This is a genomic window from Nocardia arthritidis, assembly GCF_011801145.1.
Classification (GTDB): domain Bacteria; phylum Actinomycetota; class Actinomycetes; order Mycobacteriales; family Mycobacteriaceae; genus Nocardia; species Nocardia arthritidis_A.
Window position 1 is genome coordinate 1,382,922 of record NZ_CP046172.1, and the last position, 56,550, is coordinate 1,439,471.

General features: G+C 67.1%; 56 protein-coding genes and 1 riboswitch (1 of these 57 cut by a window edge). Of the genes, 33 read left to right on the forward strand and 23 right to left on the reverse strand.

Features of this window, described 5'->3' with window-relative positions; genetic code table 11:
• Window positions 1-28: 28 nt before the first annotated feature.
• Window positions 29-607 (forward strand): sigma-70 family RNA polymerase sigma factor, encoded by a 579-nt coding sequence (locus F5544_RS05985; RefSeq protein ID WP_167472254.1) that lies wholly within the window; start codon window positions 29-31, stop codon window positions 605-607.
• Complete coding sequence (locus F5544_RS05990; protein ID WP_167472255.1) at window positions 600-1,694, forward strand: anti-sigma-D factor RsdA; 1,095 nt, start codon at window positions 600-602, stop codon at window positions 1,692-1,694. The genes F5544_RS05985 and F5544_RS05990 overlap by 8 nt, the downstream gene beginning before the upstream one ends.
• 119 nt (window positions 1,695-1,813) lie before the next feature.
• On the opposite strand, the gene F5544_RS05995 is transcribed toward F5544_RS05990, so the two are convergent.
• Window positions 1,814-2,227, reverse strand: coding sequence for a DUF5319 domain-containing protein (locus F5544_RS05995; RefSeq protein WP_011207424.1), 414 nt, complete (start codon window positions 2,225-2,227; stop codon window positions 1,814-1,816).
• A gap of 229 nt (window positions 2,228-2,456) precedes the next feature.
• On the opposite strand from F5544_RS05995, the gene guaB reads away from it, so the two are divergent.
• Both guaB and F5544_RS06005 read left to right on the forward strand, forming a co-directional pair.
• Complete coding sequence (gene guaB, locus F5544_RS06000; protein WP_174867279.1) at window positions 2,457-4,001, forward strand: IMP dehydrogenase; 1,545 nt, start codon at window positions 2,457-2,459, stop codon at window positions 3,999-4,001.
• A 341-nt stretch (window positions 4,002-4,342) separates the two neighbouring features.
• Window positions 4,343-5,503 carry a GuaB3 family IMP dehydrogenase-related protein gene (locus F5544_RS06005; protein WP_167472256.1) on the forward strand — a complete coding sequence of 387 codons (1,161 nt, stop codon included), beginning with the start codon at window positions 4,343-4,345 and terminating at the stop codon, window positions 5,501-5,503.
• Here F5544_RS06005 and F5544_RS06010 read toward each other — a convergent pair whose 3' ends face one another.
• On the reverse strand, window positions 5,504-6,304 hold the full coding sequence (locus tag F5544_RS06010) for an alpha/beta fold hydrolase (RefSeq protein ID WP_167472257.1): 801 nt from the start codon (window positions 6,302-6,304) through the stop codon (window positions 5,504-5,506). It lies immediately after the preceding gene.
• Between the two features lie 67 nt (window positions 6,305-6,371).
• Here F5544_RS06010 and guaA point away from each other — a divergent pair, with 67 nt between their 5' ends.
• Window positions 6,372-7,943 carry a glutamine-hydrolyzing GMP synthase gene (guaA, locus tag F5544_RS06015; protein ID WP_167472258.1) on the forward strand — a complete coding sequence of 524 codons (1,572 nt, stop codon included), beginning with the start codon at window positions 6,372-6,374 and terminating at the stop codon, window positions 7,941-7,943.
• A 58-nt stretch (window positions 7,944-8,001) separates the two neighbouring features.
• Here the strand turns inward: guaA and F5544_RS06020 are convergent, their stop codons facing one another.
• The 3 genes from F5544_RS06020 to F5544_RS06030 form a co-directional block, all read right to left on the reverse strand.
• On the reverse strand, window positions 8,002-8,211 hold the full coding sequence (locus F5544_RS06020) for a hypothetical protein (protein WP_167472259.1): 210 nt from the start codon (window positions 8,209-8,211) through the stop codon (window positions 8,002-8,004).
• Window positions 8,201-9,718: a PspC domain-containing protein gene (locus F5544_RS06025; RefSeq protein ID WP_174867281.1), complete on the reverse strand. Its 1,518-nt coding sequence runs from the start codon at window positions 9,716-9,718 to the stop codon at window positions 8,201-8,203. Before F5544_RS06025 ends, F5544_RS06020 begins: the two co-directional genes overlap by 11 nt.
• Before the next feature lie 82 nt (window positions 9,719-9,800).
• Window positions 9,801-10,139, reverse strand: coding sequence for an MspA family porin (locus F5544_RS06030; RefSeq protein ID WP_167472261.1), 339 nt, complete (start codon window positions 10,137-10,139; stop codon window positions 9,801-9,803).
• Window positions 10,140-10,318: 179 nt separating this feature from the next.
• Between F5544_RS06030 and F5544_RS06035 the strand changes: the two genes are divergently transcribed.
• The 4 genes from F5544_RS06035 to F5544_RS06050 all read left to right on the forward strand — a co-directional run bounded on the left by F5544_RS06035 (window position 10,319) and on the right by F5544_RS06050 (window position 14,574).
• Window positions 10,319-10,972 (forward strand): ArsR/SmtB family transcription factor, encoded by a 654-nt coding sequence (locus F5544_RS06035; RefSeq protein WP_167472262.1) that lies wholly within the window; start codon window positions 10,319-10,321, stop codon window positions 10,970-10,972.
• Window positions 10,973-11,002: 30 nt separating this feature from the next.
• A complete protein-coding gene (locus tag F5544_RS06040) occupies window positions 11,003-12,313 on the forward strand; it encodes an MFS transporter (RefSeq protein ID WP_167472263.1) in 1,311 nt (436 codons plus the stop codon).
• A gap of 34 nt (window positions 12,314-12,347) precedes the next feature.
• Window positions 12,348-13,715: an ATP-binding protein gene (locus F5544_RS06045; protein ID WP_167472264.1), complete on the forward strand. Its 1,368-nt coding sequence runs from the start codon at window positions 12,348-12,350 to the stop codon at window positions 13,713-13,715.
• Window positions 13,716-13,938: 223 nt separating this feature from the next.
• The gene (locus tag F5544_RS06050; RefSeq protein ID WP_167479006.1) at window positions 13,939-14,574 is read left to right on the forward strand and encodes a response regulator; all 636 of its coding nucleotides are present in this window, start codon (window positions 13,939-13,941) and stop codon (window positions 14,572-14,574) included.
• A gap of 18 nt (window positions 14,575-14,592) precedes the next feature.
• On the opposite strand, the gene F5544_RS06055 is transcribed toward F5544_RS06050, so the two are convergent.
• Window positions 14,593-15,708, reverse strand: coding sequence for a serine/threonine-protein kinase (locus F5544_RS06055; RefSeq protein WP_167472265.1), 1,116 nt, complete (start codon window positions 15,706-15,708; stop codon window positions 14,593-14,595).
• 282 nt (window positions 15,709-15,990) lie between these two features.
• On the opposite strand from F5544_RS06055, the gene F5544_RS06060 reads away from it, so the two are divergent.
• Entirely contained in the window at window positions 15,991-16,728 is a 738-nt protein-coding gene (locus F5544_RS06060) for a hypothetical protein (RefSeq protein ID WP_167472266.1), read from the forward strand.
• Between the two features lie 401 nt (window positions 16,729-17,129).
• Here F5544_RS06060 and F5544_RS06065 read toward each other — a convergent pair whose 3' ends face one another.
• A complete protein-coding gene (locus F5544_RS06065) occupies window positions 17,130-17,354 on the reverse strand; it encodes a hypothetical protein (RefSeq protein WP_167472267.1) in 225 nt (74 codons plus the stop codon).
• 75 nt (window positions 17,355-17,429) lie between these two features.
• Here F5544_RS06065 and F5544_RS06070 point away from each other — a divergent pair, with 75 nt between their 5' ends.
• The gene (locus F5544_RS06070) at window positions 17,430-19,028 is read left to right on the forward strand and encodes a DNA polymerase Y family protein (protein ID WP_167472268.1); all 1,599 of its coding nucleotides are present in this window, start codon (window positions 17,430-17,432) and stop codon (window positions 19,026-19,028) included.
• An 80-nt stretch (window positions 19,029-19,108) separates the two neighbouring features.
• Here the strand turns inward: F5544_RS06070 and F5544_RS06075 are convergent, their stop codons facing one another.
• Window positions 19,109-19,807: a class I SAM-dependent DNA methyltransferase gene (locus F5544_RS06075; RefSeq protein WP_167472269.1), complete on the reverse strand. Its 699-nt coding sequence runs from the start codon at window positions 19,805-19,807 to the stop codon at window positions 19,109-19,111.
• Between the two features lie 86 nt (window positions 19,808-19,893).
• On the opposite strand from F5544_RS06075, the gene F5544_RS06080 reads away from it, so the two are divergent.
• Window positions 19,894-20,685 carry an alpha/beta fold hydrolase gene (locus F5544_RS06080; RefSeq protein WP_167472270.1) on the forward strand — a complete coding sequence of 264 codons (792 nt, stop codon included), beginning with the start codon at window positions 19,894-19,896 and terminating at the stop codon, window positions 20,683-20,685.
• 14 nt (window positions 20,686-20,699) lie between these two features.
• Complete coding sequence (locus F5544_RS06085) at window positions 20,700-21,608, forward strand: sucrase ferredoxin (RefSeq protein ID WP_238847109.1); 909 nt, start codon at window positions 20,700-20,702, stop codon at window positions 21,606-21,608.
• Between the two features lie 25 nt (window positions 21,609-21,633).
• Here F5544_RS06085 and F5544_RS06090 read toward each other — a convergent pair whose 3' ends face one another.
• Window positions 21,634-22,629: an SDR family NAD(P)-dependent oxidoreductase gene (locus tag F5544_RS06090; protein WP_238847110.1), complete on the reverse strand. Its 996-nt coding sequence runs from the start codon at window positions 22,627-22,629 to the stop codon at window positions 21,634-21,636.
• A 159-nt stretch (window positions 22,630-22,788) separates the two neighbouring features.
• Here F5544_RS06090 and F5544_RS06095 point away from each other — a divergent pair, with 159 nt between their 5' ends.
• From F5544_RS06095 to F5544_RS06110, 4 genes are all read left to right on the forward strand, one after another.
• Window positions 22,789-23,262, forward strand: coding sequence for a hypothetical protein (locus F5544_RS06095; protein WP_167472271.1), 474 nt, complete (start codon window positions 22,789-22,791; stop codon window positions 23,260-23,262).
• Window positions 23,263-23,277: 15 nt separating this feature from the next.
• Window positions 23,278-26,661 (forward strand): error-prone DNA polymerase, encoded by a 3,384-nt coding sequence (locus F5544_RS06100; RefSeq protein WP_194252463.1) that lies wholly within the window; start codon window positions 23,278-23,280, stop codon window positions 26,659-26,661.
• Between the two features lie 78 nt (window positions 26,662-26,739).
• Window positions 26,740-27,720, forward strand: a complete 981-nt coding sequence (locus F5544_RS06105; protein ID WP_238847111.1) for a DUF4349 domain-containing protein — start codon at window positions 26,740-26,742, stop codon at window positions 27,718-27,720.
• The gene (locus F5544_RS06110; RefSeq protein WP_225731286.1) at window positions 27,674-27,907 is read left to right on the forward strand and encodes a DUF167 domain-containing protein; all 234 of its coding nucleotides are present in this window, start codon (window positions 27,674-27,676) and stop codon (window positions 27,905-27,907) included. The genes F5544_RS06105 and F5544_RS06110 overlap by 47 nt, the downstream gene beginning before the upstream one ends.
• Here F5544_RS06110 and F5544_RS06115 read toward each other — a convergent pair.
• Together F5544_RS06115 and F5544_RS06120 are read right to left on the reverse strand one after the other, a co-directional pair.
• A complete protein-coding gene (locus F5544_RS06115) occupies window positions 27,904-28,368 on the reverse strand; it encodes a tRNA (cytidine(34)-2'-O)-methyltransferase (protein ID WP_167472272.1) in 465 nt (154 codons plus the stop codon). The genes F5544_RS06110 and F5544_RS06115 overlap by 4 nt on opposite strands.
• Window positions 28,369-28,432: 64 nt before the next feature.
• Entirely contained in the window at window positions 28,433-29,053 is a 621-nt protein-coding gene (locus tag F5544_RS06120; protein ID WP_238847112.1) for a hypothetical protein, read from the reverse strand.
• Between the two features lie 251 nt (window positions 29,054-29,304).
• Here F5544_RS06120 and F5544_RS06125 point away from each other — a divergent pair, with 251 nt between their 5' ends.
• Window positions 29,305-29,550: a DUF3017 domain-containing protein gene (locus F5544_RS06125; RefSeq protein WP_225731324.1), complete on the forward strand. Its 246-nt coding sequence runs from the start codon at window positions 29,305-29,307 to the stop codon at window positions 29,548-29,550.
• 22 nt (window positions 29,551-29,572) lie between these two features.
• On the opposite strand, the gene F5544_RS06130 is transcribed toward F5544_RS06125, so the two are convergent.
• A complete protein-coding gene (locus F5544_RS06130; protein WP_194252483.1) occupies window positions 29,573-30,040 on the reverse strand; it encodes a nitroreductase family protein in 468 nt (155 codons plus the stop codon).
• Between F5544_RS06130 and F5544_RS06135 the strand changes: the two genes are divergently transcribed.
• Window positions 29,947-30,369: a winged helix-turn-helix transcriptional regulator gene (locus tag F5544_RS06135; protein ID WP_167472274.1), complete on the forward strand. Its 423-nt coding sequence runs from the start codon at window positions 29,947-29,949 to the stop codon at window positions 30,367-30,369. The two genes, F5544_RS06130 and F5544_RS06135, sit on opposite strands and share 94 nt — an antisense overlap.
• 22 nt (window positions 30,370-30,391) lie before the next feature.
• Here F5544_RS06135 and F5544_RS06140 read toward each other — a convergent pair whose 3' ends face one another.
• Complete coding sequence (locus tag F5544_RS06140; protein ID WP_167472275.1) at window positions 30,392-31,339, reverse strand: oxygenase MpaB family protein; 948 nt, start codon at window positions 31,337-31,339, stop codon at window positions 30,392-30,394.
• A 126-nt stretch (window positions 31,340-31,465) separates the two neighbouring features.
• Between F5544_RS06140 and F5544_RS06145 the strand changes: the two genes are divergently transcribed.
• Entirely contained in the window at window positions 31,466-32,137 is a 672-nt protein-coding gene (locus tag F5544_RS06145) for a TetR/AcrR family transcriptional regulator (protein WP_167472276.1), read from the forward strand.
• A gap of 18 nt (window positions 32,138-32,155) precedes the next feature.
• Here the strand turns inward: F5544_RS06145 and metX are convergent, their stop codons facing one another.
• The 3 genes from metX to F5544_RS06160 all read right to left on the reverse strand — a co-directional run bounded on the left by metX (window position 32,156) and on the right by F5544_RS06160 (window position 35,386).
• Entirely contained in the window at window positions 32,156-33,319 is a 1,164-nt protein-coding gene (gene metX, locus F5544_RS06150; RefSeq protein ID WP_194252464.1) for a homoserine O-acetyltransferase MetX, read from the reverse strand.
• A complete protein-coding gene (locus F5544_RS06155) occupies window positions 33,316-34,629 on the reverse strand; it encodes a bifunctional o-acetylhomoserine/o-acetylserine sulfhydrylase (protein ID WP_167472277.1) in 1,314 nt (437 codons plus the stop codon). Before F5544_RS06155 ends, metX begins: the two co-directional genes overlap by 4 nt.
• 80 nt (window positions 34,630-34,709) lie before the next feature.
• A riboswitch (SAM riboswitch) is annotated at window positions 34,710-34,821 on the reverse strand.
• A 52-nt stretch (window positions 34,822-34,873) separates the two neighbouring features.
• Entirely contained in the window at window positions 34,874-35,386 is a 513-nt protein-coding gene (locus tag F5544_RS06160) for a hypothetical protein (protein ID WP_167472278.1), read from the reverse strand.
• 64 nt (window positions 35,387-35,450) lie between these two features.
• Between F5544_RS06160 and F5544_RS06165 the strand changes: the two genes are divergently transcribed.
• From F5544_RS06165 to F5544_RS06180, 4 genes are all read left to right on the forward strand, one after another.
• The gene (locus F5544_RS06165) at window positions 35,451-36,695 is read left to right on the forward strand and encodes an RNA-guided endonuclease InsQ/TnpB family protein (protein ID WP_167472279.1); all 1,245 of its coding nucleotides are present in this window, start codon (window positions 35,451-35,453) and stop codon (window positions 36,693-36,695) included.
• 45 nt (window positions 36,696-36,740) lie between these two features.
• Window positions 36,741-37,022, forward strand: coding sequence for a hypothetical protein (locus tag F5544_RS06170; protein WP_238847113.1), 282 nt, complete (start codon window positions 36,741-36,743; stop codon window positions 37,020-37,022).
• Window positions 37,023-37,328: 306 nt separating this feature from the next.
• The gene (locus tag F5544_RS06175; protein ID WP_167472280.1) at window positions 37,329-38,546 is read left to right on the forward strand and encodes an NADP-dependent isocitrate dehydrogenase; all 1,218 of its coding nucleotides are present in this window, start codon (window positions 37,329-37,331) and stop codon (window positions 38,544-38,546) included.
• 227 nt (window positions 38,547-38,773) lie between these two features.
• Window positions 38,774-39,595, forward strand: a complete 822-nt coding sequence (locus F5544_RS06180; RefSeq protein WP_167472281.1) for a class I SAM-dependent methyltransferase — start codon at window positions 38,774-38,776, stop codon at window positions 39,593-39,595.
• Window positions 39,596-39,607: 12 nt separating this feature from the next.
• On the opposite strand, the gene F5544_RS06185 is transcribed toward F5544_RS06180, so the two are convergent.
• Window positions 39,608-41,053: an FAD-binding oxidoreductase gene (locus tag F5544_RS06185; RefSeq protein WP_167472282.1), complete on the reverse strand. Its 1,446-nt coding sequence runs from the start codon at window positions 41,051-41,053 to the stop codon at window positions 39,608-39,610.
• A 163-nt stretch (window positions 41,054-41,216) separates the two neighbouring features.
• Here F5544_RS06185 and F5544_RS06190 point away from each other — a divergent pair, with 163 nt between their 5' ends.
• Complete coding sequence (locus F5544_RS06190) at window positions 41,217-41,405, forward strand: hypothetical protein (RefSeq protein ID WP_167472283.1); 189 nt, start codon at window positions 41,217-41,219, stop codon at window positions 41,403-41,405.
• 428 nt (window positions 41,406-41,833) lie between these two features.
• Complete coding sequence (locus tag F5544_RS06195; protein ID WP_167479015.1) at window positions 41,834-42,973, forward strand: MFS transporter; 1,140 nt, start codon at window positions 41,834-41,836, stop codon at window positions 42,971-42,973.
• 3 nt (window positions 42,974-42,976) lie between these two features.
• Here the strand turns inward: F5544_RS06195 and F5544_RS06200 are convergent, their stop codons facing one another.
• Entirely contained in the window at window positions 42,977-44,398 is a 1,422-nt protein-coding gene (locus tag F5544_RS06200) for a hypothetical protein (RefSeq protein WP_167472284.1), read from the reverse strand.
• Window positions 44,399-44,409: 11 nt separating this feature from the next.
• A complete protein-coding gene (locus tag F5544_RS06205; protein ID WP_167479016.1) occupies window positions 44,410-46,623 on the reverse strand; it encodes a serine/threonine-protein kinase in 2,214 nt (737 codons plus the stop codon).
• 199 nt (window positions 46,624-46,822) lie between these two features.
• Between F5544_RS06205 and F5544_RS06210 the strand changes: the two genes are divergently transcribed.
• Window positions 46,823-47,467, forward strand: coding sequence for a TetR/AcrR family transcriptional regulator (locus F5544_RS06210; protein ID WP_167472285.1), 645 nt, complete (start codon window positions 46,823-46,825; stop codon window positions 47,465-47,467).
• A gap of 61 nt (window positions 47,468-47,528) precedes the next feature.
• Here the strand turns inward: F5544_RS06210 and F5544_RS06215 are convergent, their stop codons facing one another.
• On the reverse strand, window positions 47,529-49,181 hold the full coding sequence (locus F5544_RS06215) for a purine-cytosine permease family protein (RefSeq protein ID WP_167472286.1): 1,653 nt from the start codon (window positions 49,179-49,181) through the stop codon (window positions 47,529-47,531).
• A gap of 390 nt (window positions 49,182-49,571) precedes the next feature.
• Between F5544_RS06215 and F5544_RS06220 the strand changes: the two genes are divergently transcribed.
• The 5 genes from F5544_RS06220 to F5544_RS06240 are packed head-to-tail and all read left to right on the forward strand — an operon-like array spanning window position 49,572 to window position 54,332.
• Window positions 49,572-50,777, forward strand: coding sequence for a lipid-transfer protein (locus F5544_RS06220; RefSeq protein WP_167472287.1), 1,206 nt, complete (start codon window positions 49,572-49,574; stop codon window positions 50,775-50,777).
• Window positions 50,778-50,829: 52 nt separating this feature from the next.
• Window positions 50,830-51,264 (forward strand): type II toxin-antitoxin system Rv0910 family toxin, encoded by a 435-nt coding sequence (locus F5544_RS06225; protein ID WP_167472288.1) that lies wholly within the window; start codon window positions 50,830-50,832, stop codon window positions 51,262-51,264.
• The gene (locus tag F5544_RS06230) at window positions 51,261-52,136 is read left to right on the forward strand and encodes a MaoC family dehydratase (RefSeq protein WP_167472289.1); all 876 of its coding nucleotides are present in this window, start codon (window positions 51,261-51,263) and stop codon (window positions 52,134-52,136) included. The genes F5544_RS06225 and F5544_RS06230 overlap by 4 nt, the downstream gene beginning before the upstream one ends.
• A gap of 30 nt (window positions 52,137-52,166) precedes the next feature.
• Complete coding sequence (locus F5544_RS06235) at window positions 52,167-53,045, forward strand: SDR family oxidoreductase (protein WP_167472290.1); 879 nt, start codon at window positions 52,167-52,169, stop codon at window positions 53,043-53,045.
• A 36-nt stretch (window positions 53,046-53,081) separates the two neighbouring features.
• Window positions 53,082-54,332 carry an acyl-CoA dehydrogenase family protein gene (locus F5544_RS06240; protein ID WP_167472291.1) on the forward strand — a complete coding sequence of 417 codons (1,251 nt, stop codon included), beginning with the start codon at window positions 53,082-53,084 and terminating at the stop codon, window positions 54,330-54,332.
• 45 nt (window positions 54,333-54,377) lie between these two features.
• Here the strand turns inward: F5544_RS06240 and F5544_RS06245 are convergent, their stop codons facing one another.
• Window positions 54,378-55,040, reverse strand: a complete 663-nt coding sequence (locus F5544_RS06245) for a hypothetical protein (RefSeq protein ID WP_167472292.1) — start codon at window positions 55,038-55,040, stop codon at window positions 54,378-54,380.
• Window positions 55,041-55,094: 54 nt separating this feature from the next.
• Between F5544_RS06245 and F5544_RS06250 the strand changes: the two genes are divergently transcribed.
• Window positions 55,095-55,610: a hypothetical protein gene (locus F5544_RS06250; protein ID WP_167472293.1), complete on the forward strand. Its 516-nt coding sequence runs from the start codon at window positions 55,095-55,097 to the stop codon at window positions 55,608-55,610.
• 198 nt (window positions 55,611-55,808) lie between these two features.
• On the opposite strand, the gene F5544_RS06255 is transcribed toward F5544_RS06250, so the two are convergent.
• Window positions 55,809-56,360: a hypothetical protein gene (locus F5544_RS06255; RefSeq protein WP_167472294.1), complete on the reverse strand. Its 552-nt coding sequence runs from the start codon at window positions 56,358-56,360 to the stop codon at window positions 55,809-55,811.
• 89 nt (window positions 56,361-56,449) lie between these two features.
• Window positions 56,450-56,550: the 3' portion of an alpha/beta fold hydrolase gene (locus tag F5544_RS06260; RefSeq protein ID WP_167472295.1), read on the reverse strand. It continues 775 nt past the right edge of the window; the window shows 101 of its 876 coding nt (coding positions 776-876); its start codon lies beyond the right edge, outside the window; the stop codon is at window positions 56,450-56,452.

Consider the following 56,550-nt stretch of genomic DNA (forward strand, 5'->3'; position numbering starts at 1 on the left):
ACTTGTAACGCCAGGAAATTCTCTGACGATGACGCACACGGGCGAAGAGTTGGACCTCGCCGTCGCTGCCGCTGCGCAGGGCGACAGATCCGCTTTAGCTCAGGTACTCGAGATGATCCGCCCGCTGGTGGTGCGTTATTGCCGCGCGCGGATCGGCGCCGCGGAGCGTGGGCAGCTCTCCGCGGATGACGTTGCGCAGGAGGTTTGTCTGGCCGTGATGACAGCCTTGCCCCGGTATCAAGACCAGGGCAGGCCCTTCATGGCTTTCGTGTACGGAATCGCTTCGCACAAGGTCGCCGACGCACATCGCAACGCCAGCCGTAACAAGGCGGAGGCGATGGCCGAAGTACCAGATGTCATATCCACCGACCAAGGGCCGGAGCAGCGAGCTCTCGAATCCGAAACCAGCAGGCAGATGAACAAACTGCTGGCGACGCTTCCGGAAAAGCATCGAGAGATCCTGATCCTGCGTTTGGTTATGGGTTTGTCAGCGGAAGAAACCGCGGTCGCCGTGGGCAGTACGGCGGGCGCTATACGAGTGGCTCAGCACAGGGCGCTCGCGAAACTCAAGTCTCAAGTGGCGAGGGCAGGTGAAATGTATGGCTAGGGATGGCGAGCGCGGTCGGGGCGACTGGAAGGCGCGGCGTGGATCGCGAAACAGCGGTCCCTACGCCGAGGCGTCCGGGGATACCGGTCCGGTCGACATCGCCGCGGTGCGTCGCGACGATGCGCTGATCGATGCCATCGCCAGCGATGGGCCGGTGCCGACCGACAGCGCGGAGGAGTATCAGCTCGCTACGCTGCTGGCCAGCTGGCGTGCCGAACTTCTCTCCGAGCCGCTGCCGAGCGACCCGGATCTCGATGAGATCGTCGCGGCGGTGAATCAGGAGATCGGTGCGCGCAAGGTACGTGTGGGCGCGCAGGCCAAGGGGCGACTACGGCTACTGCGCCCGATCCTCGGGGCTGCGGCGGCTCTCGCCCTGGTCATCGGCGGTTTGATGGCGTTCTCGTACAACTCGAGTCCCGGCGATCCGCTGTGGGGAGTCAAGCAGGTCGTGTTCAGCGAGCAGGCGCAGAGCACCGTTGTGCAGCGCGCCAACGATGACATGACCGCGGCGGCCGCCCTGCTGAACAGCCCGAATCCGAGTCAGCAGGACGTGCAGCAGGCGAAGGCGAAGCTGGAGCAGGCGCGGTCGAACGCGACCGCGGTCAACGACACCGGCAAGCAGGATCAGTTGGCGGAGCAGTTCAACCGACTGCTGGAACGGCTGAAGTCGGTGGCCAAGGACACGAATATCCGGATCCCGGAGATCACCACCGCACCGCACCCGAGCGATAAGCCGATCAACTCCGGATCGACGACGCTGCCGGTCACGCCGAATCCCGCGGTGGATGGCACCACTTCGAATCCGGTCAAGCCGACGACGTCCAGCGGTAGCGAGCCGACCGGGACGGGAACGGGTTCGGGTACGTCGACCGGGTCGGAACCGAGCACCATCGGCAATCCGACCACCGCCCCGGTCACCGTGCCGCCGACCAGTGCGGTCGAGCCGACCTCGGTGCCCAGCCGTCCCACCGTCGTGCCGACCACCGTGGCCTCGCCCACGGTGGTCGAGCCGACCGCGGATGGAAACCCGATCACCCGCCCGCATGTGAATCCGGGCACACCGGGTAAGGCGCCGGGGACTCGGTAGTTACGAGCGCCAGCAAACAACTGGAAAACGCCATTGTGCAAGACATCAACCGATCGCCGGATGGCGGTCGGCTTTTTGTCTTGTCACGGTGGGTCGTGCTGCGCGTGCCGTGACGAACGTCAGCTGTCGAACCCGTCGAATCCGTCGCCGTGGAACGCCTCGTTCATCGAGGCGTCCGCGTAGCCGCGGCAATAGTCCCAGGTGACGTAGGCTTCGGGCGTCGGATCGTACGCGGGCTCGTGCGGGCGCACCGTGCCGTCGACCAACAGCTGAAGTAGGTTGGCGCGCAACATGTCCCAGTCGTGGTAGTGGTCTTGCCTGCAATCCTCGCAGCTGACCACGAGCCCGCGGATCCCGCGATGGGCTAGTAGCGCCTCATACACCGCGAGGTCGGCGAGATCCTCCTCGACCGCAAGGCGCTCGTGGGGATCCAGCGGCTCGCCGGGCTCGATGGCGTCGAGCGCGGCGGACGGGTCGGAGGGGTCTCCGGCGAACGGATCCGGCGGCAAGCCAGGTGGTAGATGGTCACGCACATCCCCACGGTACGCAGAACAGGGTGGTCTGCGCCAGCTATGCGGCGTGCCAGTTTCGGTGGTGGCCTCAGTTGTTCGCGTGATTTGCCGGACAGATACCATGGGAGCAGGCGCGGGGCGGGTACCCGACACCATTCGCCCGGCCTCCACCGTCCATTCCATCAGCTGTCCGCCACGCCGGATCGGTCCGGCGTACGTGCTTTCGACGTTCCAGGAGGGGTCGATCCGAATGAGTGTTCCCGTAACGGGCGAACGAATCGCAGTCCGCCCTCCTACGGGTGGCGACGATCCGAACAAGATCGCCATGCTCGGCCTCACGTTCGACGATGTCCTGTTGCTGCCTGCGGCCTCGGATCTCATTCCAAGCTCGGTGGAGACCACCAGCTACCTCACCCGCGAGATCAAATTGCGCACGCCGCTGGTCAGTTCGGCCATGGACACCGTCACCGAGGCGCGAATGGCCATCTCGATGGCCCGCGCCGGCGGTATGGGCGTGTTGCACCGCAATCTGGCGACCGCCGATCAGGCCGCCCAGGTGGAGACGGTGAAGCGGTCCGAGGCGGGCATGGTGACCGACCCGGTCACCTGTCGTCCCACCGACACCCTCGCCGAGGTGGACGCGATGTGCGCCCGCTTCCGCATCTCCGGCCTGCCGGTGGTGGACGAGACCGGCGCGCTCGTCGGCATCATCACCAACCGCGACATGCGATTCGAGGTCGACCAGGACCGCAAGGTCGCCGACGTGATGACCAAGGCCCCGCTGATCACCGCGCAGGAGGGGGTCACCGCCGAGGCGGCGCTCGGCCTGCTGCGCAGGCACAAGGTGGAGAAGCTGCCGATCGTCGACGGCAACGGCAGGCTGCGCGGGCTCATCACCGTCAAGGATTTCGTCAAGACCGATCAGTACCCGAACGCCACCAAGGATCGCGACGGCCGCCTGCTGGTCGGCGCGGCGGTCGGCGTCGGCGAGGACGCCTGGTCGCGCGCCATGACGCTGGCCGACGCGGGTGTCGACGTGCTGATCGTCGATACCGCGCACGGCCATCAGGCCGGCGTGCTGCAGATGGTGGCCAAGGTGAAGGCCGAGGTCGGCGATCGCATCCAGATCGTCGGCGGCAATGTCGCCACTCGCGCCGGCGCTGCCGCGCTGGTCGAGGCGGGCGCGGATGCGGTGAAGGTGGGTGTCGGTCCCGGTTCCATCTGCACCACCCGGGTGGTCGCCGGTGTCGGCGCCCCGCAGATCACCGCGATCCTGGAGGCCGTCGCGGCGTGCAGGCCGCACGGTGTTCCGGTGATCGCCGACGGCGGCATCCAGTTCTCCGGCGATATCGCCAAGGCGATCGCGGCGGGCGCGTCGACCGTGATGCTCGGCTCGCTGCTGGCGGGCACCGCGGAATCGCCCGGCGAGCTGATCCTGGTGGGCGGCAAGCAGTTCAAGAGCTACCGGGGTATGGGTTCGCTCGGTGCGATGCAGGGGCGTGGCCAGGCCAAGTCGTACTCCAAGGACCGCTACTTCCAGGACGACGTGCTCGCCGAGGACAAGCTGGTCCCCGAGGGCATCGAGGGCCGGGTGCCGTTCCGCGGCCCGGTCAACCAGGTGATCCATCAGCTGGTCGGCGGCCTGCGCGCGGCCATGGGCTACACCGGTTCGCAGTCCATCGCGGATCTGCAGCAGAAGCAGTTCGTGCAGATCACCGCGGCGGGGCTGAAGGAGAGCCATCCGCACGACATCACGATGACCGTCGAGGCGCCGAACTACACCGGGCGCGGCTGACGCGAACCGGGTCCGGCGGCCGGATGCGCCGGGCCCGGAAGCTTCGCCTACCCTGCTTGACGCAGGTGTACTGGACTGGACGGTCCGAGCATGATGGACCTGTCCGTGGGTATAAACCAGGCGGGCATCGGTGCGGGCCGACTGTTCCTATACGGTCAGCGGTCGGTCGTGACATTCGTTCGAGTGGTAACCACCCCGGGAGCGAGGCTTGCGAGCGACGTTCTCGGCCCGTTTCGACCGCTGCCGAGCGAGACTCCCAGGGCGGAGAACACCCTGCGCCGAGAACACCCAGCGCCGCGGGCGCCGGAAATCAACAGAGCAATCAGACACAGGAGACAAGCGTGCGCGACATGGTCGAGATCGGCATGGGCCGGACCGCCCGGCGTACCTATGAACTGGACGATGTGAACATCGTTCCGTCGCGCCGGACCCGTTCGTCGAAGCAGGTGTCGCTGTCCTGGCAGTTGGACGCCTACCGCTTCGAGATCCCGTTCCTGACGCACCCGACCGATGCGCTCGTCTCGCCCGAATTCGCCGTTCAGCTCGGCAAACTCGGCGGTCTCGGGGTAATCAACGGCGAGGGTCTGTGGGCGCGGCACGCCGATGTGGCCGCCAAGATCGATCAGCTGCTCGAGCTGGTCAACAAGGGCGGATACGAGCGCGCCATCGGGCTGCTGCAGGAGCTGCACGCCGCGCCGATGCAGCCGGATCTGCTCGCGGCCGCGGTCGCGCACGTGCGGGCCGCGGGCGTGACGGTCGCCGTGCGGGTCAGCCCGCAGAACGCCCGCACGCTCACCCCGGCGCTGGTGCAGGCCGGGATCGATCTGCTCGTCGTGCACGGCACCATCATCTCCGCCGAACATGTCGGCGACGGTGAGCCGCTGAACCTCAAGACCTTCATCGCCGAACTCGATGTGCCGGTGGTCGCGGGCGGTGTCAGCGATCACCGCACCGCGCTGCACCTGATGCGGACCGGTGCGGCGGGCGTCATCGTCGGCTACGGTTCCACGCCCGGCGCGACGACGACGGGCGAGGTGCTCGGCATCGGCGTGCCGATGGCCACCGCGATCGCCGACGCCGCGGCCGCCAGGCGCGACTACCTGGACGAGACCGGCGGGCGCTACGTGCACGTCATCGCGGACGGGCAGATCGCGAACTCGGGCCAGCTGGCCAAGGCCATCGCCTGCGGCGCGGACGCCGCGATGCTCGGCTATCCGCTCGCGGTGGCCGCCGAGGCGCCGGGCCGCGGCTGGTACTGGCCGTCGGCGGCCGCGCATCCGTCGGTGCCACGCGGCGCGCTGCTACCGGTAGACGAGGGTTGGCTCGATGACGAGGACTCCGGCGAACTGGTCCAGCCGAGCCTGGAGCGGGTGCTCTACGGTCCGTCCGACGACCCGTTCGGTTCGCTGAATCTGGTTGGCGGACTGCGTCGTTCGATGGCGAAGGCCGGATATTCGGATCTGAAGGAGTTCCAGAAGGTCGGGCTCAGCGTCCGCGCCTGATCACGGCGCGTGCTGCGGTTCGGTGGTCGCGCGCAGGAATTGCTGGATGGCGTGGTTCACCGGCTCCGGATGGGTCATGGTGACCGCGAGCCGGGCGCCCGCGATCTCCAGATAGGTGGAATCGGCGATGCCGCGCGCGAGCTGTTTGGCGCGTTCGCGGGCGATACCGCTGTCGGTGGCGTGAATCACCAAAGCGGGACAGGCGATTTCGGATAGCCGCTCCAGCACCGAATCGCGGCCGAGCAGACAGCCCGCCGCCACCTCGATGCCGCGGCGGTCGCGCACCAGCCAGCGTTTGGTCCAGATCTCGCGGTACCAGTCGTCGTCGCCGATCAACCAGGAGGCGAGCCGGTGCACGGCGGCCTCGCGCGATTCGTCGTCGTACCACTCGTCCAGGAATTTCTGAGTGGCCGACGACTGCTCCGGCGTCGGTCCGTTCGCCTCGGTGCTGATCAGGATGAGCGCCGAAACCCGTTCCGGCGCGATGAGCGCGGTGCGCAGCGCGGTGAACCCGCCCTGTGCGGTGCCGCCGACCACCGCGCGTTCGACGCCGAGGTGGTCCAGGACGGTCAGCGCGTCGCGGGCGGCGGTCCAGTAGGTGAAGGGCAGGCCCTCGTCCCTGGTGCGGCCGTGTCCGCGCGCGTCCCAGGAGACGATGCGGAATTCCGGTGACAGCGCGGCCATCTGGGACGCGAACATCGTTCGGTCCATGAAGAATTCGTGTGCCAGCAACACGACCGGACCGGTGCCACCGCTGTCCTCGTAATGGATGTCGGCATCGATCGCACGGGCGAATGGCACGAGCAAGAGGATAACCAGCGGTGAGGGGTGTGCGGACCGAGTTCACCCCCATCACTAGACTGTGCCGGTGGCAGAATCCCAGAGACCCGTCCTCGTCGTCGACTTCGGTGCGCAATATGCCCAACTGATTGCCCGGCGGGTCCGTGAGTCGAGTGTCTACTCCGAGGTGATTCCGCATACCACCACCGTCGAGGAGATCGCGCGGCGCCAGCCGCTCGCGGTCATCCTGTCGGGCGGTCCGTCGAGCGTGTATGCCGATGGCGCACCGCAATTGGATCCGCGGCTGTTCGATATCGACGTGCCGGTCTTCGGCATCTGCTACGGCTTCCAGGCGATGGCGCAGGCGCTCGGCGGCACGGTCACGCACACCGGTACCCGCGAATACGGCCGCACCGAATTGAGTGTGGACGGCGGCGTGTTGCACGGCGGCCTGCCGACGTTGCAGCCGGTCTGGATGAGCCACGGCGACGCGGTCACCGACGCGCCGTCGGGTTTCGAGGTCACCGGTACCAGTGCGGGTGCGCCCGTCGCGGCCTTCGAGGATCGGGCGCGCAAGCTGGCGGGTGTGCAGTACCACCCGGAGGTGCTGCATTCGCCGCACGGTCAGCAGGTGCTGAGCAGGTTCCTGCACGAGATGGCGGGTATTCCGGCCACCTGGACCCCGGCCAATATCGCCGAATCGCTGGTCGCGCGGGTGCGCGAGCAGATCGGCACGGGTCACGCGATCTGTGGGCTGTCCGGCGGTGTCGATTCGGCGGTCGCCGCCGCGCTGGTGCAGCGGGCCATCGGTGATCGGCTCACCTGTGTGTTCGTCGATCACGGCCTGTTGCGGGCGGGGGAGCGCGAGCAGGTGCAGCAGGATTTCGTCGCCGCGACCGGCGCCAAACTGGTGACCGTCGATGCGGTGGACAAGTTCCTCGGTGAGCTGAAGGGCGTCACCGATCCGGAGGAGAAGCGCAAGATCATCGGGCGTGAGTTCATCCGCTCGTTCGAGGACGCGGTGAGCGGGATCGTCACCGAACAGGGCTCTGATGGCGCGGTTCCGAAGGTCGAATTCCTGGTGCAGGGCACGCTTTACCCGGATGTCGTCGAATCCGGCGGCGGCAGCGGCACCGCGAACATCAAGAGTCATCACAATGTCGGCGGGCTGCCGGACGATCTGGAATTCGAACTGGTCGAGCCGCTGCGGCTGCTGTTCAAGGACGAGGTCCGCGCGGTCGGCCGCGAGCTCGGGCTGCCGGAGGAAATCGTTGCGCGCCAACCGTTCCCGGGTCCGGGGTTGGCCATCCGCATCGTCGGTGAGGTGACCGCGGACCGGTTGCGCACGCTGCGGCAGGCCGATGCCATCGCGCGCGAGGAGCTCACCGCCGCCGGACTGGACCGCCAGATCTGGCAGTGCCCGGTGGTGCTGCTCGCCGATGTGCGCAGCGTCGGCGTGCAGGGCGACGGCCGCACCTACGGACATCCGGTGGTGCTGCGCCCGGTGTCCAGCGAGGACGCGATGACCGCCGACTGGACCCGCCTCCCCTATGACGTCCTGGAACGCATCTCCACCCGCATCACCAACGAGGTGGCGGAGGTCAACCGCGTCGTACTCGACGTGACGAGCAAGCCCCCGGGCACCATCGAGTGGGAGTGATTGCGCCGCAACGAAAATGGCCCATCCGGTGGATGGGCCATTTGCGAATTGCGGCGTGTCAGCGGCGTTTTCGGGGGGACAGGACCAGGAGGCCGCCGACGATGATGGCGGCGAAGACGAGGACCCAGCCGAAGGGGATGGCGCCGCCGAAGAGCAGCGAGGACGGGCTGATGAAGGCCCAGAGGCTGACCAGCAGGGCCAGCACGCCGAGGATCAGCAGCATGGCGGATGGGCCTCGGGTCTGCCTGGTGTCGGGGTTATCGGCCACGTTGCACCTCCGCGCTTCCGGTTCGGACGTTGATGTTCAGGTTGAGCACCGGATCGTTCGGTTTGTTCGGTCCGGTGATGCCCGCCGGGCATTTGCTGTTGTCGCCCATGCGCACATGGCAGGTGGTTCGCACGGTCATGTTGTCCGGCACCAGGATTCGGGCCTCACCCATCTTCACCGTGACATCCACCTTGTAGTTCTCGGTCAGATGCAGTGAGCGCAGATCGAGGGTCCCCTCGCCGACGCTGAGGTCGTACTTCGGCTGCAGGTCGGCCATCGTGGTCGGCGCCCAGAGACGGTCGCCGACCTCGCCACCCTTGAAGTCGATCGGCCCGGCCAGCGACGCGAGGATCACGAATCCGGTGAGCGGGGCGGCGAGCACCAGCAGCCCGTAGCCGCGGCGCAGGAACGCGCCCGCCACCATGCCGAGCCCGAGCACCGCCAGCGCCACCGCGCCGATCCGGCCGGGCGTCATCCAGTCCACCCCGGAGGCGGCCACCGCGCCCGCGGCCGCCGCCGCGAGTATGGCGAGGCCGATCACCACGGCCGTCAGCCGGGAACGCGGACGCTTGGGCTGCGGCGGCGCGACGACGGTGCGCACCGGTGTCGGATCGGGCAGATCCCAGGCCAGCGGCGCGACACCGAGCGGATCCCACGACGGCGGGGTCCGGCCCTGACCGATGGAAGAGCTTGCGGCCGAAGATATTCCACCGGACCGCGGGCCGGCGTCATTGCCGGCCGCGGCGTCGTTGCCGTGCTGATCCGGAGTCTTCCCTGGTGCGGTCTCCTCGGAAGTTGTTGTCGCGGCTGCCGATTCGGACTTGGTGAGCAGCACCGTGTCGTTATCCTTCGGCAGCACAGTGGTTTTCGCCTCGTCATCCGCGACGGGAACATCGGGAACGTAGGCGTCCGGCAGTTTGGTGTACGGGCTGTACACGTCGGTGCGCGGCACGCCGTTGGCGAAGGCGTCACCCGGATTGCGGTGTCCCATAGGGAAAACAGCGCCCGGGTATCCGGTGGCGTTGAGTCCGCTGTCCGGGTACGGGCCGTCGGCCAGCGCGCTGGTGCCCGGCGGCGGTTGCGGCGTGCGCATGTGCAGCATCCACCATCCAGCGAGCAGCAGAGCCATGCCGATCACCCCGGATCCGCCGAATCCGACGCCGACCGGGCCCGCGGCGCTCACCACGATGGCGAGCGCGACGATCAACACCACCGTTTTGGTGGTGGATTGCGAGCTGCGGCCCTTGCCGAGCAGCGCCTCGGCGGCCGACGACTCACCGGCTTCGGGGAACAGCAGCCAGGCCAGCAGATAGAGCACGACACCGGAGCCGCCGAAGATCGTCGTCACCACCAGGGCGACCCGCACCAGCACGGGGTCGACTCCGTAGCGTTGACCGAATCCGGCCGCGACGCCGGCGATCGGGCCCTGCCGCGGCAACCGGACGGGCCGCGTGTGCCACATCTGCTGGAGCTGATCGCCGAAGCTTGTTTTCGTCATGGCTCCCATGGTGCGTTCGCGCCGAGCTCAGGCGCATCGGGGGGAACCCTGAAATGCCGCCTGATTCCTTGGAATGACCCCGGTAAGAGGGCTATTCGCGACTACAGCACGGCCGGGTCACCGACCACCGCCCCCATTCCGGTGACCGCGGGGGACTCAGCGGTGATGGTGGTGACGCCTGGATGGTCAGCGGTTCGGCGCAGTCCTCCACCTTGATATGGAAATCCTTGCTGATGATCGATCCGGTGACGCCGTCGGACAGATCCTTCTCACCGACCGCGACATCGGTGACCTTCCCCGGCTGCAGCGGCAGATCGAGCCCGATGCTGCCGCTGGCCGTCGGTCCCGCGCTCAGATCGATGCTCGGCAGCAGTGCCGCCGGGCTGAGATCGACGCCGGCGGTGGCGCTCGCACTGAAGGTCCTGCGCACCAGAAACACACCATCGCGAATCGGCTTTCCGGGTAACGAGGTGTGACTCGGCTTAGCGCCGGACTGTGGCGAAGCGTCATATCTGTCACCGAGCCGAGTGCGCCGATGGCACATAATCGCCAACAGTTCTTCGCGAAGAAGTCTTCGCGAAGAACTGTTGGCGGTTTACCGTGGCTGATATGAGTGATGCAAGCGTGGGGCCGACTGAGTCGAAATCCGATGCGGCAACGGTTGTCTTGGATGCCAAGGGGCTACGCGCGCTGGCTCATCCAGTGCGGGTGCAGGTGGTGGGTTTGCTGCGAAAGTACGGCCCAACCACCGCTACCCGTCTCGCCGAGCGGCTGGGCGTGAACTCGGGTACGGCCAGCTACCACCTGCGTCAACTCGGCGCGGCCGGGTTCGTCGAGGAGGACACCGAACGTGGCAACGCGCGGGAACGCTGGTGGCGCGCGGTATATCTGGCGACGAGGTTCGACGACCCGGAACTGGTCGAGCGAGAACCCGAGGCGGTACTGGCCTACATGCAGTCCATCGCCGCGGTCCACAGCCTTAGTGCCCAGCGAACACTGAACGAATTTCAGACCATGCCGCGCGCGTGGCAAGACGTCTTCGAGATGAGCGACTGGGCCTTGCGACTCACTCCCGCGGAGGCCATCAACCTGCAACGCGACTTGCACAACGTCATCGATCGCTATCGGCGTGATGCGCCAGAGGTGACAGCCTCTGCGCCCGACGGAGCCGAGCGAGTCAGCCTCGTCGTGCACTTGTTGCCCGAACTGGATACCGCTGCCGAGTCGGGTCCTCGGAATGCGTCGACAACGGAGACGTCCTGACCGTCGAGATCGGCCATCGCGAGTAAGGACATGAGGGCAGTAGATCCCTGCTCTCGCAAGAGGTTACGCCTGGAGGGGGATTGTTCTGTGAGTGCACTATTGCAGGCCGAGCCGTTGGCTCCCTTGCGGCACAGAAACTTTCGCAGACTCGCCACTGGTCGTCTCATGACGTACTCGGCGAACATGATGGCGCCGGTGGCGCTCGCGTTCGCGGTGCTCGACCTGACGGGCTCGACCACCGACCTGGGATACGTCGTGGGGGCACGTTCGATCACGAATGTGGCTCTGCTACTGCTCGGCGGTGTTGTCGCAGACCGCGTATCGCGGGCGGTGGTGTTGCAGGGTTCGGCTCTGGTGGCGGCATGCGTTCAGGCTGTGATCGCGGCGAGTGTGCTGCTGCATTTCGCCTCGATTCCACTGCTGGTCGGGTTGAGCGCGCTCAATGGCGCGGTGGCGGCCATGTCGTTCCCGGCCTCGGCCGCGCTGACGCCGCAAACGGTGCCGCAGGAATTGTTGCGGCAGGCGAACGCCGTCATGCGGATCACGGTCAACATCGGCTCGATCATCGGAGCCTCGCTCGGGGGCGTGCTCGTCGCGTCGTTGGGGCCGGGCTGGGGCCTAGGCTGCAACGCCGTCTTGTTCGCGGGCGCGGCGATGTTCTTCGCCGGGATCCGGATACCGGCCGCCACCGGGCAGCCTGTCGAGCACGCACATCCGCTCACCGAGCTGGCCGATGGATGGCGTGAATTCTGGTCTCGCTCATGGGTGTGGAGCGTCGTACTCCTGTGCACGGTGGTGAATGCCGTACAGGCAGGTGGTGTGCTAGTCCTCGGGCCGGTGATCGCCAACCACTCCATGGGGCGAACAGCGTGGGGTGTCGCGCTCACCGCGCAAATGGTCGGGGCGGTGGTCGGAGGGCTCATAGCAGCCAGGTCCCGGATTCATCGCATGCTCTACCTCGGGGTAGCCCTCATCCTCATGGCCGCACTACCGCTGATAGTCCTCGCCCTGGCCCCTACCGTCTTACTGCTGGCCTTCGTCATGTTCCTCAGCGGTGTAGCCCTCGAGCAAGTCACGGTCGCGTGGGATCTGTCTCTGCAGGAAAACATTCCGCCTGATCGTCTGGCCCGCGTGTATTCCTACGACGCGGTCGGATCGTTCCTGGCCCTCCCGATCGGGGAGATCGGTGCCGGAATACTCGCACAACATATCGGCAACAGCGCGACCCTGCTCGGCGGATCCGCAGCACTGGTGGCGGCCACCATCGCCACCCTGGGCAATCGCCAAGTGCGGAATCTGACCACGTCACACGATCGGGAAGATCAGGGTCTTTCCCCATAGCTGGCTGTCGGTGGGACATGCCAGTATCGAAGGCATGTATCCGTCTGCTCCCGCCTTCGAGGCCAGGGGGTTCCATGCGGCTCGCGGGTTCGGTTCCGCGGGCGCCCTGGATCCCGGGCCGAATGTGTCGCGGCTGGTGCGGCGCTCGGGGGGCCGGATCGTCGGCGGTGTCGCAGGTGGCCTCGCCGACCATCTGCGGGTCGACGTCTTCAAGGTGCGGATGGCGTTCGTCCTGCTGTCCGCGCTGGCCGGGGCGGGCATCGTCGCGTACGGCCTGCTGTGGATCTTCACACCCGGCGGCGCCGACCAGGTTCGCCCATCGGGTGAGGAGCGGCGGCAGGCGATCGGGTTGGCGCTGCTCGGGCTCGGTCTCGCGGTCGCGGTGGGCTGGGTGTTCAGCGGGACCGCCGGCGGTGTGATCGTCCCGGTCGTCGTCGTCGCGGTCGGTGCGGCCCTGGTCTGGCGCGAGTACGACACCGAGGGGCCGAAATCGCTGCTCGGCCTGCCTGCCAAGCCGACGGTGGTCACCTGGACGCGCATCATCGGCGGCGTCACGCTGATCGTGGTCGGGCTCGGCGTGATCGTGCTCGCGCAGATCGATCTGAGTTCGCTCGGGTCGGCGCTGGTGGCGGTGGCGGTCACGCTGATCGGCGGCGGTCTGCTCACGGTGCCGCTGTGGCTGCGCACCGTGCGGGCGCTGAATGCCGAACGGGCGGCCCGCATCCGCAACGAGGAGCGCGAGGAGATCGCGTCCCACCTGCACGATTCGGTACTGCAGACGCTCGCACTGATCCAGCGCCAGGCCAACGATCCGCAGGAGGTGGTCCGGCTGGCCCGCAGCCAGGAGCGCGAACTGCGCAGGTGGTTGTTCGAGGATTCCGGTCCGGCCCAGTCGAGTCTGGCGGCGGCGCTGCGCACCATCGCGGGCGAGGTGGAGGACCAGCACGGGGTGAAGGTGGCCCCGGTGACCGTCGGCGATGTGTCGATGGATGTCGGCGACACCGGATGCGGTCTGCCGAAGGAGCATTTCACGGCGCTGCTCGGCGCCACCCGCGAGGCGCTGGTGAATGCCGCCAAACATGCGGGCGTCCCGGAGATCGACCTGTTCGCCGAGGTGGAGCCGCATCAGGTGAGTATTTTCGTGCGCGACCGCGGCACCGGTTTCGATGTGTCCGCGGTGGCGTCCGACCGGCAGGGCGTCGCGAAATCCATTCACGCCAGGATCGAGCGGCGTGGTGGTTCGGTGGAGATCCTGTCCACCCCGGGCCGCGGCACCGAGGTGCGAATCTTCATGCCGCGCACCGACTCCGGCGACCAGAACGAGGTCGCCGAGGCCGCGCAGGACGAGGTGCCGGTCTCGGCCACCGCGGTCACCGAGCCGGTGCGCATCCCCGGAGAATGAGTCCGGTTTCGGCTGCTCGATGAAACAGCACGTCAGCCATTCGGCATGCGACGAAACGGCACACGACCGAGAGGCAAGGTTAAGGTGGCAGGGCAAACCAGCAGACCGATCTCGCCGGTCCATGGATAACTCGCCCGAGACTCGGCCGGATATGCGGGCCGGGTACGAAACCGGCGAGACGTCCGCGATCGGCGAGGAGACACCGAGAGGCGGGGGAACGACCGTGCGGGTCTTTCTCGTCGATGATCACGCGGTATTCCGTTCCGGGGTGCGGGCGGAATTGAGCCGGGAAACCGATATGGAGGTGGTCGGCGAGGCGGGCGGAGTCGCCGAGGCGATCGCGGGCATCAATACCGCCAAACCGGATGTCGTGCTGCTCGACGTGCACATGCCGGACGGCGGCGGCGTCGCGGTGCTGTCCGGAATCGACGACGGCCCGGTCTGTCTGGCGCTGAGCGTGTCCGATGCCGCGGAGGATGTGATCGCGGTGATCCGTGCGGGCGCCCGTGGCTATGTGACCAAGACCATCTCGGGCGCCGAACTGGCCGAGGGCATTCGGCGCGTCGCGGGCGGGGATGCGGTGTTCAGTCCGCGGCTGGCCGGTTTCGTCCTCGACTCGTTCACCGGCAGGTCACCGGCGCCGGAGCCGCCGCTGGATCCGGAACTCGATTCGCTGACCCCACGCGAACTGGAGGTGCTGCGGCTGCTCGCCCGCGGCTACACCTATCGGGAGATCGCGGAAACGCTGTTCATCTCGGTGAAGACGGTAGAAACGCACGCCTCCAACGTGTTGCGCAAAACCCAGCAGTCCAATCGGAACGCGCTCACCAGGTGGGCGCATCGACGCCGGATCGATTGACCGCGTTGATCTTTCGCATCACATCAGCGCGATGATGATCGCGATGATGATGATCAGGCCGATCAGCAGGCCGATGGCGATGGCCAGCGGCGCGTTGCTCGGTTCCTTCTGTTTGGCGCGCTGCGGCGGTGCGGCGGGGCCGGCCTGCTGATTGCGGTGCGGCCGGGGCAGCGGTGTGGTGAGCGGGCTGCGCAGGCCCGGCGCCGAATTCCGGGCCGCCCACGCCGGAATGGTGCCGTCCTCGGTGCGTACCGGGGAACCGAGAATGTACGGCCCGGTGCCGGGGCCGAAAGCGGCGGTGAGGATTTCGTCCCTGGCCTCGGCCATGGTCGGGCGGCGTTGCGGTGCGGGCTCCATCATGTGCAGCAGTGCCGCGGTGAGCACGCCGCTGCGGCTCGGCGGAATGATCTGCGCCATCGCCGCGCGCTGGACCAGGATTTCCGGATCCTCTTCGAGGCCGAACGGCGGCTGTCCCTCGATCGCGGTGTACAGCGTTGCGCCGAGCGAGAATACGTCGCTGGCTCTGGTCGGCTGCGCGCCGCGGGCGACCTCGGGGGGTAGGTACGCGGGGGTTCCGGTGATGACGCCGTCGGCCTCGTCGGCGTCGCCCGCGCCGCTGGAGATACCGAAGTCGCTGAGCTTCGCCATGCCGACGGCCGGGCCGCGGTCGGCGACCAGGATATTGCCCGGCTTGATGTCGCGGTGCACGATGCCCGCGGCGTGCGCGGCGGCCAGCGCGTCGGCGACCTGCGCGCCGATCTGGGCGACCTCGATCGGCGGCAGGATGTCCACCAGCGCCAGCGCTTTCGCGATGCTGCGCGATGGCAGATGCTCCATTACCAGCCAGGGTTCACCCGCCTCCAGCACCACGTCGTAGACGGCGATGGCGTGCTCGTGTGAGAGCTTCGCGGCGACCCGGCCCTCGTGCATGATCCGGTTGCGGATCTCGTTCGCCTCGGCTTCGCCGAGCCCGGCCGTGGAGAGCACCTGCTTGATGGCGACATCCCGATCGAGTAGGCGGTCGTGCGCGAGCCAGACCGCGCCCATACCGCCACCGCCGATCTTGGATTGCAGACGGTAGCGGCCGGCCACCAGATAGTCGGGGCCGACGATGGGACGGGGGCGATCGATCATGGGAGCAGAGTATCCGAATTCGGTGGTAGCTGGCCTGATTCGAGTCGACAGTGTGCCGGTGCCGGACAGCGCATTTCACACTTTCGCCGTCGCGGGGGAGCGCGGGTGCGACGGTACCCGTTATGGGTGCTCTTGACGGATTCCGGGGGTGGGTTTTCACTGAGGTCAAGTCGAACGTATATTCGATAAGGATCGATAGCTGGATCGGTGCTGGCTTCCCTTTCGGTGGGGCAGCTCCGCGTGCTTCGCCCCGGGTTCCATCGTGGGAAGTAGGTGGTAGGGATGGGTTCGGATGCGGAATTGCCCAAGCCGACACTGGATGAGCTGCGCGGCAGGATCGCGGCGATACCCGCGCGTGGCGAATCGTCGGCTGCCGGGGCCCCGGCGGCGGATGGGCCGCGCCGGGAGCCGCTGCCCGTCCCCGCCGCGCTTGCCGAATTGTTGCCGGTGGGCGGGTTGGCGCGTGGATCCGTCGTCTCCTACACCGGGGCGAGCTCACTGCTCGCTGGGTTGCTCGCCACCGTGACCGGCACCGGCGGGTACGCCGCGCTGGTCGGGGTGCCCCGGCTCGGGTTGCTCGCCGCGGTGGAAATGGGGGCCCGGCTGGAGCGGCTCGCGGTGGTCGCCGATCCCGGTCCGGATCCGGTGGCGGTGACCGCCGTATTGCTCGACGGCATCGATCTGATCGTGCTCGGACTCGGCGGCGCCGCGGTGCCGCCGTCCCGCGCCAAGGTGATCGCCGCGCGCGCCCGCAGCAGAGGCGCGACCCTGGTGGTCACCGACGGCCGCTGGGACAATCCCGCGCTGCGGCTCAGCGCCCGCATCGCCGGCTATGGCGGACTCGGCGCAGGCTCGGGGCGATTGCGTTCGGTCAGCCTCGACGTCGAGGCCCGCGGGAAGGCGGGCCCGCCCCGGCGCGGCCGAATCGACCTGCGCCCCAACGCCGGTCGCGTGGAATGGGTACGGCTGGACGCGATCACCTCGGTTCCGGATGCGACAACCGATGCCGCCGTCTCCTGAGTGCAGCGCGGCCCCACCCGTCGCGGCCCGACTGCGTTGTCGCCGTAGCCGATACGACTCCGGTATCGGTTACTTGCCGGGCGTCGAGTCGGGCCGCAAAGGTATTCGCCCGGGCTTCGATGCCGGGCTCAGGGCATGCGGCGCAATCCGATTCGCCGCCGCCTGGCCGCGTTGTCGTCGCAGTCGACACGACCCCGGTGTCGGTTACTTGCCGGGTGTCGAACCGGGCCGCGGCGGCAGGCCGGACTTCGGGGCCGGGCTGAGACCTTGCGGCGCAGTCGGATCCGTCGCGGTTTGGTTCGTCGCCTGGCCGCGTTGTCGCAGTCGATACGACCCCGGTGTCGGCCCCTTGTCAGGCGCCGAGCTGGGCTGCGGCGGCAGGCTGGGCTTCGAGACCGGGCTCAGGCTGGTGAGCGGCGGTCGCGGGGGCGGCGGCGGCCGGGGTTGGCCTCCGCGAGATGTTCCAGGTGGTGGCGGCGGTTGTCAGGTTCGGGTTGCTGCGGTGCGGCCGGAGTTGTGCCGTGGCGGTACAGGTTGGCTTCGGCGATTCGGTCCAGGTGATGGCGTTCGCCGCGGCGGGGTTGGCCCGCCGAACGGCGCCGCTGGTTGTCGGTGTCGGTGTACACGGCCGTCGATCTTATTGTGCGCGCGCCGGTTTGGCGCAGAAAGTCCGGTTCGATCGGCCGGTGTCGTGCATGCGTATGGCGCGACGGGTTGATTCGGCCCTGGGTCCGGCGCGGGTGCTGGCGCTGTGGTGCCAGGACTGGGCCGCGGTGGCGGCGGCCGCGGTCGCCGAGGTGCCCGCGACGCGGCCGGTGGCGGTGCTCGCCGCGAATCGGGTGGTCGAATGTTCGGCGATCGCAAGGGGTGATGGGGTCCGGATCGGGCTGACCCGCCGCGAGGCGCAGTCGCGATGTCCGGAACTCATACTGGCACAGGCGGATCCGGATCGGGACGCGCGATTGTTCGAACCGGTGGTCGCGGCTGTCGACGCGACGGTGCCCGGAGTCGAGGTGCTGCGTCCCGGACTGTTGATCCTGAACGCGCGCGGCGCGGCACGGTTTTTCGGTTCCGAGGCGGCCGCGGCGGAGCGGCTGGTGGACGCGGTGGCCGCGGTCGGGGTCGAGGCGCAGATCGGCATCGCCGACGCGCTGTCCACCGCGGTGCTCGCGGCCCGGCGGGCGGCGCTGGTCCCGCCCGGCGGTGGCGCCGAATATCTTGCGCCGCTGCCGATCCGGGAGCTGGCGGTGGAGCCGAGCCTGGCCGCGCCGGAGCGAGCCGAGCTGGTGGATCTGTTGGACCGCTTGGGTTTACGCCGCATCGGCGACTTCGCCCGGCTGACCCCGGCCGAGGTGGCGTCGCGCTTCGGCGCCGATGCCGTGCTGGCCCACCGCTGTGCCCGCGCGCTGCCGGAGCGTCCGGTGTCCGCGCGCCCGGTGCCGCCGGATCTGGCCGTCGAATATCCCTGCGATCCGCCCATCGAGCGGGTCGACGCGGCCGCCTTTGCCGGACGGCTGCTCGCCACCGAACTGCACGCGCGGCTGTCCGCCGCGTCGGTGGCCTGCACCCGTCTCGCGGTGATCGCGAAAACCGAGGCAGGCGAAGAGCTTTCGCGTATCTGGCGATGCGCCGAACCGTTGACCCCAGCGGGCACGGCCGATCGGGTGCGCTGGCAGTTGGATGGTTGGCTCACCCGCCGCACGGGCGCCCGGCCCACCGGACCGATCACCGTGCTGCGGCTGGAGCCGGTCGAGGTGGTGGCCGCCGGGGCACTACAGCTCGGCCTGTGGGGCGATGTCGGCGAGACCGAGGAGCGGTTCCGCCGGGTGTTGGTCCGGGTGCAGGGTCTGCTGGGCGGGGAGGCGGTACGGCTCGGCGTGCTCAGCGGCGGGCGGGGCCCGGCCGAACGCATCACCATGGTCGCACTCGGTGACGAGCCGGTCCCGGCCGCCGATCCGGCGCTGCCGTGGCCGGGACAATTGCCGCAGCCCGCCCCCGCGGTGATCCTGTTGAACCGCCCGCCGGTCCGGTTGGTCGATGCGGCGGCCGCCGATGTCCACGTCACCGAGCGGGGACTGTTCAGCGCGGACCCCGCCCGATTGCACTGGGGCAGCAGACAATGGCGCCTGGACGGCTGGGCGGGCCCGTGGCCGGTCGACGAGCGTTGGTGGACACCGGAATCCGCCGACGCGTTCATCGCCCGTGCGCAGGTGCGACTCGCGGCCGAACCCGCCGACATGCGCGTCCTGCTGCTCAGCTACCGCGGCGGTTCCTGGTATGTGGAGGGCATCTACGCCTGATGTGCGCTGTCCTGTCGAACTCCTGCGCGCGGGGCTCGCCCGGCGGATAGTTGAGATCGTGCACGGCTCAACAAGGTTCGCTACGGTCGCGACCACACCAACGCCATGCTGAAGGGCTGGCCGAGCAGCTCACCCCACTTGGGCTTGCGCGTCAACCAGCTCTCTTCGACGACATTCTCCGCGATCTCGGTCAGCGTCCAGCCGGAATCCATTGCCGCGGTGAGGTGTTCGCTGATCAGATGCAGGTGGGTGCTGATCGCGACCGGTTCGCCGGAGCGCGCGGTGTAGTGCGTCGGCATCCCGGTCACCATGATGAATTGCGGGTGGAAGCAGACCATCACGCATTTCCCGCCCGGCGCGGCGATCCGGAATGCCTCGGCGTAGAAGGGTTTCAGGTCGGGCAGGTGCTCGTCGATCAGCGAAGCGATCACCAGATCGTATGTGCCGCTCGATAATCCGGTGTCACGAACATCGGCCTGGGTGAGTGTTTCGTGTACGCCGCGCTCCTTTGCCAGCGCCAGCATGCCCGCGCTCGCGTCGATGCCGTCGATGCGAGCGACGCCGTGCCCGCGCAACCAGCTCCCGGTGCGCCCCGTCCCGCAGCCGAGGTCGGCGGCCCGCCCGACGCCCGCCCAGTCCGGGGTGCGCAGGCGGTCGAGCAGCGCCAGGTCCATTTCGTCCATGACGGTCTGCTCATAGGTCGGCGCCCACCCGTCGTACCCGGTGGCGACGTCGACGATCGGGTAATTGCGGCGGTCGAAATCGGCGAAAGACGGCATGCGCCGAGTCTTTCGTGAACCCGTCGCCGGATGCCACCCAATAAACCGCTCGGCAGTGATCCGCGTGACAACTTGCCCGAACCGGCATGACCGGCAAAGTACCCTCGAAGATCGTGGATCTGACAACGGCCAGGGTGGAGCTGGACGGGGTGCATATCGCTTACCGCGATTCCGCCCCGGCGCACCGCCATGCCGCCGACCTGCCGCCGGTGCTGCTGGTGCACGGCATGGGCGGGGACGGATACACCTGGGACCGGTTCGCGCACACCCTCGTCAAGCGGGGGCGGCGGGTGATCGTCCCGGATCTGCGCGGGCACGGCCGCAGCGCGCACACCGATTCCTACCGATTCGAGGAATTCGGCACCGACCTGTGCAAACTCTGCGACCGGTTGGAGCTGTCCAGGGTCGATCTGGTCGGACATTCGCTGGGCGGCTACGCCGTCTCGTGCGTGGCGCAGGAGCGTCCCGGGCTGGTGCGCAGGCTGGTCATCGAGGAATGTCCGCTGCCGCTGCGCTCCGGCGTCGAGGAGCTCACGCTGACCCGCCGTTTCCCGACCGTTCCCGAGCTCTGGCACGCCGCGACCAGCGTGCTGCGGCACCCGCGCGCCGTGCTTGCCTTCGACCGGTCGATGACCGGGACCGCGCTGGAGCAGTTCCGCAAACCCAATCCGGAGTGGTGGGATCGCCTGCCCGATATCACCGCACCCACCCTGGTGTTGCGTGGCGGCCCCGGCGGCATGGTCGACCCGGAGAAGCTGGCGGTGTTCTGCGAGGCCGTTGCCGACTGCTCGGTCACCGCCTTCACCTGCGGCCACAGCATCCATCGCGACCGGCACCGGGAATTCGAGGCCGCGGTGCTGCCGTTCCTGGCCGGGTGAGTGGAGAGTTCGGCATGAGTTTCGCGGGGATGCCGTGTTCGGTGGCGGCCGCGGTGGATATCCCGTTGCCCGGCACCGCGACTCAGGTCACCGGCTGGCTGTGTGTCGAGCAGCCGGGCGCCTGGGGGCGCGATGTGATCGGTGACGAGGTGCTCGGCCCCGAGCTGACCGCCGAGCTGGCGGTGCGCACCAAGGCGGCGCGGGTGCGGCCGACGCTGATCCGCCGTCCCGGGCGCAACGAATTCACCGGTGCCAGAACGGTTTTGCTCGCCAGCACGGGGCCGGAGGGCTCCTGGTGCGAGCGTTTGGAGATCACCGACCTGAAGCAGCTGCTCGATCTGGATCTGCATGCGGTGGCCGGCCCGCCGCCGAATATCGGTGTGCGCGTTACCGATCCGCTGGTGCTGGTGTGCGCGCACGGCAAACGCGACCAGTGCTGCGCGCGTTACGGCCGTCCGATCGCCGCCGCGCTGGCCGCCGATTTCCCGGATCGGGTCTGGGAGTGCTCGCACACCGGCGGGCACCGCTTCGCGCCCGCGGTGGTGCTGCTGCCGTCCGGCCTGACCTACGGGCGCGTCGACGCCGCCGCGGCAATGGAATTGGTGGACGCGGCCGATCGCGGCGCGGTGTCGCTGCGTGGTCTACGCGGGCGCAGCTGCTACCGGCCGCTCGAGCAGCTCGCCGAAGTCGCGGTGCGCGAACGGGTTCCGGCGGGTGTCGACGACCTCACGGTGCGGCCGGAAATCGATTCTCCCGCAGCGGATCCCGATTTCGCCGGAGCCGCGATCGTGACCCACCGTGACGGCAGGCGCTGGCGGGTGACCGCCAGGATGGTCGCCTATGCCCCGCGTCAAGCCAGTTGCGGCGCGGCCGCGAAACCGGCCACCGGGCTGGTGGTCGACGAGGTGCGTGCGCTCCGGTAGCGCGACCGTAAGACGATGCGGTTGCTCACCAATGGGTGCCGGGCACCCAGCGGGCCGCACGGCGCAGCGCGGTGCCCGCGGCCCGTGCGGCGGTCGACTGAGTGCGTGGCTTCGGTTGGTAGACAACGGATTCCGGCTCGTCCTCGACGACTTCGCCCTTCGCGGCGGGTGAATCGGGGAGGGCGCGGTAGTACCGGTGCAGGATGCGGTCGCGCAGCTTGGGCGTGAGCAGCGCGCCGTATTCGGCGACGGTGCCCAGCGGGACATCGATGCGCTTGGGGCGCTCGATGAGGGCGCGCACGATGGTGGCCGCCGCCCATTCGGGGGATTCGGCCGGACCCTGCTTGCCGCTCGGCGTGATCATCGGGGTGCGCACCAGCGGCATGTGGATGGTGGTGAAGGTGACGCCGTCGGCCATCGTCTCCACCGCCGCCACCTCGGTGAACTTGTCCAGCGCCGCCTTGCTGGCCAGATAGGCGGAGAAGCGTGGGGTGGCCACCTGCACGCCCGCGCTGGAAATATTGACGATGTGGCCGAATTTGCGTTCGCGCATCTGCGGCAGCAGCGCGAGCGTCAGCCGCAGCGCGCCGAAGTAGTTCACCGCCATGGTGCGCTCGTAGTCGTGCAGCCGGTCGGTGGAGCGGTGGATGGCGCGCCGGATGGACCGGCCCGCGTTGTTCACCAGCATGTCGACGTGATCATGTTCGGCGAGAACGGTTTTGACGACCTCGTCGACGGAATCGGAGTCGGTGATATCGCACTGGTAGCCGTAGGCGGTGCCGCCCGCGGCCCTGATCTCCTCGACGACGGCGTTCAGCTCGTCGGCGCGGCGCGCGAGCAGGAAGACGATGGCGCCCTTGTCCGCGACGGCGAGTGCGGCCGCCCGGCCGATGCCGGAGGAGGCGCCCGTGATGAGCACGTGCCGTCCGGTCAGGTCGCGATTGCGGCGGTTACGTCCCGGTACGCCCGCCATCGCGAAGCGATTCGATGAGGGGCGGTGGCCGGGTGACGGGTTGGCCATCGGTGCTCCTTTGCGTCGATAACGACCACGAACTTACTCTGAAGTAAGTTTACCCGCCAAGTGCGTTTCGTCACCTCGAGGGTCATCGGGTGTCGCCCCCGGGGAGCTCGCCGCGCCGGCCTCTCGTGTCGCTCGAACATATGTGCGATACTCTGCGCCATGGCGGAGGATCGGATGGCGGACATCTTTGCCGCGGTGCGGCTCGGCGGTGAGAATCCAGAGGCGGCGCGCCGGGCGCTGCAGGCTCTCTGGGACGACCTCGAACGCGGCGGTGATCCCTTGCAGCGCTGCGTGATCGCGCATCATCTCGCCAATCTGCAGGACTCCGCCGAGGTGGCGCTGCGCTGGGATCAGCGGGCGCTCGGCGCGATATTCGGCCCCGGCGTCCCGCTCGACGAGGGCATGCGTGGCTTCCTGCCCGCGCTCTATCTCAACCTGGCCGACAGCCACCGGCGCGTCGGCGAATTCGACATGGCCAGAATGCAATCGACGATCGCACGGGGTCATCTCGACGTGCTCGCCGACGACGCGTACGGCGCGCTGATCCGGGCCAGGCTGGACCGGGTCGAGGCCGCGCTCGCCGCGGGCTCCACCGACCGGCTGCCCGCCGATCTGCTCGGCCGCCGCTGCTGAGGATCCGGGGCTGCGATGGGCTGGGGCAACGGGCCGCCGAGTTGGTCGGAGATGGAGCGGGTGCTGTCGGGCCGGCCGGGCCGCGCCGATCCGGGCGACGGCGGAGACAGCCCGGCGTGGTCGCGCAAGCGGGGTGAGTACGTCGTCGAGCGCCCGGCCCGGCCCGACGGGCCCGTTGTGCCGTACGCCGAACTGCACGCGCATTCGGCCTACAGCTTCCTCGACGGGGCGAGTCAGCCGGAGGAACTGGTCGAGGAGGCGGTGCGGCTCGGATTGACCGCGATAGCGCTCACCGATCACGACGGTTTCTACGGAACGGTGCGCTTCGCCGAGGCGGCCAGGGAGTGGAAGATGCCGACGGTATTCGGTTCGGAGCTTTCGCTCGGCACCGGTGACGACCCGAAAGAGCTTGGGCGAGTGAGGGGTTCGGCCAAGCAGTCGGGTGAGTGGAATTCCGGGGCCCATGCGACGGCCCCGGATTCCGCCCCGCGCACCGGCGCCCCCGACCCGGCGGGCCCGCATCTGCTGGTGCTCGCGCGCGGCCAGGAGGGCTATCGCAGGCTCTCCCGCGAGATCGCCGCCGCGCATATGGCCGCGGGCGAGAAGGGCATCCTCCGCTACGACATCGACGAGCTCACCGCGGCGGCGGGCGGGCACTGGCAGATCCTCACCGGATGCCGGAAAGGTCATGTGCGCCAAGCGCTTCAGCGCGATCTGGCGGCAGGCCGGACGCGTCTGCCCCGGGCCGAGGCGGCGCTGCGCGACCTGATCGAGCGCTTCGGCGCCGACCGGGTGAGCGTCGAGCTCACCCACCACGGCGTCGCGGAGGACGATGAGCGCAACGCCCACCTCATCGCGCTGGCCGATCGTCTCGGATTGCCCGTACTCGCCACCACCGGAGCGCATTTCGCCGCGCCGGGGCAGCGCCGCAGGGCCATGGCGCTGGCCGCCATCCGGGCCAGGAGCAGCCTGGACGATATCGCGGGCTGGCTGGCGCCCGCCGGTGGCGCGCATCTGCGTTCCGGCGCGGAAATGGCCCGGCTGTTCGCCGCCTGCCCACGCGCGGTCGCGAACGCGGTCACCCTGGCCGAGGAGTGCGCGTTCGATCTGAAGTTGATCGCGCCGGAGCTGCCGCCGTTCGAGGTGCCCGATGGATACGACGAAAGGTCTTGGCTGCGTGCGCTCACCATGAAGGGCGCGGCCGACCGCTATGGCCCGCCCGAGGGAAATCCCAAGGCGTACAGGCAGATCGAGCACGAGCTCGCGGTGATCGAGCAGCGGAACTTCCCCGGCTATTTCCTGGTGGTGCACGATATCGTCAGCTTCTGCCGGGAGCAGAACATCCTGTGCCAGGGCCGGGGTTCGGCGGCGAATTCGGCGGTCTGCTACGCCATCGGCATCACCAATGTCGATCCGGTCGCCGCCAATTTGCTTTTCGAGCGCTTTCTCTCCCCGGAGCGCGACGGGCCACCGGATATCGATGTCGATATCGAATCCGATCGCCGCGAGGAGGCGATCCAGCACGTCTACGCCAAATATGGACGCGAGCACGCCGCGCAGGTGGCCAATGTGATCACCTATCGCGGTAAGTCGGCGGTCCGCGATGCCGCACGGGCGCTGGGGTTTTCACCGGGGCAGCAGGACGCCTGGAGTAAGCAGGTGAGTCGCTGGACCGGTGTCGGCGCCGAATCCGGTACCGACATCCCGGCTGAGGTGCTTCAGCTGGCCGCCGAAATCGAAGGATTGCCAAGGCATCTGGGTATTCACTCGGGCGGCATGGTGATCTGCGACCGGCCCATCGCCGATGTCTGCCCGGTCGAGTGGGCCCGCATGCCCGGCCGCAGTGTGTTGCAGTGGGATAAAGATGATTGCGCCGCAATAGATCTGGTGAAATTCGACCTGCTCGGCCTCGGCATGCTCTCCGCACTGCACTACATGATCGATCTGGTGCGCGAGCACAAAGGGAAGACGGTCGAACTGCACAAGCTCGATCTCCAGGAGGCGGCCGTCTACGAAATGCTCTCCCGCGCCGACTCGGTGGGCGTTTTCCAGGTCGAGTCGCGGGCGCAGATGGCGACGCTGCCCCGGCTGAAACCCCGCGAGTTCTACGACCTGGTGGTGGAGGTGGCGCTGATCCGGCCCGGACCCATCCAAGGCGGTTCGGTGCACCCATATATCCGGCGGCGCAACGGGAAAGAGAAATGGGAACACGACCATCCCGCCCTGAAGAATTCGCTCGACCGCACCTACGGCGTGCCGCTGTTCCAGGAACAACTCATGCAGATGGCCGTCGACGTCGCCGGTTTCACCGCCGCCGAGGCCGATCAACTGCGCCGCGCAATGGGCTCCAAACGCTCGCCCGAACGCATGGAACGGTTGAAAGACCGGCTCTACCAAGGCATGCGGGAGCGGCACGGCATCACCGGCGACCTCGCCGACCGCATATACGAGAAGCTCTACGCGTTCGCGAATTTCGGTTTCCCGGAAAGCCATTCGCAGAGCTTCGCCTCGATCGTGTTCTATTCGGCCTGGTTCAAACTGCATCACCCGGCGGCATTCTGCGCCGGGCTGTTGCGGGCACAGCCGATGGGTTTCTACTCGCCGCAGTCGTTGGTCGCCGACGCCCGCAGGCACGGGGTCGCGGTGCACGGACCGGATATCAACGCCAGCCTCGCCGATGCGACATTGGAGCGGCACGGCGCCGAGGTCCGGCTCGGGCTGGCCGCGATCCGGCATATCGGGCCGGAGCTCGCCGAAAAGATCGTCACCGCAAGGGAATCCGGACCATACACCTCCTTCCTCGAGCTCACCGGACGGGTGGAACTCACCGTCGCGCAGGCCGAGGCGCTGGCAACGGCGGGCGCGCTCGGCAGCCTTGGCATCACCCGTCGCGAGGCCCTCTGGGCCGCCGGGGCCGCGGCAGGGGAGCGCCCGGATCGCCTGCCCGGCACCGGCGCCGCCACCGCGGCGCCCGCACTGCCCGGCATGACCGAGCTGGAACTCGCCGCCGCCGACGTGTGGGCCACCGGTGTATCGCCGGGCAGTTATCCCACCGAATTCCTGCGGCCGCAACTGGATGCGCTCGGCGTCGTCCCGGCGGCCGGTCTGCTCGACGTCCCCGACGGTTCCCGGGTACTGGTCGGCGGGGCGGTCACCCACCGGCAGCGGCCCGCGACCGCAGGCGGGGTCACCTTCCTGAACCTGGAGGACGAGACAGGGATGGTGAACGTCGTCTGCTCGGTCGGCCTGTGGACCCGCTACCGGCGTGTCGCCCAGGGCGCGCCCGCCCTGCTGATCCGCGGCCGGGTACAGAACGCCGAGGGCGCGGTCAGCGTCGTCGCCGAATATCTGCAGCGCATGGATCTGCGGGTGGAATCGAAGTCGCGCGACTTCCGGTGATTTAAGGAATCGTTAGAGACCATCTAGGGATGGGTTAGGTGCGGCTTTTCCCGGCTGAGCAGCGCTTACGCTGCGAGCATGCGAAGGCTGACGGTTATTTTCGTAGGGATCTCGGTTATGGCCGCGCTTGTCGCCTGCGGTAGCAACACCGCCAGCGACAAGCCGAAGTCCACTGTCTCGGGGACGTTCGCACCGGCCGCACCCGCGCCGGGCATGCTGGATCAGCGCTCAGGGCCGGTTGGTAAGAACGCGCCGGACGTCGTCACAGACCGCAAGGAGGTGATCACCGGCACGGTCGACATCACCGCCGAGCACCCGATCGACGCGGCACAGCAGATCGCCGATCGGGTGCGGGATGCGGGCGGCCGGGTCGACAGCCGGACCGAACAACCCGGCGCCGACGACAAACCGGCGCAGGCGACGTTGACCGTGCGGGTGCCCGCCGACCAGACCGACAAATTCATCACCGGACTCGACGGCGTCGGCAAGGTCACCAAGGTGAGCACCAACCGTGACGACGTCACCATGCGCTGGGAGGATCTCGACGCGCGCATCAAGGCGCTGCAGGCCTCGGTGGACCGGTTGCGCGGGCTCATCGCCGGCGCGACCAACACCGCCGATCTGATCGCCGCCGAGAACGCGCTGTCGGGCAGGCAGGGTGAGCTCGACAGCCTCACCGCGCAGAAGAAGCACCTCGACGACGAGATCGCGCTCTCCACGCTGACCATCGAAATTACAAGTAAGGCAAAGAGTTCCGGCGCCGACAACTTCGGCGACGGGATCGTTTCCGGCTGGCATTCGCTGGTGAACTGGCTGAAGGACGCGGTGGTGTTCACCGGTAAGGCGATTCCGTGGCTCGGCTTCCTCGGCGTGCTCGCGGCACTGGTGCTCGCGATCGTGCGTGGGGTGCGGCGGTGGCGCGGGAAGTCTCGTTCGGGACAATCGGCGGTGGAAAAGCCGGAGGTTGCGAAGCAGGCCGTTCCGGCGGGAGCGTCCGAGACAGGAGAAGCCGGTGCCGCCGACGGTAGTGCGGGCAACGATCAAACCGAACAGCCGTAAGGGTCCGCTCGTCGAAACCCTCGACGACGGCACCCTGCAGCTGTACGTGCGGGCGCCCGCCGTCGAGGGCAAGGCGAACAAGGCGGCGATCGAACTGCTCGCCGCGCATTTCGGGGTCGCGAAGAGCGCGGTCCGGTTGGCGGCGGGAGCGAGTTCCCGATTCAAACGGTTCGAAGTGGAAATTTAGATGCCGCCGGGGAAGCCGAGCTGTCGCCACGCTTCGTAGACGGTGACCGCGGCGGCATTCGACAGGTTCATCGAGCGACGGCCCGGCAACATCGGGATGCGCAGCTGCTCGGTGATGTGCGGGTCGTCGAGCACCTGCCGCGGCAGCCCGGTGGGTTCGGTTCCGAACAGCAGTACGTCCCCCGGCCGGTAGGCGATATCGGTGTACCGCACCGTGGCCTGCGTCGTGAACGCGAACACCCGCTCCGGCCGCAGCTTTTCCCAAGCGGCAATGAGACTTTCGTGCACCGTCACCGAGGCCAGGTCGTGATAGTCCAACCCGGCCCTGCGCAGCTTCGACTCCGACAGATCGAACCCCAGCGGCTCGATCAGATGCAACTCACACCCGGTCCCCGCCACCAACCGAATCGCATTCCCGGTATTCGGCGGAATCACCGGCTCGTGAAACATCAAATGGAACACGGATGGTAGTTAACCAGGACGTTTTCGAGTACCGCCGACAGCCTCGGTCGACCGGCCGGGTGGGTCAGAAGAGGGATTGGGCTTCGGCGGCGAGGGTGAAGCCGTGGCCGCCTATGTCGCAGCGGACGCCGGTGCGTAGGGAGGTGCATGCGGCGCCGCGGACGATGATGGTGGCGTCGTAGGGGAGGACCTTGCCGCCGCCCTTTGTGCCGCCGTCTAGCGGCTGGCCTACGTAGAGGCCCTGATTGAGGCATCTGAATTTGGGTGTGGTGCCGGTGATTTCGGCGGCGACCTCGCGGTCGGGGCGGGTGCCGCAGTCGGCCAGTTCCGGCGGGACCGACGTGGCCTGCGCCAGCTGACAGCCCACCGTCGCTCCGCCCTGAACGTTGAACCCGCACAGGATGTTTCCGCTCGGCGACTGGAAGTAGAACGCCTGGCCCTGCTGGTAGTCGCGGGCGTCGACGGTCGCGTCGTTCTTGGTCGGCAAGGTGGTCGAAACCTTCTGTGGGGCAGCGTTTTCGGTCGTCCGGTTACCGGCGGATGCCGCGGCGGTCGTGTTCGCGGTACCGGTCGGCTTCCCGCCGTCGGTGGTCCCGCTGTCATTGCAGCCCACCAGACCACCCACCGCGAGCACCGCCGCGGCCGCGACCAGGATCGTTCGCATATTCGCCTCACCCTCACTCAACCGGGCACCTGGCCGTCGCCGAGTACCTCCGCCTGTCATCCGGCGAATGCGCGATCGGTGCGCACCGCACAGCAAGAAACTGGCAATTCGCACACTAACCGTAGCCCGGTATCGGCGGCAGGACCTGGATTCCTTCGGCAATGTGTTCATCGCTAGCCCGGGCGTACACCGGCGTCTGCAAGAATCGTGGGGTGACCGACGTCGAAAAGGGTGCGCCTGTCTGGCGGCAGTTCCTGCGGTGCCATCTGCCGATGCTGGTGGTGACGGTGGTCATCGTATTGGCGGTGATCCTGGTCGCCTCGGATCGGTGGCGCCGCGGCGCGCTGTTCTTCGGGGGCGCGACGCTGCTCGCCGCCGCATTCCGGCTCTGCCTGCCCACCGACCGGGTCGGTTTGCTGGCGGTGCGCAGCAAACCGTTCGATGTCGGCGCGCTGACCCTGCTGGGCACCGCGATAGTGCTGATCGCCTACACCGTCAACCCGCTCGGCGTGGCCTGAAAACCCAAGGTCCGCAGGCGATTCAGGCACCATAGCGCTCGGTGAACACAGTGCGTGCCAGTGGGCGGCGCCCGGGATGCGGCGGGACGCGGTCGCCGTAGCCGACGGTAACCAGTACCGCGATCGCCAGGTCGGCCTGGTCACCGATGCCGATGGCCCGTTTGACCAGGTCCGGATTCCAGCCGTTCATCGGCGCCGAGGCCAGTCCGAGTCCGGTGGCCGCGAGCATGCTGTAGGTGGCCGCGATCATGGCGTTTTTCACCGCGTTCTCCCGGAGCAGGCCGCGTTCGCGCAGCGCGTGGAATTCCGCCCGCGATTCGAACAGCGCGGTGAATTCGGCGTTCCATGCGCCGTTGCGCCCGGCCAGCTCCGCGATATCGGAGTTGCTCGCCTGCCATGCCGCCAGATCGGCGACGAAGACCAGCACCACCGGCGCCTCCAGCGGCTGGGATTGTCCGAAAGCGGCCTCCGACAGCGCCTTTCGGGCCAAAATGCCCCACTCGCCAGATTCTCGACCACGTCGCGGGCAAATGGACGGTGCTGATCGTCGACGCGCTCGCCGAGGGCGTCATGCGCTATACCGATCTGCATCGCCGCATCGACGGCGTATCGCAGAAGATGCTCACGCAGACGCTGCGTCAGTTGGAGGTGGACGGATTCGTAACGCGCACAGTGCATCCCACCGTACCGCCGCGGGTCGAATACGCCCTCACCGAGCTCGGCCACGGTCTGCGCGTCCCCATCGCGGCCCTTCGCGAGTGGATAGAGACGAATATCAACGAGATCGAGGCGGCTCGCCGCGCGGCGGCGGAGTCCTAGAACTATTGCCGCGCAACGAGGTTCAGCTCACCGCGGATACCGCGCGCGATCCGTGCGTTCCGTACAGCTGCCGCGCCTGCGCGGGTGTGATGGTCTCCTGACGCGTCGGCGGTTCCATCTTCAGGTGCTGTTCCAGGATCTGCCCAGCCATCGGCGCGATGTAGGGCGCCGACTTGATCAACCCGAACGAGTTGAACCGGCTGGACAGCCACACGATGATCCGCGCCGGAATCCGTACCGCGAGATCGACGATGCCGGGCCGGTCGAAGTGGCCCAGCTTGCGCATCCATTTCGGCAGTGTGGCAACGGAAGCCAGCGAGAGCAGCCTGCTGCCGAGCGCGTAGCTCAGCCCGGCGCCGTTGCGCGGCGACGTCCACAGCAGATGGTGCATGCCCTCCTCGGCGCGCTCCGAACTGCAAAGGCGCGGACGGACTTTCGCGAAATACTCGCGAACCTCGTCCCGGGAGCGGGGCACATCCTCCGGCTTGCACGTCTGCAATTCGGCGGCGATCGCGCATTCGGCCCAGTAGCGGCTCTCCTCTTCGGGGCTCAGCGGCCCGGGGCCGAACACCTCGTATGCCTTGAGCACCGAATGCCAGCCGGTGATGTGGATCCACAGCTGGGTTTCCGGGCTGTTGGCGCTGTAGCGCTGGCCGCTGATCGGTTCGATGCCGGTCATCTTGGCGTGCACCCGCATCAGATGTTCGGAGGCCTGGATCGCGGTGCGGCCGTCGGCGATCGCGACGAGCAGGAAGTAGGCGAAGGTGTTGTCCAGGCGGCTGCGCGGATCTGTGTAGATGCCACGCGAGTCGGCGACGGCCGCGGTCAGGAACGGATCGAAGTGTTCCAGGACCACCGCGCGCTGGAACCCGATCACCGCGGTGGGCGCGGTCCATATCTTCCAGCTCGGCGAGTCCGGGCCGAAGAATCCGTAGTCGTCCCGGCGGAGGGTGGTCGGATCGAAGCTCATCTACCTGCTCCTTTGCAGCGGTCGCCGAACGAAACAGCGAATACAACGCAACCGTAGCAATTACCCGTAATGAATACAACGGTCGCGTAGGATTTGTTATCGGGAACCCGGCTGACAGGATGGGCGATGGGAGGTGAATCGGTGGTGACCACATCACGCGCGGCGGACCGGCCGCGACGGCGCTACGCGCCACGCCTGCCACCCGAACAGCGTCGCGCCCAACTCCTCGACGCCGCCTTCGAAGTCCTCGGCCGGATGGAATTGCACGAGCTGAGCATGGAAGCGGTCGCACAGCAGGCGGGCGTCGGAAAACCGGTGCTGTACACCGTCTTCAAGACCCGCGCGGAATTGGTTGCGGCCCTGCTGGAACGGGAGCGCGAACGCGGCCTCGAGCAGGTCGCCGAAACCCTGCCGACGAACCTGATGGGCGCCGACCCGATCATCGCCGCCTCCGCCACCGTCGAGGCGTTCGTCGGTGTGGCACTGGAGAATCCGACCCGCTGGCGGCTCATCCTCGCCGGTCCCGGCAGCGCGCCCGCCGAATTCCGCGAGGCCATCCGCAGCTCCCGCGCCGGCATCTTCGACCAGGCCGAAGCGCTGGTCCGCATGGGTTTCGCCGTCGACCCCCGCTGGGCCGCAATGGATTCCGAACTGGTCACCGACTCGCTGCTCACCGTCGCCGAAATGCTGGGCCGCATGGCCGTCAGCGATCCCGAAACCTATCCGCGAGAACGGCTGGAGGCCTTCGTCCAGTCCATCGTCGGCCTGTTGGCGGGCCAAATCCAGCCCGGCTCTTGAGCTTCGGCAGGCCGCCGCTCAGCCGTTTCGGCCACCCCGATGCAACCGCGCCAAACGCATTGTCTCCGTGAGGAGTTTCGAGACAGCCGCCGCCTCGGTGAGGAATCCGTCGTGCCCGTCGCGGGAGTGGACCACCTCGAGCCCTTCGCAACCCGGTAGTAGATCGGCCAGTTCCTGCTGGGTGTGCAGCGGGTACAGGCGGTCGGAGTCGACGCCGCCGACGACACACGGGACGGGGGTGGCCGCGAGCGCCGCGGCGATACCGCCGCGGCCGCGCCCGACGTCGTGCCGGTTCATCGCCTCGGTGAGCAGTACGTAGGTGGCGGGATCGAAACGGTTGCAAAGCTTTTCGGCCTGGTGCTCCAGATAGCTCTGCACCGCGTAGCGGCCGCCGTTCCACGGATCCTCCGCGCCCTGCGCCCGGTTCTCGAAGCGATGATCGAGTTCGGCCTCGGTGCGGTAGGTGAGGTGCGCGATGCGGCGGGCCAGACCCATGCCGGTCATCGGGGCGCGATCGGTGTCGTGGTAGTCGCCGCCCTGCCAGTCCGGATCGGCCTTGATCGCCGCGATTTGCGTTGTCTGGGTACCGATTTGGTCGGCGGTGGCGCGGGCTCCGACGGCGAGCACCAGCGCCGCGCCGACGCGCGACGGCGCGCCGGTCATCCACTCCAGCACCCGCATGCCGCCCATCGAACCGCCGACGACGGCGGCCAGCCCGGAGATGCCGAGCAGATCGAACAACTGCGCCTCGGCGGTCACCTGGTCGCGGATGGAGATCTCGGGAAACCTTGCGCCCCAAGGCCTTCCGTCCGGCGCCAGGGAGGAGGGCCCGGTGCTGCCCTTACAGCCGCCGAGCACGTTGGTCGCGATGACGCACCATTCGTCGGTGTCCAGCGGCGCGCCCGGACCGACCATGCCATCCCACCAACCCGGCAGCGGGTGGATATCGTCCGGCGAGCCGACGACGTGCGAGTCGCCGGTGAGCGCGTGCTCGACCAGTACCACGTTGTCCAGTGCCGCCGAGAGCGTGCCCCAGCGCTGCACGGCCAGATGGACATCCGGCAGCACCACACCGCTCTCCAGGCGTACGTCGCCGATCGGAATGATGCCGAGCTCCCCGTTCGGGGGCGGCAGCGCCACCCCCGAAACGCGCAACGCACTCGGTTCGATCTCCACGGTCACGTCGTCGCCGCCGTGAAACCGGCGCGCAGGTCGGCGAGTATGTCGTCGATGCCTTCGATACCCACCGCCAGGCGCACGAGGCCCGGTGTGACGCCCGCGGCGAGCTGCTGCTCCGGCGTCAACTGCGAGTGCGTGGTCGACGCGGGATGAATGACCAAAGATCGCACATCACCGATATTAGCCACGTGCGAATGCAGCACGAGCGCCTCGACGAAGCGCTTACCTGCGTCTACGCCACCTTTTAGCTCGAATGCGACGATCGCCCCCACACCTTTAGGGGCAATCTTCCGGCCGATTTCATACCACGGTGAGCTCGGCAGCCCCGCGTAGAAGACCCGCTCGACCGCCGGGTGGGTCGAGAGGAATTCGGCGACCGCCTTCGCGTTCGCGACATGCCGTTCGACCCGCAGGCTCAATGTCTCGAGGCCCTGGCTGATCAGGAATGCGTTGAACGGCGACACCGCGGCACCGAGATCGCGCAGCAGCTGCACCCGGGCCTTGAGCGCGAAGGCGGGCGCGCCGAGATCGGCGAAGACCACGCCGTGGTAGCTCGGGTCGGGGGTGGTGAAGCCGGGGTAGCGGGGCGCGCCGTCGGCGTCGCGGACCGTCCAGTCGAAGGTGCCGCCGTCGACGATCACGCCGGCGATGGCGGCGCCGTGCCCGCCCAGGTATTTGGTCGCCGAGTGCACGACGATGTCGGCGCCGTGCGCCAGCGGCTGGATCAGGTACGGGGTCGCGACCGTGTTGTCGACGATCAGCGGCAGCCCCGCGGCGTGCGCGACCTGCGCGATGCCGGGGATGTCGAGCACCGAACTGCTCGGGTTGGCGATCGTTTCGCCGTAGAGCGCCTTGGTGTTCGGCCGGACCGCCGCCTGCCACTGGGCCAGGTCGTCGGGGTCGTCGACGAACGAGACCTCGATGCCGAGCTTGGGCAGCGAGTAGTGGAAGAGGTTGTAGGTGCCGCCGTAGAGGTGCGGGCTGGACACGATGTGATCGCCCGCCCCGGCCAGGTTCAGGATCGCGTAGGTCTCCGCGGCCTGTCCGGACGCCAGCAGCAGCGCGGCGACGCCGCCCTCCAGCGCCGCGATGCGCTGCTCGACCGCGTCCTGAGTGGGATTCATGATGCGGGTGTAGATATTGCCCGGCTCGCTCAGCCCGAACAGCGCGGCCGCGTGATCGGTGTCGCGGAAGACGTACGAGGTGGTCTGGTAGATCGGCAGGGCGCGGGCGCCGGTGGTGTCCTCGGGGGACTGGCCCGCGTGGATCTGCTTGGTTTCGAACGACCAGGCGGTGGGGTCGATGACGGTCATGACTACTCCGAAGATGTTGTGCCAGGGGGTCTTTGGGGGATGCGCAGACGACAGCGACAACACATAGGGATGACCTCCTGACAGCGCGCTTGCTTCCCGACTTTCGGGAGCCCGGTCATCACCCGGAGCACCCCACCGCAGCTGGAGGGTTGCCGACCAGCGAGCCGGGGCTTGGCGCTGGTACTCATGACCTGACGCACATGGTAACCGGCGAACGCGCGCCGATCGAAATCGATGGTTTATGTCACAGCGATTCGACCGACCGCGCCCCCGCGCACGTGCGCACGAATTCGTTGTAGGTCTCGGTGAGCCGGTCGCGGGCGGCGCGGGCCGCGACCTGCAGGTCGCCGTTGAGCACCGCCTCGTTGGACTGTTCCATGGACAGTTGGCCGATGACTTGCCAGGTGTTCAGCACGAGCCGGACGGTGATGCTGTCCGGCGTGGTGCCGAGCCGCTCGGCGAGCGCGGTGGCCAGCATGACGTTCTTCGTGTCGGACATCTCGCGCTGCCGCGCGGCGACCGACGGTGCGTCGCGGATGATTCGCTGCAGCTGCTGGAACTGCTCGAACGGAACAGGGCCGCCGCCGGCCGCCGCGGCGTCGACCACCTGTAGGAACGCCTCGCACAGCGATTCCAGTTCGTTGCCGCGGACCGGCAGGCCGCGCAGGGCCTCGGCCACCTCGGTGCCGAAATCGAGGACGGTGGCGAGCACGATGTCCTCTTTGCTATACCTGCCGTAGTTGTCGTTGTGCGCCAACGATATTGGCTGTGTCTACTGACGAAACGGATTTCTTGTCGGACCTCTGTGTGATGATTGCGATGTGCTGCGGTACAACTTCCGCCTCTATCCAACCTCGGGCCAGCAAGCTGCTTTGGCGCGAGCGTTCGGTTGCGCGCGAGTTGTATTCAACGATGCATTGACTGCCCGGAAGCATGCCTATGAAGCCGGGCGGCACATGACCGACAAGGAGTTGTCGAAGGCGCTAACCCTCGCGAAGAAGAGGCCGGATCGAGCATGGCTGAACGATGTGTCGAGCGTTGTGCTTCAACAGGCGTTGGCGGATCTGAACGCGGCGTACCGCAACTTCTTTGCTTCCCTCGCAGGGAAACGTAAGGGCACATGTGTCTCTGCCCCTCGATACCGATCGCGTCGAAACAATCGGCAGTCGATCCGATTCACCCGCAATGCTCGCTTTCTCATCACGGCCGGAGGCAAACTTCGGCTGCCGAAGATCGGGGACGTACGGGTCGCCTGGTCGAGGCAACTGCCATCGGCTCCATCGTCCGTCACGGTAGTCAAAGACGCATCGGGTCGGTACTTCGCCTCTTTCGTAGTAGAAATGGTGACAACCCCGTTGCCGACTTCGAGCTCAGAAGTTGGTATCGACTTGGGGTTGATACGATTCGCGGTCTTGTCGAACGGAAATGTGATCGACAACCCGCGAACCTTGCGTAACTGTGAACGCAGAATTAGCCGAGTACAGCGGGCGCTGGCCCGTAAACAGAGGGGCAGCAAAAATCGGGCAAAAGCCCGCGTCAGAATGGCCAAACTGCACGCTAAGGTCGCTGATGCGCGCCGAGATTTCGCGCACAAGCAGTCCACGGCGATCATCCGCGAAAACCAAGCGGTATATGTCGAGGATTTGTGTGTGAAGGGGTTGGCGCGCACTCGTCTGGCCAAGTCGGTGAACGATGCTGGTTGGTCGATCTTCATCCGAATGTTGGAAAGCAAGGCTGCTAGGTTCGGGCGGCATTTCAGCCGAATCAATCGCTGGTATCCGTCGACTCAACTTTGTTCGACCTGCGGGGCGCGTAATGGAGCAAAGTTGTTGAGTGTTCGATCTTGGATGTGTACGTGCGGAGCCGCCCACGACCGCGATTTGAATGCTGCTAAGAACATCCTCGCCGCCGGGCAGGCGGAGAGGTTAAACGCCTGTGGAGAGCGGATAAGCCCGACAGTGATGGCGGCACCGCCCGATGAAGCAGGAACCCGCCGAGAGGGTCGCGTGACCCTGGTAGGAATCTCCGGTCTTCGGGCCGGGGAGGAAGCCAATACTTCCAGGTGACGCTGGGCTGGGCCACGGCACCAGGTCGAGGCGAAGGATTCGGGTGTGGCGAGCGCGCTGCTGAACGCCGGGCAGCAGGTGGGCGGCGCGGTCGGCACCGCGCTGCTCACCACCATCGCGGTGCAGGCGCAGAAGAGTTACCTGACCGGGCATCAGGGGCTGGACAACCTGTTCGCGCGTGCCGCGATTCACAGCTACGACGTGGCGTTCTACATCGGCGCCGGATTCTTCGTCGCCGCCATCCCGGTCATCGCGCTGATGATCAGGGACCGGCCGCGGAATCTGATCGAGGGCGACGCCGAGCAACTGGTCGCGGTCGGGGTCTGAGCGCACGGTTTCGCGTGCCGCATCGAAATGTGCGATGCGGCACGCGGATTGCCGCGTTTACGGGTCCTTGCTGGTCGCGCGGGTGCCGGTCCCGCGTACCAATCGGTAGCCTGGGTGGTGTCCGTCACTCGTGGGGGCACCCGCACACCGAGATCATCGGCAGCAGTACGCTTGTCTTGTTTGCACCACGCGTCCCGCGGACAACGCGGGGCATATACGTTGTCTGTTGAACAGCTGGGGTCCGCTCACAAGCGTGTTCGCCTGGCCGTGCAATGAGGGCACCATCCTAGGAGGACACGAAGATCCATGTCCAAGATCAAGGTTGAAGGCACCGTCGTAGAACTAGACGGCGACGAGATGACTCGGATCATCTGGCAGTTCATCAAGGACAAGCTGATCCACCCGTATCTCGACGTGAACCTCGAGTACTACGACCTCGGTATCGAATACCGCGACAAGACAGACGACCAGGTCACCATCGACGCGGCCAACGCCATCAAGCAGCACGGCGTCGGCGTCAAGTGCGCCACCATCACCCCGGACGAGGCCCGGGTCAAGGAATTCGGCCTCAAGAAGATGTGGAAGTCGCCGAACGGCACCGTCCGCAACATTCTCGGCGGCACCATTTTCCGCGCGCCGATCATCATCTCCAACGTTCCGCGACTGGTTCCCGGCTGGACCAAGCCGATCATCATCGGCCGCCACGCCTTCGGCGACCAGTACCGCGCCACCGACTTCAAGGTGCACCAGGCGGGCACCGTCACCCTGACCTTCACCCCGGAGGACGGCAGCGAGCCGATCGTCCACGAGGTCGTGAAGATCCCCGAGGACGGCGGCGTCGTGCTCGGCATGTACAACTTCAAGAAGTCGATCGAGGACTTCGCGCGGGCGTCGTTCAACTACGGCCTGCAGCAGAACTACCCGGTGTACCTCTCCACGAAGAACACCATCCTCAAGGCGTACGACGGCATGTTCAAGGACACCTTCCAGGACATCTTCGACGCCGAGTTCAAGACCCAGTTCGACGCGGCGGGCCTCACCTACGAGCACCGTCTCATCGACGATATGGTCGCCTCCTCCATGAAGTGGGAGGGCGGTTACGTCTGGGCGTGCAAGAACTACGACGGCGACGTGCAGTCCGACACCGTCGCGCAGGGCTTCGGCTCGCTCGGCCTGATGACTTCGGTGCTGCTCACCCCGGACGGCAAGACCTGTGAGGCGGAGGCCGCGCACGGCACCGTCACCCGGCACTACCGCCAGCACCAGCAGGGCAAGCCGACCTCGACCAACCCGATCGCGTCGATCTTCGCCTGGACCCGCGGCCTCGAGCATCGCGGCAAGCTGGATAACACCCCCGAGGTGATCGGCTTCGCGCAGACGCTGGAGGACGTCGTCATCAAGACCGTCGAGGGCGGCCAGATGACCAAGGACCTGGCGCTGCTGGTCGGCGGCGATCAGGGCTACCTCACCACCGAGGAATTCCTCTCCGCGCTCGACGCGAACCTGGCTCGCGCTCTGCGCTGAGCTAAGTCGGCCGCGCTGTCCGCTAACTGCGCAGAGCCGAGTAATACCCCGGCGCTGGGATTCGCCCGGCGCCGGGCGACGGACACGGGCACTCGTACCACCGCATGGTGGGACGGGTGCCCGAGCTGTTTTCCGGTGCGGCGCAGATCACAGCGACCTTCTGGCAAACCGGTTCGACAATGGCAGTGTGCAACGTTTCATACCCGTCTAGCCGGAGGAACAGTGCCATGGTGATCGCGTACGACGGCGGCGACAGCGCGCCGATCAGTTCGGAATGGGCGCTCGGCGACTATCACCGATTCGCCAAGATGGCACTCTGGGATTTCGGCCCGAAATTGGTTGCCGCCTGCGATATCCGGCCGGGCCTGCGGGTGCTCGATGTCGGTGCGGGGACCGGCAATACCGCGATTCCGGCGGCACTCACCGGCGCGGAGGTGATCGCCTCGGATATCACCACCGAGAATTTCGCGGCCGGTCGTGCGGAGGCGGCGGCCCGCGGCGCCCGGCTCGATTGGGTGCGCGGTGATGCTCAGCGGCTGCCCTTCTCCGATCACACCTTCGACGTGGTGACCTCCTCGGTCGGCGCGATCTTCGCGCCACGCCATCAGGACGTCGCCGACGAGTTGATCCGGGTGACCAAACCCGGCGGCACCATCGGGATGATTTGCTGGACCCGGCGCTCGTGGGTCTGCGAAATCCTTGCCACGTTGGCCCATTACGATCCGCCCGCGCCCGATGCGCTGCCGGTGCGGCTGTGGGGCGATCCCGAACATGTCCGGTCGCTGTTCGGCGATCGGATCGCGACGCTGTCGTATACGACGCACGAGTACACCCGTGGTGCGGCGACACCGGTCGAATTCGCCGATTTCTTCATGGCCACATTCGGGCCGATCCCGGCGGCCTTTGACGCGGTGCGGGATCGGCCCGGCCGGGCCGCCGCATTGCGCCGGGATTTGTACGATCTGGCGCGGCGTCACGATGTCGGCACGGCCGGGGCCGCGGAATTCCGCTTCGAATACATCCTGCTGGTGGCCACTACCGCGGTCTGAAACCGTTTTGGGTTACCAAAGGGCGGGGGAGGAGTGCAGCCGGTTGCCGGGGTCGGTGCCCGCGCGGATGCGGCGCAGCCGATCGAGATTGTCTTTGAAGTAGCGGCGCGGGGAATCCGTCGGCTCGAGATAGTTGACGTAGCCGCCGACCGAATGTGCGCCGAGGCGCTCGTGTGCGGCGGCGATCCACCGCGCCGCCTCGGCCGGGTCGGCGGGTTCGGAAACGAACCACTGCAGCAGGGCGATGTGGTCGCGCCACGGAAAAACGGTGTAGTCGAAGGGAATATCGCCGACCGCACCGTTCAGCGGGTCGACGAGCAGGCCGCCGGTGGCGCCGGATCGTGCTCGCGCCGTGAGGATTTCGACGATCGCGTCGGCGATCTCCGGGGTCAGGTCGATCAGTACGTCGGAGCCCGCGACGAAGGCGGTGTGGCCGGGATCGGTGGTGCCGCCCGCCAGAAGTAGTGCGGCGTCGCGCTGACCGAGGGTGTGGCTGTCGACGGAAACCGGTGTGGCGCTTGCGGAAGCGGTGATGGCGGTGATGTTCGCAGCCCCGGTGCCCGCCGGACAGACCAGCAGCACGTCGGTGGTGACGTCGCCATCCCGCACGGCGAATTCCGCTTTGGCCCAGGCGGATCGATCCGCAGTGCGTAACCATTCGGCCCAGCCGGTTAGCACCCGTGCCGCCGACCCGCTCGGAAAGGTCAGCCGCACAATATCTTTGGCGGTAGCAGGACAGGTGCGGAAGGTCAGCGAGGTCACGATGCCCACCTGGCCGCCGCCACCGCCGCGCAGCGCCCAGAACAGGTCGGGTTCGTGTGTCGCGGAGATATCGACCAGGCGGCCGTCGGTGCGCACCAGCGTCGCGGCGCTGAGCCGGTCGCAGGTCAGCCCGTACGCGCGGGATTCGACGCCGATACCGCCGCCGAGCGCGCTGCCCGCGACGCCGACGGTCGGGCAGGTGCCCAGCGGAACGGTCTGCGCGAAGGGCGTGAGCCGGTCCTGCACCGCGAACGTCGTCGCGCCCGCGCCGACGGTGACGTGTCCGGTGGGCGCGTCCGGACCCGGGGCCGGGTCGTAGCGGATGTCGTCGAGCTTGCGCAGATCGACCACGACGGTGCCATCGGCGGCCGAGGCGCCGGTGTACGAGTGGCCGCCGCCGCGCGCGGTCGTCGCGAGCCCGTTCGCCGCGGCGAAGGCGAGCGCGGCCTGGACGTCATCGGTGGTGGCCGCCTGTACCACCGCCGCGGGCAGCGCCGCGTCGAACCGGGTGTCGAACAATCGCTTCGCCGCCGCGTAGTCGGCCTCGCCGGGCAGCAGCACCCGGCCCTGCACCTCCTTGCGGAGTGCGGCCCAATCCTGTTGCGGCACTTGCGGTTCTGCGGGTGCGGTGCCCACGGGCAACAGCGGCGCACCGGAGCAGACCAACGCCGCTCCGGTACCCAATGCGCCGCGCAAGAACGCCGCCCGTGACAGAGGCTTGTCGTCGATACGGCGAAGTCTATCGACGCCGCACTCGTGATCGCTTACGCCGCCGAACCGCAGGGCATGTTGCCAGGCTCGTACTTACCCCGCCGTATGGCAGGTTCCACTTCCGATCAACCCGGTTATCAGGTTCTCGATGACGCACGCCAACTGGGAACTTCCTGAACTCGAGCCGGTCGACGGAGCGGCGTTGGCCGCCGGAGCGGCCAACGCCGCCGAGGTGATGAGCGCCGCCGTCGCCGCGGCGGCGGCCATTCTCTTTCTGATACGCAATGTCGTCCTTACTTTCCTTGGACTCGGCCCCCGGGGGTTGAATCGTAGGTGAACCTGAGCGAATGCTGTTCCCAGCCTTGAACATTCACTCGTTCGATATGTGCAGTCATCGACGCGGCGATCCGGCGTTCCGGCGGAGGGTGTGCCGATGATCACCTGGCGGTGGATCGGCAGGTGCGTGCGGGGCTCGCGCGTCGTCGTCGGCCGAGCGGGGCCGGGTTCCGGATCGCCTGCGGCCCAACGACTTCGCGGCAACTAGGTTCCATTCGGTAGTAGCTGCCCGGGGTGGATCGGCCGTCTGAATTGCCCCGATTCATTAGCTGACCTGCACGGATTTTTAACACAGCGGTGGTGGAGGTCACGTTTACTCGGGAAGCGGATATGCTCAACGGCCGGTTTCATGAATACGTGATCAGCGCCATCGATACCCAGCGACCCGCCCGCGTCGAGCCCGGGCGGACGGATTGGCATATCCCGGCGATGCTGGCGCTGGCGCTCGGCGGATTCGGGATCGGCACCACCGAATTCGCCACCATGGGCCTGCTGCCGGATATCGCGGCCACCATGCACGTCTCGGAGCCGACCGCGGGGCATGCCGTCTCCGCCTACGCGCTCGGCGTGGTGCTCGGCGCTCCGCTCATCGCGGCGCTGTGCGCGCGGGTGCCGCGCAAACGGTTGCTGGTGCTGTTGATGGTCGCGTTCACCGTCGGCAACGTGGCCTCGGTCGTCGCGCCGTCGTTCGCGACGCTGGTGCTCGCGCGCTTCGTCTCCGGGCTGCCGCACGGCGCGTACTTCGGCGTCGCCTCGCTCGCGGCGGCCACCCTCGCGCCGGTCGGGCAGCGGGCGAAAGCCGTTGCGGCCGTGATGCTCGGGCTCAGCGCGGCCAATGTGGTCGGCGTCCCCGCCGCGACCTGGCTCGGCCAGCACCTGGGCTGGCGCGACGCGTTCGTCGTCGTCGCGGTCATCGGGGTGGCGACGGTGGCGGCGCTCATCCGCTTCGTGCCCGAGCTCACCGGCATCACCGTGACCAACCCGATGACCGAACTCGGCGCGCTGCGCCGCCCACAGGTGCTGCTGACCCTGCTGGTCGGCGCGATCGGCTTCGGCGGCATGTTCGCCGTGTACACCTACATCACCACCACGCTCACCACCGTCGGCGGCATGTCCGCCGGGTTGGTGCCGCTGGTGCTGATGCTGTTCGGCGTCGGCATGGTGACCGGCAATATCGTCGGCGGGGTGCTGGCCGACCGCGGGGTGGATCGCGCGATCTTCGCCGCGATGATCGCGATGGCCGTCATTCTCGCGGGTTTCGTTGCCGCGGCGCACAATCCGTACACGGCGGCGCTCGGGGCGTTCCTGATCGGCGGGGCGGGGGCCGCGCTGGCGCCCGGTCTACAGACCCGGCTGATGGATGTGGCCGCCGACGCGCAGACCCTCGCCGCCGCGCTCAATCACGCGGCGCTCAATATCGCCAACGCGGCGGGCGCCTGGCTCGGCGGTCTGGTGATCGCCGCCCAGCTCGGCTACACCGCGCCCGCGGCGGTGGGCGCCATGCTCGCGGTGGTCGGGGTACTGCTGTTCACCGTGACGGTGTTCACGAACCGCCGCCGACCGGCTTGACGCTCAACGGTATTCGGCCAGGCGCGGTCGAATTCCCAGCAGCGCCAGCACCGCGACAAGCGCGGCGGCACCGTAGGGCAGCCACGCGGTCCAGCCACCGAGATCGTCCTCGCTGTCGGCGATCGCCGCGTCGAAGGCGTGCTGATTGATATCGATGACCGACCCGAGCGCCTTGTCGAACTGGTTGAAATCGTAGTTCGACGTGCCCGGCGCGGTGCCGGTGTCGAAGGCGATCGCCGCGGGCAGATCATTTGCCTTCGAACGGATTTGAAGGTCGTCGTGCTGGTAGGTCTGGTAGGTCGTCAGCATGGTGTCGACGGCTGCTCGCTCGCCGGGGAAGGTGACGTTGCCCGCCTCGGCGCCCAGGAATCCGCTGAATGTCACCTTCTTGTCCGTCTGATACGAGGCCAGTGCCTGGTCGAGCCAGGCGTTGTACTCCGGCACGGTGTGCGCGCCGAGTTGCGCGAGTTGCTCCGAGCTGGCCAGGAATCCGGACTCGTACATCTGCGTCCGCTGCGGATCGAGCAGGTAGCGACTTTCGTAGGCATTGGCGTCGGAACTGTCGGAGTGGGCCAGGCGCAGCGCGATCAGCGAATCGAACGCGTCCTCCTTGGCGACCCGGAGCCGCTGCGCCGCAGCGGCATTCGCGGCGAACCCGCCGACCATCAGCGCGACCACCAGCAGGCTCGCCGCCGCGAGCGCCGGATTGACCCGGCGGCGATGCCGCAGCCGCAGCAGTGCTTGCAACCAGATCAGCAGCGCCAGCGCGAGCATGCCGAGCAGCACCGACCAGATCCGCGCCGCCGTGGTCGCACTCCGGGAATGGCGGTAATCATGCTGCAGCACATTGCCATTGGATTCGGTCAGCTGTCGCGCGATGGTGAGCATATTGCGGACCGAATCGGTCGCGTCGCGATACGACTGCAGCGTGCGCGCGGACGGCCTGCCCGCAGGCGCCTTATCGATATCGTTGAGCTGCAACGTATTCGCCGCCAGCGCCTGATAGCGGCCGAACTGGTCCAACAGGCTACGGATACTGTCCGCGTTCGCGCCGGCCACCGTGGTGGCCTGTTGCAGGTCGGCATCGACTTGGCGGCGACGCTGTTCGAAGGTTTTCAGCGCGGTGTCGCGAACACCGGCCAGATTCGGATCCGCCCCTGCCAGCAGCACATTCGCCAGCTGCGCGTCCATATCGGCGAATGCGAAGCCGAGATCGGCCGTCGCGGTCACCGCCGGTCCGGTGCGATGCCCGATGGCGGCTATGTCGTCGCGAGTCGTCCGCGCATACGCGGCGACGACCAGTGCGAGCACCACCGTGACAGCGACCGAGGCGATGGTGAGGATGCGCAGCCGCTCCGGCGTCTCCCACCGGGGACGTTTCGGCGCCGCGACACGCGGCATCGGGCGGACGGCGACCGTGGTCATGATTCCTGCCTCTAAAACCAGCTGAGTGGGCGAATTGCATTGGCGCGGTAGACGAGTGCGCGCCGGGCGGCACGGTCCGGCGCCAGCCGGGCCAGCCCGCGGAACTCCGTTTCCAGCGCGCGGCGCAGCGCGGGTTCGGCGAGTCGGCAGCCGAGCACCGCGATGGCGGCCCGCTCACCGTGCCCGTCGACGAATCGCAGCGCCGCCTCCAGCACCTCGACCCTGGCCCAGGCCTTGCGTTCGGGGGCGAGGTCGAGTGCGTTGAGCCGATCGCCCGCGTCGACCAGATACTTTTCCGTGTTGCCGCCGATGCGGGCCCGGATCGCCGCCAGCCGCGCCGCCACATACCGGCTGGAGCTCTCCGGAACCGATTCCGCGGCGGCGATCGCGCCGTCGATATCGCCGAGGCTCATTCGGGTGCGCGCCAAACCGAATGCGGCGCTTGGATAGCCGTGATCGGTGCGCCAAACCTGTTCGTAGCGGCGGGTGGCGGCGGCGTCGTCACCCGCGCACTCGGCCGCAGCGGCCAGCGCGAGTTTGGCGGCGGGCTCACCGGGCAGCAGGGTGTAGACGGTGTCGAAGTATTCGCGCGCCGCGGCCGGATCGCGGGCGACCAGCGCGGTGAGCCCGCGGTACCAGACGATCCGCCAATCCGCGTCGTCGGTCTGCTCCAGCGCGTCGAGTTCGCCGGTGGCATAGTCGGTTCGGCGTTCGGCGAGGTAGGCGCGCACCTGTGCCAGCCGCACCTCGACGGTGCGCACCGGCGCGGCCGCCAACGTGCCGAGCAGCTGGCGGGGATCGGCGGCCGATGCGGTGGCCAGCAGTCCGGCGGCCGGATCGGCCGGATCCACCAGGGGCACCGGCAATGCGCTCGCGACCGCGACCGGATCCAGCGCGAGCGGCCAATTCTGCTGCTCCGCACCGAAAATCAGCCGTTCTCCGGTGAAAACCGTTGATACCGCTGGGCGCGGCGTACCCTCCTCGGCGGCGACCACCTCGCGCAGCACGCCGGTGACCTGCTCGGCCATCTCCGTCGCCGAGCCGAAGCGCATATCGGGGTCCGCGGCGGTGGCCCGCAGCAGCAGCCGGTGCAACGACGGATGCGCCGCGAGCACCGGCACATCCGCGGCGGGCGGTAACTCGTGCCGGTACCGGTGCCGGAAATCGAAGTTGAAGGTCAGCACCGCCAGCGTGCGGCCGACGGTGTACAGATCCGATTCCACGGACGGCCCTTCGGCCTCCAGCTCCGGCGCGCAGTAGCCGTCGGTCTTGTAGCCGACGCTGTCGGCGTCGTCCATCCGGCGCACCGCGCCGAGATCGATCAGCTTGAGCTGCTCCTCGGTCTGAATTACGTTGTCCGGCTTGAAATCGCAATACAGCAGTCCGGAGCCGTGCAGGTGCCCCATGGCGGGCAGGATCTCCAGCAGGTACGCCAGCGCGGCGGCCACCGGCAGCGGGCGCAGCGATCCATCGGAATCATGCTGGGCGCGAAGCTCTTTCAGCGAGGCGCCGCCGACATACTCCATCACGATGTAGCCGACCGGATCGCCGGTCCTCGAGTCGGGATGGTTGACGAAGTTGAAGATCTTGACGATGTTCGGGTGTTCGACGGTGGCGAGGAACTGCCGCTCGGCCATCGCGGCCGCCATGGCGTCGGCGTCGCCGGTGTCGAGCAGGCCCTTGAGCACCACCCAGCGGTCGCTCACATTGTGGTCGCGCGCCAGGTAGATCCAGCCCAGACCGCCGTGTGCCAGGCAGCCGAGCACCTCGTACTGGCCGCCGAGCAGGTCACCCGCCACCAGCTTGGGGGTGAAGGAGTACGCGGTGCCGCACCTCGTGCAGAAGCCCTCGGTGCGGCCCGGCGCGCCATCGTGCGCCCGCCCAACTGGGTTGCCGCAGCTACTGCAGAACCGGTCGCGTTCGGCCACCCGTGGCTCGGCCATGATCGCGGTGGTCGGATCCCGGTACGGCACTTGGGGAATCGCGACCAATCCCGCGCCGAGCCTGCCGCGGCTGGAGCGGGCCGAGCGGGTGGACCTGGTGGAAGAGCGGGCGGTGCCGCGCCTGCTGCGGCCGGTGTTCGCCCATCCCGTCGGCTTCGCCGTCGATGGTTCCCCGGTCGGGTTCGACACGCCGAGGGGCACGGGTTCCGGTGCGAGACCGCAGATATCGCAGTAGCCGTCGGCGATCGTGCCGCCGCAATCGGGTTGGGCGCAGCGGTTCATCGTGCGCACTGTCCCGAAAATGACAGTGCGGCACCATATTCAACAAGCGACAACGTCCCCGGCCCCTATCCCAACGATCAACGGGATATCCTGTTCCCCGTGCGCCCATGCTGCCAGATCCGGGCGTAAACGAAGCGTAAGTTTTCGCTGTGACGGCCACAGCTACATACAGAACTGTATGTAAGTGTAGAATCGCCTGATGGCCAGGACCGTGGACGCCAAACCGCAGCGGCGCACCCAGGAGCAGCGCAGCACCGAGATGCGGGCGCGGCTACTCGACGCGACCATCGACTGCCTGGTCGAATACGGTTACGCGGGCACGACGACACCCAGGGTGGCCGAGCGCGCCGGCGTCACCCGTGGCGCGCAGGTGCACCACTTCGGCTCCAAGACCGATCTGGTGGTCGCCGCCATCAGCCACCTGGCCCAGCTACGCGCGGAGACCGCGATGCGGGAGATGTCGAAGGTGCAGACCGGCGACGACCCGGTCGGCGCCGCGCTCGACTTCCTGTGGGAACTGCACCAGGGGCCGCTGTTCATCGCCACCGCGGAACTGTGGGTCGCCGGGCGCACCGATCCGGTGCTGGCCGCGGCCATGGAAAAGGTGGAGCCCTTCGTCAACAACGCGGTGCTGATGGCGGTGGCCCGATTCGTGCCGGATGAGATGCGGCGCAAGGAGGCTCGCGATTTCATCTACACCGCGATGGACGCGTTGCGCGGAATTCTGGTGGCCAATTTCATCGATCCGGATAACGAACGGGCGCACCGGCGCTGGCAGCGCGCCTCGGTACATCTGCGCACCATCGCGGCCGCGACGCTCGGCGGCACCCAACTTTCCGGCTGAAACATCCTGTGCCGCATGCCATAACGGCCGCCGAGCGGAATCGCCCGGCGGCCGTTCGCGTTCAGCGCTGCTCGGGCAGCAGGTGCACCCCGTGCCGGTCGGTCGACAGTGCCAGTGAGCTGATGTACTGGATCTCGCCTTCGGGCCCGGGAACCGCGGAGGCGATCATGTCCGGACGCTCGAATTCCATTCCGGTGACATGGCAGGTCAGCAGCTCACCCGACGGGTTGCCGTGTTCGTCGAACATCGGCAGGTCGATACCGTCGTCGCCGCGGCGCAGATAGTAACGGCCCTTGGTCGCGATGGCGGTGATCGGTGTCGCGACGAATGCGACGACCACCGCGACCAGCGGCGAATACGGCTTCAGCAGATCGCCGAACAGTCCGAAGAACGTCATGATCGACAGCGCCCCGGACAGGCCGAAACCAACCAGCCCAACGGGATTGAAGTCGTAAAGCATGCCGCGGCGGAATTCCGGCCGCTTCGGCGAGATCTTCAGCAGATACTTGTTGATCGCGATATCCGTTGCGACGGTGACGATCCAGGCGATGCCGCAGTTGGCGTAGAAGCCGAGGATATTGTTGAGGAAGTCGAACATGTTGGCTTCCATCAGGATCAGCGCGATCACCAGGTTCACGCCGAGGAAGATCAGTCGGCCCGGATAGGTCTTGGTGATCCGGGTGTAGGAGTTGGTCCAGGCAAGCGAGCCGGAATAGGCGTTGGTCACGTTGATCTTGATCTGGCTGATGACCACGAGCACCACGGCGAGGGTCATGGCCAGCCAGCCCGGCACCATATCGCGGTAGATCTCCAGGAACTGATGCACCGGCTGGTTGGCGATGCCTTGCGCCGCAGGCAGATTCGCGATCAGGTAGACCGCCAGGAAGAGGCCGACCACCTGCTTGAGCGCGCCGAACAGCACCCAGCCGGGTCCGGCCAGCAGCATCCAGCCCCACCACTTGCGCGCGTTCTCCGGAGTGCGCGGCGGCATGAAGCGCAGGTAGTCGATCTGCTCGGCGATCTGACCGATCAGCGAGAGGCATACGCCCGCGGCCAGCAGCGCACCGGAAATGCTGACGCCCGAACCATTTTCACCGCCGTAACCGAAGAACGCGGACACCGAGTCGGGGTGGCGCACCAGCAGGAAGCCGAACGGCAGCACCATCAGCAGCAGCCACAGCGGGGTCGTCCACACCTGCAGCTTCGCCAGCGTGTTCATACCGTAGATGACCAGCGGGAAGATGATCAGCGTCGAGGTGGCGTAGCCCAGCCAAAGCGGCACGCCCAGGCCGAGTTTCAGGCCCTGGGCCATGATCGACCCCTCGAGCGCGAAGAAGATGAAGGTGAACGAGGCGAATACGATATTGGTGATCACCGAGCCGTAGTAGCCGAAACCGCTACCGCGCGTGATCAAGTCGAGATCGATGTTGTAGCGCGCCGCGTAGTAGGCCAGCGGGAATCCCGTCAGCAGGATGACGAGCGCGAAGATGCCGATGCCCAGCAGGGCGTTTCCGGTGCCGTACGAGATGCCGATATTCGCGCCGATGGCGAAGTCGGCCAGGTAGGCGATGCCGCCGAGGGCGGAGATGCCGACAACGGCCGGACTCCACTTGCGGTAGCTGCGCGGCGCGAAGCGCAGCGTGTAATCCTCCAGCGTTTCTTTGGCGGCCGCTATCCCGTCGGTATTCGACGAGCGGGTATCGACATCGACCACGTTCTCTCCTTCAAACAAAAGCAACCATTCGAAGTTCGTACATGGTTGTGGACAGGCAATTGCCGCGTCATTACGCCGCTGTTACGGCAGTTACGCGGGTGTTTTGGGTCACAGTTGGTGCGCTCGGGCTATCGGGGGAGTCGTTGGGTATTCGCCTGGTCACCAGCGCGAACTGGCGCTACATACACATCCGGTTGTATGTAGGCGCTGAGCGGCTACTACCCCGTTATCTGTTGTCGAAGGGCGGGTGATCCGAGCCGAACCCTTGCGGTGTTACATACAGCTTTGTATGTTTGTTTCAGCACGATCCGCTGGATCGGCCAGCGCCGTCCGCCGTGGGTGCGGATGGCCCCCGGCAGTGCGCCGGGCGGGCACAACCTGAGGAGTTCGATGGCGAACAGGGTTTATGTCGTCGGCGTCGGCATGACGAAGTTCGAGAAGCCGGGCCGTCGCAAGAACGAGGACGGCAGCGACTGGGACTACCCGGACATGGCCAGGGAATCCGGTTCCAAGGCGCTCGCCGATGCGGGTATCGCCTACGACCTGGTCGAGCAGGCTTACGTCGGCTACGTCTACGGCGAGTCGACCTCCGGTCAGCGTGCGGTATACGAACTCGGCATGACCGGTATCCCCGTCGTCAACGTCAACAACAACTGCTCCACCGGTTCGACCGCGCTTTACCTTGCGGCACAAGCGATTCGGGGCGGCCTGGCCCAGTGCACGCTGGCACTCGGCTTCGAGAAGATGCAGCCCGGCTCGCTCGGCTCCACCTGGGACGACCGGGAACAGCCGATGGCCAAGCACATTTTGGCGCTCGCCGAGATCTCCGAGGTGCTCTTCCCGGTGGCGCCGTGGATGTTCGGCGCCGCGGGCCGTGAGCATATGAAGCAATACGGTTCCACCGCAGAGCATTTCGCCAAGATCGGGTACAAGAACCACAAGCATTCGGTGAACAATCCCTATTCGCAGTTCCAGGACGAATATTCGCTCGACGACATCCTGAATTCGCGAATGATCTACGACCCGCTCACCAAACTGCAGTGCTCGCCGACCTCCGACGGATCCGGCGCGGTGATTCTCGCGAGCGAGGAATTCGTCGACAAGCACGATCTGGCCGGGCAGGCGGTGGAGATCGTCGGACAGACGATGACCACCGACTTCAGGTCCACCTTCGACGGCAGCGCCAAGAACATCATCGGCTATGACATGAATGTTCAAGCGGCGCAGCAGGTTTACCGGCAGTCCGGACTCGGTCCGGAGGACTTCCAGGTGATCGAGCTGCACGACTGCTTCTCCGCCAACGAGCTGCTGCTGTACGAGGCGCTCGGATTGTGCGGCCCCGGCGAGGCTCCGAAGCTGATCGACGCGAATCAGACCACCTATGGCGGCAAGTGGGTGGTGAATCCGTCCGGCGGCCTCATCTCCAAGGGGCATCCTTTGGGCGCAACGGGTTTGGCGCAATGCTCCGAACTCACCTGGCAGCTGCGCGGCACGGCCGACAAGCGACAGGTCGACAACGTGACCGCGGCCCTGCAGCACAACATCGGCCTCGGTGGCGCCGCCGTCATCACCGCCTACCAGCGCGCCGACCGCTGATCGCGTTGCGCGCCTTTGCCGATCGGTAATACGAGACCAAGAGGAGTACAAAATGGGCCACATCGAAGCAACCAAGGACGTCAACGCCACCCCGGACGCGCTGTGGGCGGTGGTCTCCGACCCGCAGACCTGGGACAAGTGGTTCACCATCCATGAGCGCTTCATGGAGGAGCCGCCCGCCGTGCTGAGCGAGGGCGCCAAACTGGTCGCCAAAATCGTCATGCTCGGCATGGCGAACAAGCTGGAGTGGACGATCGTTTCCATCGCCGCGCCGAACAAGCTGACCCTCGGCGGCACCGGAATGGCCGGTGTGAAAACCGAATTCACGTTCGACATCCAGCCGAAGGGCGACGGCAGCACCATCGTTGTCTCCGGTGACTTCGAGGGTGCGCTGATCAAGGGCGCGCTCGGCAAAGCGGTGGAGAAGGACGGCATCAAGCAGCTGGACAAGTCGCTCGAGCAGCTCGACGCATTGGCCTCGGCATGACCTCCGAAACCGCGGCCCGGGTCGTCGAATTCGACGATTCGGGCCTGGAAACCTGGTCGGAGGAGGATCGGTTCACGGTCACCGGCGAGCGGATCGCCGAATACGCCGCCGCCACCAACGATCCCATCGCGGCGCACCTGAAAGGCGAGGTGGCCTCCCCGATCTTCGGCATCGTCCCGGTATTCGAGGCGATGATGATGCCGGTCATCGACGTGGTGCCGCTGGACATCTTCGGCCGAGTCATGCACGGGGAGCAGGACTTCCACTTCCATCGGGCGATCCGGCCCGGTGACGAGCTGGTCTCGCGGGCCAAGGCCATCGGCTACGCCGGGCGTTCCAACGGCAGCACCGTCACCATCCTCATCGAATGTCGCACCGCCGCTGGGGAATTGGTCAACGAGCAGTACCTGACCGCGTTCTTCCGCAATATCGACGCGGGCAAGACGGTCGGCGCCGCCGCGCCGCCGCACAAATTCGACGAGGCACTGCGCGCGCGGGAACCGGACGCGGTGGTGCCGCAGCACGTGGACGATGACCAAACCTTCCGCTACTCACCGGCTTCCGGCGACCCGGTGCCGCTGCACCTGGACGAGCAGGTCGCCAAGGACGCCGGGCTGCCCGGCATCATCGCGCACGGGCTGTGCACCATGGCCTTTGCGTCGTGGGCGGTGCTGACCGCGGTCGGCGATTCGGATGTCGACCGGCTGAAGCGTTTCGCGGTGCGTTTCGCGAAGATGGTTTTTCCCGGCGACGACCTGGTGACCAGGATCTGGCGGGTCGGCTCCGAAAACGGCCGCACCACATACGCATTCGAAACTCTGCGCGGAGACGACGTCGTGCTCAGCGACGGGCTCGCCGAGATCGCGGACTGAAATCCCGAGGACGAGAACAGGAGGCACTCGATGGGTGCATTGGCAGGACGGGTCGCCGTCGTCACCGGCGCCGGTCGCGGCATCGGCCGTGAGCACGCGCTGCTCTTCGCGCGGGAGGGCGCCGCGGTCGTCGTCAACGACCTCGGCGGCAGCAACGCCGGTGAGGGCACCGATGCGGGCCCGGCGCACGAGGTGGTCGAGGAGATACTGGCCGCCGGTGGCCGCGCGGTCGCCAACACCGATAATGTCGCCACTTGGGAAGGTGCGAAGAGCCTTGTGACCCAGGCTGTTTCGGAGTTCGGTGGGCTCGACGTCGTGGTGAACAACGCGGGTATTCTGCGCGACGCGTTCATCGCGGGCATGGACGAATCCCAGTGGGACGCGGTGATCGCCGTGCACCTGAAGGGACATGCCGCGGTGCTGCACCACGCGGCCGCGTACTGGAAGGAACAGAGCAAGGCGGGCAACCAGCCGAACGCCGCGGTGATCAACACCGCCTCCGCGTCCGGCACCACGGTCCCCAACGCCGGACAGGCCAACTACGGCGCGGCGAAGGCGGGGATCGCCGCGCTGACCCTCGTCGCCGCCGACGAACTCGCGCGCTACGGCGTGCGGGTGAACGCCATCGCGCCGATCGCGCGCACCCGGCTCACCCTGGCCACCCCCGGCATGGGTGAGATGATGGCGGCCGAGGCGGAGGACGTCGAGGATGGCGGGTTCGACGCCTTCAGCCCGGCCAATATCGCACCGCTGGTGGCCTATCTGGCCACCGACAAGTGCCCGGTCACCGGCAAGGTGTTCGCGGTGCAGGGCGGGGCCATCTCCGAATTGGCCGGCTGGCACGACGTGAAGACCATCGAAACCGATGGGCCGTGGTCGATCGACGATATCGCCGCACGGCTGCCGTGACGATGACCGGTTCGCGGGAACGATAGGAGAACGACGATGTTCGAATGGTCCGAGACCGATGTGTTGATCCGCGACGCGGTGCGCACCTTCATCGACAGGGAGATCCGGCCGAATCTGGACGCGCTCGACAGCGGGGAGCTGTCGCCGTATCCGATCATCCGGAAGCTGTTCGGAGAGTTCGGCATCGACGCCATGGGTGGGGAGGCGGTCGACAAGTTGCTGGCCAGGCAGCGGGCGAAGGAGGTCGGGGAAGCTCCCGCCGAGAAGAAGGAAAAATCTTCCGGCGCAAGCCCGTTCGCTGGCCAGGAATCGCTGATGGCGGTGCTTATCGGCGAATTGTCCGGTGTCTGTATGGGTTTGGTGACGGCGATGGGCGTGAGCATCGGGCTCGGTGCCACCACAATTCTCTCGCGTGGCACGCTCGCGCAGAAGGAGCGCTGGCTCAAGGACATCGTGACCATGAAAAAGGTTGCGTCCTGGGCGATTACCGAACCCGACAGCGGATCCGACGCGTTCGGCGGGATGAAGACCTACGTGAAACGCGACGGCGAGGATTACCTGCTCAACGGGCAGAAGACGTTCATCACCAATGGGCCCTACGCCGATGTGATGATCGTCTACGCCAAGCTCGACGAGGGTGACGGCGCGGACCGGCGGGAACGCAAGGTGCTCACCTTCGTACTGGACAAGGGTATGGAAGGGCTCACCCAGGGCAAGCCGTTCAAGAAGATGGGTTTGCACGCCTCGCCGACCGGCGAATTGTTCTTCGACAACGTCCGATTGGGCCGGGACCGGCTGCTCGGCGAGACCGAGGAGCACAAGGGTGGGGACGGACGGGAAAGTGCCCGTTCGAGTTTCACCGCCGAACGGATCGGTGTCGCGTTCATGGCGCTCGGCATCATCAACGAATGCCACCGGCTGTGCGTCGATTACGCCAAGAACCGCAAGCTGTGGGGTCAGGAGATCGGCCGCTTCCAACTCGTCCAGCTCAAGCTGGCCAAGATGGAGATCGCCCGGATCAACGTGCAGAACATGGTGTTCAACACGCTGGAACGCGGCCGCGCGGGCAAACCGCCGACCCTCGCCGAGGCCTCGGCGATGAAGCTGTACGCCTCCGAGGCGGCCACCGAGGTCGCCATGGAAGCCGTCCAACTCTTCGGCGGCAACGGATATATGACCGAATACCGGGTCGAGCAGCTGGCCCGTGACGCCAAATCCCTGATGATCTACGCGGGCAGCAACGAAATCCAGGTCACCCACATCGCCAAAGGTCTACTCGCCCAATAACCGACAGGTTCCGGGTGCGCACCGACCCCGCACCCGGAACCCGCCTCACTCCACCCGCTTCTGCAACAAATCGACCACCGTCTCCAGCGCCGCCGAGTTCCGCCGCACGCTCTCGCCCACCAGACCCACCTCCGACGCCAACCCATCCAGCCTGTTGTCGACGTTGTAGAGCCTGGAGCCCATACCCTCGAGTCGGGCGTCGACATCCTCGAGTCGAATATTCACCCCTCCGAGGTGGGCGCTCACTCCTTCGAGGCCGGTGCTCATGTCATCGAGGCGGGTGTTCACTCCACCGAGACGGATGTCTACTTCTCCGAGTCTGGTGCCCATGCCGTTGAGTCGGGTGTCGACGTCTTCGAGTTGGGTGTTCACCCCTGCGAGGTGGGTGTCTACTCCTTCGAGACGGGTGCCTACTTCTCCGAGATGAGTGCCCACTCCCTCGAGTCGAGTGTCGACCTCTCCGAGCCGACCGTTCACCCCTTCGAGTCGGGTATCCAACCCGTCGAGCCTCGAGTCGATCCCTTCGAGTCGGGTGCCGAATCCGTCGAGCCTGGAGTCCATCCCCTCGATCCGGGTGCCGAATCCGTCGAGCCTGGAGTCCATCCCCTCGATCCGGGTGCCGAATCCGTCGAGCCTGGAGTCCATCCCCTCGAGTCGGGTACCGAACCCGTCGAGCCTCGAGCCCATCCCGTCGAGCCGGGCGTCCATGCTGTCGAGCCTGGAGTCCGTACCGTTGAGCCTCGCCGCAAGCTGATCCAGCTGATGCGCATGCTGCCGATGCGCGGCCAGCAGCAGCCCGAACTGCCGACCGGACGTCTTCGCCAGCCGCCGGAGCCGCATATCGATGCTTCTGGACGCACAATCGACCCTGTCGACCTTGCCATCGAGATTATCGACCCGCTCGTCGAGGCGACCGACTTGTTCGCCGAGTCCACCGACCTGCTCGCCGAGTCCACTGACTTGTTGGCCGAGTCCACCGACCTGCTCGCCGAGTCCACTGACTTGTTGGCCGAGTCCACCGACCCGCTCGTCGAGTTGACCGACTTGTTGGCCGAGTCCACTGACTTGTTGGCCGAGTCCACCGACTTGTTGGCCGAGTCCACCGACCCGTTCGTCGAGTTGACCGACTTGTTGGCCGAGTCCACTGACTTGTTGGCCGAGTCCACCGACCTGCTCGCCGAGTCCACCGACTTGTTCGCGGAGTTGACCGACCTGTTTATCGAGGCGACCGAAGCCTTCGCCGACATTGCTGCCGAGCTGACGGACCTCCTCACCTAGTTCCTTTACCCGCGCGTTGGTCTCATCCGAAAGCTCGTACAAACCATCGACGTCGCCGCGCAACTGACTCGTGACGCGGTCCTTGTGCTCTGAATTCCCCATGGCCGCAACGGTAATGGCGCCCACAAGCAATATCGACCCGGTTATGCAAATTGTGGATGACTCGCTGACCTGTGGATATCCCGCGTGTCAGATAGATCATCGACTCGGCGGGGCCAGCAGTGGACGGTGCGACATGATCTGCTGCGCCCGCCTGTCGAGCCGCCCCTTGCGCGCTGCCAACCGTTGGTATTCGGTCTCGAGAAATCGGTCTTTGTCATCGAGCCGCGCCAACTCATCGGCCAACGCACGCATCTGTGGTGCGAACATCGCGGTGCGTCGTCGGGAAGCGCTGGTTCGATCCTGCAGCCGTCTGTATTCGAGGGTGACTTCCGCGCCTCGGCCGAGCAGCTTTTCGATGCGGTAAGCCATGAGATTCAAATGCTCGTCGATCAGTTTCGAGTCGGCTTCGACCCCTGCCGTCAGCAGCTGGAATTGCTCGACTGGGCAGTCGGCTTGCCGCTGTGTGGCGGTGATCGTCGCCAGCCTGCGGCCGATCCGCCGCTGTGGTCCCCGAAGTCGCAGTGCCACCATGCCCGCCGTCCGGATTGCCGCGTCGTACTGCGCGCTGACGGTGTCCGCGCGGCCATGAAGCGTGCCGATATCCCCACGCAGGCGTGCGATCGTTAGTTCGAACTCCTGAATTCCCATGCGCGGCAACGTACTCGACCGTGCGGAACGAAACGCCGAGCAAATGCGACACTCGGACGACTCGCCAGCTGTGGGCGAAATCCCGCGTGTCAGACCGCGCGGAGGCGGGTGCGGCTGGCGTAGACGTGTTCGGCGATGAGGGTGGCGATGCGGTCGGGGGCCTCCAGCATCGGAATGTGGCCTACGCCGT

Coding starts and splice junctions, on each gene's coding strand:
- F5544_RS06255 (WP_167472294.1), bottom strand. CDS start 56,360: ATGGGAATTCAGGAGTTCGAACTAACGATCGCACGCCTGCGTGGGGAT.
- F5544_RS06045 (WP_167472264.1), top strand. CDS start 12,348: ATGTATCCGTCTGCTCCCGCCTTCGAGGCCAGGGGGTTCCATGCGGCT.
- F5544_RS06125 (WP_225731324.1), top strand. CDS start 29,305: ATGCTGGTGGTGACGGTGGTCATCGTATTGGCGGTGATCCTGGTCGCC.
- F5544_RS06090 (WP_238847110.1), bottom strand. CDS start 22,629: ATGGCCAACCCGTCACCCGGCCACCGCCCCTCATCGAATCGCTTCGCG.
- F5544_RS06220 (WP_167472287.1), top strand. CDS start 49,572: ATGGCGAACAGGGTTTATGTCGTCGGCGTCGGCATGACGAAGTTCGAG.
- F5544_RS06205 (WP_167479016.1), bottom strand. CDS start 46,623: ATGAACCGCTGCGCCCAACCCGATTGCGGCGGCACGATCGCCGACGGC.
- F5544_RS06175 (WP_167472280.1), top strand. CDS start 37,329: ATGTCCAAGATCAAGGTTGAAGGCACCGTCGTAGAACTAGACGGCGAC.
- F5544_RS05985 (WP_167472254.1), top strand. CDS start 29: ATGACGCACACGGGCGAAGAGTTGGACCTCGCCGTCGCTGCCGCTGCG.
- F5544_RS06195 (WP_167479015.1), top strand. CDS start 41,834: ATGCTGGCGCTGGCGCTCGGCGGATTCGGGATCGGCACCACCGAATTC.
- F5544_RS06250 (WP_167472293.1), top strand. CDS start 55,095: ATGCGCATGCTGCCGATGCGCGGCCAGCAGCAGCCCGAACTGCCGACC.
- F5544_RS06055 (WP_167472265.1), bottom strand. CDS start 15,708: ATGATCGATCGCCCCCGTCCCATCGTCGGCCCCGACTATCTGGTGGCC.
- F5544_RS06230 (WP_167472289.1), top strand. CDS start 51,261: ATGACCTCCGAAACCGCGGCCCGGGTCGTCGAATTCGACGATTCGGGC.
- F5544_RS06095 (WP_167472271.1), top strand. CDS start 22,789: ATGGCGGAGGATCGGATGGCGGACATCTTTGCCGCGGTGCGGCTCGGC.
- guaB (WP_174867279.1), top strand. CDS start 2,457: ATGAGTGTTCCCGTAACGGGCGAACGAATCGCAGTCCGCCCTCCTACG.
- F5544_RS06145 (WP_167472276.1), top strand. CDS start 31,466: ATGGGAGGTGAATCGGTGGTGACCACATCACGCGCGGCGGACCGGCCG.
- F5544_RS06155 (WP_167472277.1), bottom strand. CDS start 34,629: ATGACCGTCATCGACCCCACCGCCTGGTCGTTCGAAACCAAGCAGATC.
- F5544_RS06075 (WP_167472269.1), bottom strand. CDS start 19,807: ATGCCGTCTTTCGCCGATTTCGACCGCCGCAATTACCCGATCGTCGAC.
- F5544_RS06210 (WP_167472285.1), top strand. CDS start 46,823: ATGGCCAGGACCGTGGACGCCAAACCGCAGCGGCGCACCCAGGAGCAG.
- F5544_RS06240 (WP_167472291.1), top strand. CDS start 53,082: ATGTTCGAATGGTCCGAGACCGATGTGTTGATCCGCGACGCGGTGCGC.
- F5544_RS06180 (WP_167472281.1), top strand. CDS start 38,774: ATGGTGATCGCGTACGACGGCGGCGACAGCGCGCCGATCAGTTCGGAA.
- F5544_RS06025 (WP_174867281.1), bottom strand. CDS start 9,718: ATGGGAGCCATGACGAAAACAAGCTTCGGCGATCAGCTCCAGCAGATG.
- F5544_RS06070 (WP_167472268.1), top strand. CDS start 17,430: ATGGCGCGACGGGTTGATTCGGCCCTGGGTCCGGCGCGGGTGCTGGCG.
- F5544_RS06135 (WP_167472274.1), top strand. CDS start 29,947: ATGCCGCCAGATCGGCGACGAAGACCAGCACCACCGGCGCCTCCAGCG.
- F5544_RS06245 (WP_167472292.1), bottom strand. CDS start 55,040: ATGGACGCCCGGCTCGACGGGATGGGCTCGAGGCTCGACGGGTTCGGT.
- F5544_RS06040 (WP_167472263.1), top strand. CDS start 11,003: ATGAGGGCAGTAGATCCCTGCTCTCGCAAGAGGTTACGCCTGGAGGGG.
- F5544_RS05990 (WP_167472255.1), top strand. CDS start 600: ATGGCTAGGGATGGCGAGCGCGGTCGGGGCGACTGGAAGGCGCGGCGT.
- F5544_RS06085 (WP_238847109.1), top strand. CDS start 20,700: ATGAGTTTCGCGGGGATGCCGTGTTCGGTGGCGGCCGCGGTGGATATC.
- F5544_RS06060 (WP_167472266.1), top strand. CDS start 15,991: ATGGGTTCGGATGCGGAATTGCCCAAGCCGACACTGGATGAGCTGCGC.
- F5544_RS06080 (WP_167472270.1), top strand. CDS start 19,894: ATGACCGGCAAAGTACCCTCGAAGATCGTGGATCTGACAACGGCCAGG.
- F5544_RS06235 (WP_167472290.1), top strand. CDS start 52,167: ATGGGTGCATTGGCAGGACGGGTCGCCGTCGTCACCGGCGCCGGTCGC.
- F5544_RS06105 (WP_238847111.1), top strand. CDS start 26,740: ATGCGAAGGCTGACGGTTATTTTCGTAGGGATCTCGGTTATGGCCGCG.
- F5544_RS06100 (WP_194252463.1), top strand. CDS start 23,278: ATGGGCTGGGGCAACGGGCCGCCGAGTTGGTCGGAGATGGAGCGGGTG.
- F5544_RS06140 (WP_167472275.1), bottom strand. CDS start 31,339: ATGAGCTTCGATCCGACCACCCTCCGCCGGGACGACTACGGATTCTTC.
- F5544_RS06200 (WP_167472284.1), bottom strand. CDS start 44,398: ATGACCACGGTCGCCGTCCGCCCGATGCCGCGTGTCGCGGCGCCGAAA.
- F5544_RS06190 (WP_167472283.1), top strand. CDS start 41,217: ATGACGCACGCCAACTGGGAACTTCCTGAACTCGAGCCGGTCGACGGA.
- F5544_RS06035 (WP_167472262.1), top strand. CDS start 10,319: ATGAGTGATGCAAGCGTGGGGCCGACTGAGTCGAAATCCGATGCGGCA.
- F5544_RS06225 (WP_167472288.1), top strand. CDS start 50,830: ATGGGCCACATCGAAGCAACCAAGGACGTCAACGCCACCCCGGACGCG.